We start from the raw sequence: 55,426 nt of genomic DNA on the forward strand, positions 1-55,426 counted from the left end.
CCGTGTGGCCTCCGGATCCAGGCCGAAATTGGTGTCCTTGATGTAGCCTTCCAGATTGAAGACCCCGCCCATGATCACGATTTCTTTCACCGCTTGCGCCATTTGCGGGTACAGCTGCAGGGCATGGGCGACGTTGGTCAGCGGGCCGATGGCCGCCAGGGTGATTTCGCCGGGGTTATTGCAGATCAGTTCACCGATCGCCACGGCGGCGTTCGGGGTTGGCATCACCGTCGCCTGTGGATAAGGCGTGTTGCGCCACAGTGCGGCCAGGTCCGGATCGGCAATCGCGCGATCGAGATGGGCGCGCCAGGGCTCAGGCGGTTCGCTCAGGGCGCGTGCTGCGCCGACCGCCAAGGGAACCTGATAGCCGGTTTGCTGCAGCAGATGGTTGGCTACGGCAAAGCCGACGTCGCGCGGCGTATTGCCGGCCACGATGCTGATCAGCTCCAATGAAAGCTGTGGCTTGGCCGCCAGGGCCAATGCCAGCGCCAGCCCGTCGTCGACGTTGGCGCCGGGAATGCCATTGCCGGGGTCGCAATCAATAATCAAACGCATAGCGGTTACCTGAATCAATAAACTAACAGCCGCACGATCGGCGGATATGCAGTTGGAAAGCGAATTCGTGCAGCTCAGGCTGTGCAGCACCGGCGGCCAGCATGGCGATGGCTCGCTTGGCCATGGCGTCAATCGGTTGTTCGACCGCGCTGAGCGGCGGCACGCTGAACTCGGATTGCTGGGTGCCGTTAAAACAAATGATGGCCAGATCGTCCGGCACGCACAGCCGGTGTTCCGCCAGCGCCGACAGACAGCCGAGTGCCTGCTGCTCGTTAGAGGTGAATATGGCCCGTGGCCGGGGGGCTTGCAGCATTTTCTGGCTGGCCTGATAGCCGCCCTGACGGGTATAGGGTGCTTCAAATATCCACTCTTCGCGCGGCATAATGCCTGCCTCGATCAGTGCGTCGCGCCAGCCGTTCAGGCGATCTTGCGCATTCAGCATGGTCAAGGGCCCCGCAAAAATGCCGATGTCGCGATAGCCGTGCTGCAACAGATGGCGCGTTGCCTGACAGGCAGCCGCGCGTTCGTCGACGCGAATGGCGCAAATGCCGGCATGGCTGTCGATGGTGTCGATCATCACGCATGGCGTGCCGGAGGCGCGGATCAGTTCAAACCAGGGATGGCGATCGACGCTGGTGTACAGCAGACCGTCAACCTGACGGCGCAGCAGATGGTTAATCAGGTCGTGTTCGCGCTGGCGGTCGTCGCCGGCATCGCCCAGCAGCAGCACCCGGCCGTGGTTGAAGGCTTCCCGCTGCAAAGCCCGCGCCAGAGTGGCAAAAAACGGGTTGGAGATGTCGGGCACCACTAACCCGTAGGTCAGGGTATTGCCCGAGGCCAGCGCCCGGGCGATGTCGTTCGGCCGGTAACCGGTTTGCTCGATCGCCGCCAGAACCCGCAAACGGGTGGCTTCCGCCACCGGGCGCGGCCCTTTGTTGATCACGTAGCTGACTACCGCTACCGAGGTGCCCGCTACGCGGGCGACGTCGGCGCGGGTGATACGCCGCGCGGATTGATTATCCAAGTTGGGTTCCTGTACGCCCTGATTACACCGCGTCCTGCGGCAGGTTAAGATCGCGGCCGCGTGTTTCCGGTGCAAAGAAGGTGGTGATTAAGCCAATGGCCGCCATTACAACAAAATAGCAGGCGACAGGCCACCAGTGACCGAAGCCGGACAATAACGCGGTGGCGATCAGCGGTGCGGTGCCGCCGGAGAGGATCGACCCCAGCTCCTTGGCGAACGCCATTTTCGAGTAACGGTTTTTGACGCCGAACAGCTCCACGCCGTAGGCCGCCTGCACGCCAAAAATACCCAGCGAGGCGATGCACATACCGACCACAATCACCGAAATGACGGTTGCCGGTTCGCGACTGTCGAGCAGCCAGAATGCCGGGAAGGCGTACAGCACCAGCAACAGGCAGAACCAGCGGTAAGTGATGCGGCGGCCGAAGCGATCGGAAAGCCAGCCAGCGAGGGGGATCACCAGGAAACCGCACAGTGAGGCGATCATCACCGCCAGTGCGGGCACCGACTTATCCACCATCAGCACCTTGGCGACGTAACCGACGATAAAGCCCTGACACAGATAAGAGGGGCCGTTTTCGCCAATACGCAGGCCTAGCATGATCCAGAAGGCTTTGGTGCGTTGCAGATAGCTGCGGTTATCGGGCGCGCTGGGGGTGTTGTCCAGCATCCGCTGGCGGTTTTGCTGCAGTTCGCGTTCAAACACCGGCGTTTCGCGCACGTGGCGGCGCAGGTACAGTGCCCCAGCGGCAATCAGGATGCTGGCGAGGAACGGGATGCGCCAGCCCCAGGCGATCAGATCCGCCTTGTCCAACTGCAACACCAACAACCACACCAGCGAGGCCAGCAGAGTGCCGCTGTTAGAGCCGATAGCGATGATCGAGGCGACCAGACCACGTCGTTTGGCCGGTGCGTATTCCGCCAGCATCACCGCGCCGCCGGAAAGCTCCGCCCCGGCCCCGAAACCCTGTGCGAAACGCAGGATCACCAGGCAGGTGGGGGCCCAAACGCCAATTTGCGCATAGGAAGGGATCAGCCCGATCAACGTGGTAGAGACGCCCATCAGCGCTACCGTGGTGAGCAGCACCACGCGGCGGCCTTTGCGATCGCCAATCCAGCCGAACACCAACGCGCCGATAGGGCGGGCGACAAAACCGACCGAATATGTGGCGAAGCTGGCCAGCAGTGCCACTATCGGAGTGGCTTCGGGGAAGAACACGTCGCCGAACACCATACCGGCCGCCAGGCCATACAGGGCGAAATCGACATATTCCATGGCGGTGCCGAGCCAGCAGGAAAAAGTGGCGCGCCAGAATTGGCCGCGCCCTTCTTTGGTGGTCAAGCGTTCGTCGGCCGCCAGCGTCTCGTCGGCGGCGGGTGGAGTTGCAAGCGTTGTTTCGCTCATGGCATTGATATCCTCTTTTCGTCTGCGTCACACCTATAGCGTGATCGCGGTAAAGATGGTTTCCCTGGTGTCGGCAAGAAAGTTTGCTGACAAAGTGTCGGACTGATGGCGAATCAACGCTGCAATACAAGGGTATCTACGCGCGTAGATAAAACAATGCTGCAGAGGTGAAAGTTTGCAGACGATCACAGAATCCCCTTCGCTCCGGTGAATGAAGGTAAAGAAAACAGATGGCAGAAAGATGACATTGCGGCGCTTTTTCAGGAGGGATTTTGCTGGGGGCTACGCCACGAATCAGCCTGCCGCTTTTGAATTTCTGCGTTACAATAGGCGCCTGTTAACAGTTTGTTTGGTCTGGCGCGGCCGCAGGGCGTGGCGTCAGGCATGGAGTAGAACAATGTCTGGCAATAAGGATTCCATCCTGCCGCCGCTGGAGTGGTTATCTGCGCAACAACCTCCAGTACCTGCCGCCGTCAGCGATTGGCTAATGGAGTTAGGTTCCATGACCCGTCGTTTTGAACGTCACTGTGGACGCGTGCACGTTGAGCCGCAGCGTGAATGTTTCGTGACCCGCGATCAACTGGGTGAAGAAGCTGAACATCTGCCTGACAGCCCGCGTTACTGGCTGCGTGAAATCGTGCTGTTGGGCGATAACCAACCCTGGCTACTGGGCCGCACGGTGATCCCGCAGGAAACTCTGACCGGGCCGGATCTGGCGCTGGTGGATTTGGGCACGCTACCGCTGGGGCGCTATCTTTTTAGCAGTGACGAACTGACCCGCGATTACATTCACATTGGCCGACAGGACGCGCTGTGGGCGCGCCGTTCCCGCCTGCGACTGGCGGGTAAACCGCTGTTGCTGACCGAACTGTTTCTACCGGCTTCGCCACTGTACGCTGCGGGCAATACTGACCCCGAATGATGAGGAGAGGAAATACCTTGGAGGGAAGCGTGATTCAAAGTAAATGGCAGGCTTATAGCCATCTGATGCGCATCGATAAACCGATCGGCACCTTGCTGCTGCTGTGGCCGACGCTGTGGGCGCTGTGGCTGGCGGGCAAGGGCGTGCCGTCGCTGTCTGTCCTGCTGGTGTTCGTGGTGGGCGTTTTCCTGATGCGCGCTGCCGGTTGCGTGGTGAATGATTACGCCGATCGTGCCGTCGACGGCCATGTGAAGCGTACCGCCGGGCGCCCAATGCCCAGTGGCCGGGTGAGCGAGAAAGAGGCCAAGATCCTGTTTGTGGTGCTGGTGCTGATTTCGTTCGCGTTGGTGCTGACGCTGAATGCGATGACCATTGGGCTGTCTTTGGCGGCGCTGGCGCTGGCATGGGCCTATCCGTTTATGAAACGGGTGACTCATTTGCCGCAGTTCGTGTTGGGCGCGGCCTTTGGCTGGGGCATTCCAATGGCCTATGCCGCCGTCAGCGAATCACTGCCGCTGAGTTGCTGGCTGTTGCTGCTGGCCAATATCTGCTGGACGGTGGCTTACGATACGCTGTATGCCATGGTCGATCGTGACGATGACCTGAAGATTGGCGTGAAATCCACCGCCATTTTGTTTGGCCGTTACGACAAGCTGATCGTCGGCCTGCTGCAGTTCGCCACGCTGTTGTTGATGATGTGGGTGGGTTATCTGGCGCAGTTGAGCGGGGCGTTTTATTGGTCGCTGCTGTTGGCGGGTGCCTTGTTTATCCATCAACAAAAGCAGATTGCCGACCGTGAACGCGATGCCTGTTTCAAGGCGTTCCTGGATAACAACTACGTCGGTTTGGTGCTGTTTATCGGTATTGCGCTGAGTTACTGGCAGAGCTGACCGTTTTCAGGCAGTAAAAAAGGCACCCTGGGGTGCCTTTTCGTTTTAGTATCAGTGAATTAATCTTCTTTCACTTCCACTGCGGCCGTTTCCGGCAGGGCATTGGTTTCCGCCGGCATGCTGACGCTTTCAATGGTCAGTTTGATTTCCGGTGTAATCAAGTCGCTCAGCATGTTGTACACCTCCATGGTGTGCTCACGGACCGCATCGCCGATATCGTTGATGTAGCCTTCTTCACGCAGCGTCGCCACTAGGGTGGAGAACACCGCCTTGTCGAAGAACTCCGGTGCGTTGATGCCGTGCAGTACCGATAAACGCTGGGCCATGATACGGCTCTCTTTCTCCAGCGCACCACGGTTGATACTCGGGTTGGCGCTGAGGATAGACATGGTGATGGCGTAGCGCTGCAAGGTTTCACGGACGCCGGCGGCCAGCAGCTGCAGCGGACGGATGCGTGCCGGGTTCAACACCAGATCGTCACCCTTGTCGCAGATCAACTGCTGGCGGATCATTTCTTCGATCAGCGGTTGCAGCACTTCCGGCAGTTGTTCCTTGTTGTTGTGCAGGAACAGCTCGGCCTTCAGCATCGGGTAAATCAGGCCAATCTGTCGCAGCAGTTCGGCGCGCGATACCCGGCGATGGTGCATCACGATGGTGGCGATCAGTGACGGCAGCACCAGCAGATGATGGATATTGTTGCGGTAATAGGTCATCAGCACCGCCTGCTCGCGCGGCAGGATGATGATATCGCCGATGTTATCCTTCTCCACCTCGAACTTGTTCATGTTCAACGCGTGATCCAGCAGCTCATCCGGCGTCTGGTTCGGCACGGTGACGTCACCGGCATACGGCACGTTACGCATCAATTGCAGGTAGCATTCCAACTGCTCGAGCAACTGCTCACGGGTCAGCGAGCGCTGGCGTGAGGCCAGCAGCGCCGTGGAACACAGGTTCATGGCGTTGGCGGCGGCAGCATTGTTGATGCGTACCATAATCTTGGCCGCCAGATCGTTGACCGTCGGCGTCAGCCAGCTTGGGCGCTGGGATTCGATCGGGTCAATCGATTCGCGCCACTGCGGCACATTCTGGTTCAGGTAGGTGGTCAACGGCAGTGGATCACCGAAGTTGACGTAGCCCTGGCCGAGATTACGCAGCTTGCGCAAGCCGCGCAGCATCTGCAGCAGGCTCTCTTTTTCCTTGGTCGCGCCACGCAGCTCTTTGGCGTAGGTGCCCACTTCCATCACGTGCTCGTAACCGATGTAGATCGGCACCAGCGTGATAGGGCGAGTCCCGCCGCGCAGCATCGCCTGGATGGTCATCGACAGAGTGCCGGTTTTCGGCTCCAACAGGCGCCCGGTGCGGGAACGTCCGCCTTCGACAAAGTATTCCACCGAGTAACCGCGGGTAAACAGCTCGCCGAGGTATTCACGGAACACCGTCGAGTAGAGCTTGTTGCCTTTGAAGGTTCGGCGAATAAAGAACGCGCCCAAACGGCGGAAGATCGGCCCGGCCGGCCAGAAGTTCAGGTTGATGCCGGCGGCAATGTGCGGCGGCACCAGGCCCTGGTGATACAGCACGTAGGACAACAGCAGGTAGTCCATGTGGCTGCGGTGGCAGGGCACATAAACGATCTCGTGGCCGTCCTGCGCCAGCTGACGCACACGTTCGGCGTTGGTGACGTTGATGCCTTGATATAACCGGTTCCAGGTCCAGCTCAACACGCGGTCGGAAAGACGCACCGTCTCGTAAGAGAAGTCGGCGGCGATCTCTTCCATCAGCGCAATGGCGTTTTGCTGGGCTTTTTCGTGGGAGATTTTCTTGCTGCGCGCTTCATCTTCGACCGCTTTCTCGATCGCCTTGGACGCCAACAGCTTGTTGAACAGGTCCTGACGGGCCGGCAGGCTTGGGCCTACGGCAGCCAGACGCTGACGCGAGAAGTGCATCCGGGCAACGCGGGCCAGCTTTTGCGCGATGATTTTGTCCGTGCCGTGCTCGGTCGCCATGCGGCGCAGCGAAACGGTATTGGAGAAGCGCACAAAGCTATCGCGGCCGAGCCACAGCACGGCGAAGAATTTCTGGACGCCGTTCAGCAGGCGCAGATGCGGTGTACCATGGCCTTCGCGCCCAGGAGAGCGGCCAAACATCACCGAAACCGGCAGCATCTGAATGTCGAGATCCGGATTGCTGCGGTGCAGATCCAGATAGTCGTGGAACAGTTTTACCGACTCTTCTTTCGGCGTGTAGTAGCGGAATACGCGCGGGCCATCGTGAATAAACACGTGGCTTGGCAGCACGGTGCCGTCTATTTCCAGCGGATTGAGAGGATCGGGCAAATCCTGCGCCAGGCACTGGGTGCGCAGCGTCAGTAAATCCGCCTTGGAATTATAAGGTAAAACATACAAAATCGGCCGTGAGGGATCCAACCCTAACTCCGTGACCGGATCTGAAGGGATAACCTTACTTCTTACCAACAATTTGAGTGGTAAATTCAATAGTTTATAATAAATTTTACGCCAACCTGACATAACAACGTGAAGCCTCTTGTTAGCAATGCGCCGCAAGCATACCAGAAACCGGGTAGCAGATCTGTGGTGTTGGAAAACCGAGAGCCGGGAACGTTTCCTGGCCTAGACTGTTTAATTATGACTTACCTCTGTGAAAGGCACTAAAAAACATGACAAACCAAGCGACCGGCCTGACCCGTATTATTAAAGCCGCCGGCTACTCTTATAAAGGCTTTTCCGCCGCCTGGCAGCACGAAGCGGCGTTCCGCCAGGAATTGGTGGTGACCGTGCTGGCTATCATACTGGCGATTTGGTTGGACGTGGGTGCGATAGCGCGCATTTTGCTGATCGGATCGGTGCTGTTGGTGATGATTGTCGAGATGCTGAACAGCGCGATTGAAGCGATTGTCGACCGGGTGGGCACCGAGTATCACGAGCTGTCCGGCCGGGCAAAGGATATGGGGTCGGCGGCGGTATTGCTGGCGGTTATTTTGGCGATGTTTGTCTGGGGTTCGGTGCTGTGGCAGCACTTTGTCTGAGCGGAGCTACCTGGTTGCGATCCGGGTCGCTAATCCCTGATTTTTATTCATTCTTCGGTTCCCAAGCCGCACTTACCTGTATATACTCACAGCAAGACTGTATAAACAAACAGGGGGCGGAATGAAAGCACTAACTACCAGACAGCAAGAGGTCTATGATCTGATTCGCGATCATATTTCGTCCACTGGCATGCCGCCAACGCGTGCCGAAATCGCTATGCGTCTGGGGTTCCGTTCGCCAAATGCCGCAGAAGAACACCTGAAAGCGCTGGCGCGTAAAGGCGTCATCGAAATCGTCTCCGGCGCTTCGCGCGGTATTCGGTTGTTGATGGAAGATGAAGAGGGTTTACCGCTGATTGGCCGCGTGGCCGCCGGTGAGCCGCTGCTGGCGCAGCAGCATATCGAAGGTCACTACAAAGTGGATCCTTCCCTGTTCAAACCGAGCGCGGATTTCCTGCTGCGGGTCAATGGCATGTCGATGCGTGATATCGGCATTCTCGACGGCGACCTGCTGGCGGTGCATAAAACCCAGGACGTGCGTAACGGCCAGGTGGTTGTGGCGCGTATCGAAGATGAAGTTACGGTCAAGCGCTTGAAAAAACACGGTAACGTGGTTGAGCTGCTGCCGGAAAACAGCGAATTCCAGCCGATTGTGGTTGATCTGCGTCAGCAGAATTTCACCATTGAAGGCCTGGCGGTCGGCGTGATCCGCAACGGCGACTGGGTTTAACCCTTACGTCTGCACGTCGCCCTTTGATTTAAATCGCCCCAGCTCTGGGGCGATGTCATTTCTGACTGATTAAAACCGCATTGCCACGGGAACATTTCACTATGCGCCTGCTTTCCGCCTTCACCAGCGATACCGATAAAGCCCTGTGGCGTCTTGCGCTGCCTATGATCTTCTCCAATATTACCGTGCCGCTGCTGGGACTGGTGGATACCGCCGTGATTGGTCACCTGGACAGCCCGGTCTATCTGGGCGGTGTGGCGGTGGGAGCCATGGCGACCAGCTTCCTGTTTATGCTGCTGTTGTTTCTGCGCATGAGCACTACCGGGCTGACGGCACAGGCGCTGGGCGCACAAAATCCGCAGGGGTTGGCGCGCGCCTTTATGCAGCCGCTGCTGCTGGCCGTGTTGGCCGGCGTGGCCATTGTGTTGCTGCGTCATCCGCTGATCGATCTGGCGCTGCGGATCGTGGGCGGCGACGGCGCGGTGCTGGAGCAGGCGCGCTTGTTCCTGGAAATTCGCTGGCTAAGCGCGCCGGCGGCTCTGGCGAATATGGTGATTTTGGGCTGGCTGCTGGGCGTGCAATACGTACGCGCGCCGGTGATCCTGCTGATTGTCGGCAACCTGTTGAATATCGTGCTGGATGTTTGGCTGGTGATGGGATTGGGCTGGAATGTGCAGGGCGCGGCGACGGCGACGGCCATTTCTGAGTATGCCACGCTGTTGTTGGGATTATGGTTATCCTGGCGCGTTATGCGCCTGCGTGGCATTTCCATGCCGATGCTGCGTGTTGCCTGGCGCGGTAATCTGCGGCGTTTGCTGGCATTGAACCGCGACATTATGCTGCGTTCACTGTTACTGCAGCTGTGTTTCGCCTCTTTGACCATCTTCGGTGCCCGGCTTGGCGGTGAGGTGGTGGCGGTGAATGCGGTGCTGATGAATTTGCTGACCTTCACCGCCTACGCGCTCGACGGTTTCGCCTACGCGGTGGAAGCGCATTCCGGCCATGCCTATGGTGCCCGTGACGATAGCCAACTGCGTAAGGTGTGGCGTGCGGCTTGTCGGCAAGCCTGCCTGGTGGCGTTGGCCTTCGGGCTGGTCTATGCCGTTGCCGGGCAGCAAATTATTGCAGCCTTGACCTCGTTACCGGAACTGCGCGCTCTGGCAGGCCATTATTTGCCGTGGCAGGTGGTGCTGCCGTTGGTGGGCGTGTGGTGTTATTTGCTGGACGGTATGTTTGTGGGGGCCACCCGCGGTGCAGAAATGCGTAACAGTATGGCCGTCGCGGCGGCCGGTTATGGGCTGACGTTGTTTACCGTGCCGATATTGGGCAACCATGGTCTATGGCTGGCGCTGGCGGTGTTCCTTTCGCTGCGTGGCCTTGCGCTCGGATGGGTTTGGCACCACCACAGGCTACGCGGTACCTGGTTTGCAGCAGATACACCGCCCCTAAAATAGAATTAATCATTAATTTTATTTATGTTTTTGTTCATATTAAGTTACATTTTGGCGCGCTAAATGTGACCCGCTTACTTGCTGTTATTACGTGGCTTTTACTGTTTAATGCTTGTTTGTTGAATTTATATTCTGGGTTTTTATTTTTTACCGCGACCTGTTGCTATAATTAATCCTGTTGTTGGCAGAATGAATTGGAGTGAATGCTCCTTTCATTTTAGGCCTTATTGGTCATGATTATTACTCAGTTAAGCCCAGCGACAAGCTTTTAAAACTGACTAATCACAGGTAACGGAGAGGTTATGAATAAAGATCAAGCCGACGGTAACTGGAAGCAGTTTAAAGGGAAAGTGAAGGAAAAATGGGGCAAGCTGACCGATGACGATTTGGCGGTCATTGAAGGGAAACGCGAACAGCTTGTCGGTAAAATTCAGGAACGCTACGGCTACCAGAAAGAGGCGGCCGAGAAAGAAGTGAAATCCTGGGAAGACCACAACAAATATCGCTGGTAGTGCGATGGGCCGCAGCGGATTGCGGCCATAAACTACGCTTGAAAGCCTGGCGTTTTCATCCCCTTGACGCTACGGCCGCAGGTACAGGGAAGTACCTGATAACCCACTTTATTTCTTCTTGATGGCGATGCTGTGATCGTGTTCGCCGCAGTCATGCTTGCTGTCGCAGGCTTCTACTTCTACGCACCCCTCACACAGGCCATGCGCTTCGACTACGCTGTGGCGCAGGGCAAAGCCCGACTCTTTAGCCAATTTTTGCAGCGTCTCTTCGATCCCTTCCGTCGTGCGTTCGGTCACCTGACCGCAGCGATCGCATATGAACAGCGCCGAAGTATGCATCGGTTGTTCGAAGTGGTGGCACAGCACATAGCTGTTCGCCGATTCCACGCGATGAATGAAGCCTTGTTCCAACAGGAAATCCAATGCGCGATAAACCGTTGGCGGCTTGGCCTGCGGTTCAGCGACGCGTAACAGATCCAGCAGATCGTAAGCGCTGATGGCACCGGGCTGCTGTGCCATCAGGCGTAACACTTCCAGCCGCTGCGGTGTCAGTCGCACATTGCGTTGCTGACAAAGTTGTTCAGCCTGCGCCAGCAGCTTTTCCTGGGTGCTTGAGTTCATGGCAAATTTCCCGGTACGTAAAAAAGCCGATTTTACCATGCTTCAGCCAAATCGCCGAGAGTCGGCCCCTTTTCCTCTAATATGGCGCATTAAACGTCCGGTTCACCGCCTGCGGTTAGCCAGGAATGTGATGATATTCACGGTTTTCCGTACCGCTCACGAGGGGCCTTTCGTGAGCACGAGCCTTTAGGAGGACAACGAGTGTTGCAATTGGGTCGCTAACCGGGTCATTTCCTCCGCCGGATTATGGCCAATCAGCATAAAACCGTGGCTGCCATCGGACCAATAGACCACGTTCATCCCTTGGCGGCGCTCGCTATCGGCAGGCTGTGACTTGCCCGGTTGCTGAACAATACACAGTGCCAATGCACCGTACTGCGCATCCAGCCAGGTCAATTGAGCAATACGTCGATCGTCATAAGCCAGCACCCGGGCATTTTTCAGTTTGGCACCGTTCAACACAAGTTTTGGTAGCGAGAGGGCGATGCCCAGCCGATCGCCGGTGTGCTGCAATTGGCCGGCGATTTGCACCGCAGAGTCGTCAGAACCCGCCAGCGTTTCCGGTGTGTACAGCGCCATATACTGAGCCACCAGACCGCGCCAGTTGTCCTCCGGTTGGCTGAGTTGTAAATAGGCGCGATCGCCTGCGATGCCGAGCGCCAGGAAACCTACGGCGGCGGCAATCAGGCTGCGGCGGCTGACGCCATGCCGTGGCGCAGAGGGGGCCGGTGGCCATGCGGCCTGCAAGCTTTGCAGCGGTGCTTCGTCAAGCAACGGCGCGAAGGCTTGTTTGAAGGGCAAGCTGCTGCGTTCCAGCAACGACAAACGTTCCGCCAATGCCGGCTCGCCGGCCAGGCGCTGTTCCAGCCGGTGGCGTTGTTGTGGATCCAGTTGATTGTCCAGATAGGCGACCAGCAGTTCATCCGTTGCGTAGGCTGAGCTCATGATTGTTCTCCTTTTACCTGCGGGGCGTTGGTTTGCAGCACGCTGTCGTTCGCCAATCGCAGACGTGCTGCCGCCAGACGGCTCATGATGGTGCCAATGGGCACGCCCAGCACGTCCGCGGCTTCCCGGTAAGAAAGCTCTTCCACGTACACCAGAAACAGCGTATTGCGCTGCGCCTCGGGCAGTTGGTTAACCCGCCGCATCACCTCATTGGCCCAGATCGGCTGCTCGCCGTTTTCCGCTCCGGCCAGTTCATCGACATCGACAAAGCCCTGTCCCTGGCGAATATGCTGGGAACGCACCTCGTTCAACCAGATAGAGTGAAGAATCGAAAACAACCAGCGGTCCAGACGTGTTCCCACGGCAAACTGTGCGGCGCGCTCCAGAGCCCGCACGCAGGTGGCTTGCACTAAATCGTCGGCGATATCCCGCCGGTGGGAAAGCACCAGGCCATAGCGCCACAGGCGGGAAAGATATTGGCCGATTTCGTTGCGGATCGCGTCGCTACTGATGTGTGCCTCCGGACTTTAGGACTCAGGGTGATGATCGATGGCCGCCGCCAGATCGCGGTATTCTTCACAACCGGTACCGCACAGTGACTGGATCACCTTAAGCTGCTCTTGCGCCAAGTCCTGACGGCCTTTGATCATATAGGCCTCACCCAGGTATTCGCGGACTTTCGGGTATTTCGGATCGAGCGCCACTGATTTTAAATAGTAGCCGATCCCTTCATCGGTACGGCCGAGTTTGCGGGTAGCGTAACCCCGGTAATTCAGCGCCACGGCAGTGTTGGGATCTTTCAGGGTATTCAGCACATCCAGCGCTTCCTGATAGCGGCCGCTTTTCGCCAGTGCATAGGCATAGTTTGTGCGATCGTTATCGTTGATCATGCTGCTTTTATCCACCATGCAGGTTTTGGTTTTCGTATCGTATATCTGGCCTTTGGGGCAGGTTGGCGTGGTCTGGCCGCTGCCATCGCCGCCCATCGCCAGAGCCGCAGCGGAAAACAGCAGAGAACTCGCGATGACGGGCAACAGCAGGCGTTTGACGTAACTGTTCATGGTTGTTTCCTCATAGGGAAGGGGACTGAGCTGCACCCCTGTTGAGAGAACACCTGACCCGGTCTTTTTATTCGTTTTTACCGGTTCTTTTTTATCTGGCGACACGGCGGTTTTCCCAACGGCGCGATTGCCGTTATAATAGCCGTTTGCGGCAGCATGCCGTTCGTTGAATCCCAGACAGAATCAGGTAGCCAGTAGCCCAGCATGACGACAGACAATAACGCCCCAAAATACGCCGCCAATCGTTTTTCCATCGCGCCGATGCTCGACTGGACCGATCGTCATTGCCGTTACTTTCACCGCCTGCTGACCAAGGAAACCTTGCTGTACACCGAGATGGTGACCACCGGCGCGATTATCCACGGCAAGGGCGACTACCTGGCTTACAGTGAAGAAGAGCATCCGGTGGCGCTGCAATTGGGCGGCAGCGATCCGGCTGCGCTGGCGCACTGTGCCAAGCTGGCCGAGCAGCGCGGTTATGACGAGATTAACCTCAACGTTGGTTGCCCGTCCGATCGGGTGCAGAACGGCATGTTCGGCGCTTGCCTGATGGGGCAGGCCACGTTGGTTGCCGACTGCATCAAGGCGATGCGCGACGTGGTGTCGATCCCGGTGACGGTGAAAACCCGCATCGGTATTGACGATCAGGACAGCTACGAATTTCTGTGCGATTTTATCGCCACCGTTGCCGGGCGCGGCGAATGCGACATGTTCACTATTCATGCGCGCAAGGCGTGGCTGTCAGGCCTGAGCCCGAAAGAGAACCGCGAAGTGCCGCCGTTGGATTATCCGCGCGTGTACCAGTTAAAACGCGATTTCCCGACGCTCACTCTGGCGATTAACGGCGGGGTGAAAACGCTGGAAGAAGCGAAACAGCACCTGCAGCACCTGGATGGCGTGATGATGGGGCGCGAAGCCTATCAGAACCCGGGCATTCTGGCGCAGGTTGACAGCGAATTGTTTGGCTGTCAGACCGAAGTCAGGGACAGCGTGGCGATTATCGAATCGCTGTATCCGTATATTGAACGCGAGCTGTCGAATGGCACCTATTTGGGCCATATTACCCGTCATATCCTCGGGCTGTTCCAGGGCGTGCCGGGTGCACGCCAGTGGCGCCGCCATCTGAGCGAAAATGCTCACAAGCCAGGGGCCGATGCGCGCGTGGTTGAGCAGGCGCTGGATTTGGTGCGTTTACCGCGCACCGAGATGGCGTAATCGACAGAAAAATCTGACTAACAGTTAGTGTTTTTGACCAGGCATGTTGCGTGATGCGGCATGCCTTTTTTTCAATTTCAATCACTTGGCTTTCCCACCGTTTTGGCACGCTTCTTGTAATACCCCAGCAGATACTTTGTTTTGCGAAGGAGCAAAATCATGTTGGAACTCTTCTTTCTGGTCGGTTTTGTCGTCATGTTGATGGTGACTGGGATTTCGTTGCTGGGGGTGTTGGCGGCGTTGCTGGTGGCCGCGGCGTTCATGCTGATCGGTGGGCTGTTTGCGATGGTGATAAAACTGTTACCCTGGCTGATTCTGGCGGTGGTCGGCGTTTGGATTTACCGTTCGATGCAAAAGCCGCAAATCCGCCGCTACTGATTTTTTGTCGAACAATCAGTCGGTCACGCTGAAAACTGCGTAACAGATACAGACTTAATGCGGCGGCGATCACAGCTTGGCGCTTTAACTGTCAACGCCGCGCATTAGCCATTTTTTTTGCGCCTTGGGGCTGTTAGGATACTTGCCGATGCAGCGATGCGACCGATTTCATCACCGCAAGAGACAATAATACCCAATACGAGCGTTGCTCAAGCAACCCACTGTCTCTGGCGGACTCTGCTCTACCCCTACAAACGCAGTAACAAAAAGGGCTCCTTACGGAGCCCTTTTTGCTATCGATAACCAGCAATCTTAAGATGCCGGCCAGTTATCACTTTCAAGCTGCAGCGTGCGTTCAATGGTCATGTTCAGATCGCATGAAGCGGAATCCAGCGCATCGCCGGAACCATGCGGCGCTGCGACTAACGCCATACATTGGCTGTCTTTATACTTCAGCCAGTTACGCTGTGCTTCACGCCAGGCTTTCGGTGCCGCTTTGAACTTGAGAGCCTCTTTGTAGGACTTGTTCAGGCGAGCATCCCAAAGATTGAATTCTGCTTCAATACAGGCAGAGGCGCCCGGCGTACTGCCACCCTGTTTAGCCATACATTGCGTATAGGTGGCGGAGTAAGGGTATTTCATCAACGCGCTTTGCTCTGTTTCCTGGGGAGCGGCCTGCGCTGTACTGACCAGCGCAGGAGCCGCAGTGAAAACCAGTGCTGCAACAAGCATTTTTAGTTTCATTTCAGCGATATATCCTTATAGATCAACATTAATTGCCGGAAGATCATATTCCATTGGTCGCATTTTGACGATGCAGCACCGCATTTTCTACCAAAGTTTACCGATATTTCTGCCTGAACTCAGCGGCCGGGGATCAGCAGGCTCGAGCCGCTGGTGTTACGGCTTTCCAACACCTGATGTGCGCGTTGTGCATCAGCCAGAGCAAATTTTTGCTCTTCTTTCACGTCGACCTTGATGGCTCCGCTGCCGATCAATGAAAACAGTTCATTGCTGGCGAATTGCAGTTCCGCACGGGTGGTAATGTAACCGTTGAGGGAAGGACGGGTGACGTACAGCGAGCCTTTCTGGTTGAGCAGGGCCAGATCGACACCGGTGACCGGGCCGGAGGCATTGCCGAAGCTCACCATCAAGCCACGTCTTTTCAGGCTATTGAGTGAGGCTTGCCAGGTGCTTTGGCCCACCGAGTCATACACCACACCGACTTTCTCGCCTTGCGTCAGTTCGGCAACGCGTTGGGCGATATCTTCCTTATGGTAATTAATGGTGGCCCAGGCGCCGGCGCGTTTCGCCAGCGCGGCCTTTTCGTCGGAACCGACGCTGCCGATTAACCTCGCTCCGAGCGCTTTGGCCCACTGGCAGGCAATCAGCCCGACGCCGCCCGCGGCGGCATGGAACAGGAACACTTCGCCCGGCTGCACTTCATGGGTTTGTCGCAGCAGATAATGCACCGTCAGCCCCTTCAGGAAAGAGGCGGCCCCTTGCTCAAAGCTCAGGTTGTGCGGCAGGAGTGCCACCTTTTCCACTGCCACGTTGTGCACTTCGCTGTAGGCGCCGAGCGTCGACTGAGCGTAAACCACCCGGTCACCCGGTTTCAGTGCGCTGACACCGGCGCCGACTTTGATAACCACGCCGGCCGCTTCGGTGCCTAACCCGCTTGGCAGGCTGGCGGGCGGGTATAAACCGCTGCGTACATAGGTGTCGATATAGTTGATGCCGATCGCCTTGTTCTCGATCTGCACCTCACCGGCTGCCGGATCTACGGGTGTAAAATCAACGTATTGCAACACTTCAGGGCCGCCGGTGGCGGAGAATTGAATGCGCTTGGCCATTTCATTACCTCGTGTGGGTGTCTGATTTCACCCTACGCGTTTTAGTATTGACGATCCAGTTTGTCCTCGCGCGGATTGATACCTTTTTTGCATCGGTTATGCCGCAGGAATCACAGATAAAAATCACGTATACTCTCGCGTCAGGATCCTTCATTCGCAACCGGATAAAGAATACGCTTCATGGCAGGAAAAAAACCAACCAACAAAACAAACGCAGACGAAGCCAGAGAACGTCCTCGAGATCGCCAGATGGAAGGGCTGAAGATGCCGCCACATTCGCTGGAGGCTGAACAGTCAGTGTTGGGCGGTTTGATGCTGGATAACGAACGCTGGGACAACGTGGCGGAACGCGTAGTCGCCAACGATTTCTTCAGCCGTCCGCACCGCCTGATCTTTACCGAGATGCAGCGCCTGCTGGAAATGAGCCGGCCTATCGATCTGATCACCCTGTCCGAATCGCTGGAACAGCGGGGTGAACTGGACTCTGTCGGCGGCTTTGCCTACCTGGCTGAATTATCGAAAAACACCCCAAGTGCGGCCAACATCGGCGCTTATGCTGACATCGTGCGTGAACGTGCGGTAGTACGTGAGATGATCTCGGTCGCTAACGAGATCGCCGACGCCGGTTATGATCCGCAAGGGCGCAGCAGCGAAGATCTGCTCGATCTGGCCGAATCGCGGGTGTTCCAGATCGCGGAAAACCGCGCCAGTAAAGATGAAGGTCCGAAAGGTATTGAGCGTATCCTGGAAGATACAGTTGCGCGTATCGAGCAACTGTATCAGCAGCCGCATGATGGCGTGACCGGGGTGGATACCGGCTATCAGGATCTCAATAAGAAAACCGCCGGTTTGCAAAAATCGGATCTGATCATCGTCGCCGCCCGTCCTTCGATGGGGAAAACCACCTTCGCCATGAACCTGTGCGAACACGCCGCGATGACGCAGGAAAAACCGGTGCTGATCTTCAGCCTCGAGATGCCAGGCAACCAGATCATGATGCGTATGCTGGCGTCGCTGTCACGCGTGGATCAGACGCGTATCCGTACCGGTCAGCTCGATGACGAGGACTGGGCGCGCATTTCCAGCACCATGGGCATCCTGCTGGAGAAGCGCAATATGTACATTGATGACTCCTCCGGCCTGACGCCAACCGAAGTGCGCTCCCGCGCGCGCCGTATTTTCCGCGAGCATGACGGCCTTAGCCTGATCATGATCGACTACCTTCAGCTTATGCGCGTGCCGTCCTTGTCCGACAACCGTACGCTGGAGATCGCCGAAATTTCCCGCTCGCTGAAGGCGTTGGCGAAAGAGCTGCAGGTGCCGGTCGTGGCGCTGTCGCAGTTGAACCGAAGCCTGGAGCAGCGCGCCGACAAGCGCCCGGTCAACTCCGACCTGCGTGAGTCTGGCTCCATCGAGCAGGACGCCGACCTGATTATGTTCATCTACCGTGATGAGGTTTATCACGAGAACAGCGATCTGAAAGGGATTGCCGAAATTATTCTGGGTAAGCAGCGTAACGGCCCGATCGGTTCCGTGCGCCTTACCTTTAACGGCCAGTGGTCGCGCTTCGATAACTACGCGGGGCCACAATATGATGACGAATAATCAGCTAAGGAACTGAAATGAAAGCGGCAACCGCTGTAATCGACCGCCGCGCTCTGCGACATAATCTGCAACAGGTGCGCCGTCAGGCGCCACAAAGTCGCCTGATTGCCGTTGTGAAAGCAAACGCTTATGGACATGGCCTGCTGGAAACAGCTCACACCCTGCAAGATGCCGACTGCTACGGCGTGGCGCGCATTGGCGAGGCGCTGATGCTGCGTTCCGGCGGCATCGTTAAACCGATCCTGATGCTGGAAGGCTTTTTCTCCGCCGAAGATCTGCCGGTGTTGGTGGCCAATAACATCGAAACCGCAGTGCACAGCATCGAACAGCTCGAAGCGCTGGAGCAGGCCAACCTGGCGCGACCGGTGCCGGTGTGGATGAAGTTGGATACCGGCATGCATCGCCTGGGTGTGCGCCCTGAGCATGCCGAGGCGTTTTATCAGCGTCTGAGCGCCTGCCGCAATGTGGTACAGCCGGTCAATATCATGAGCCATTTCAGCCGTGCCGATGAACCGGGTTCTGACGCCACGCTCAAGCAAATGCAGTGTTTTGAACAGTTTGCCCGCGGCAAACCGGGCCAGCGTTCTATTGCCGCCTCCGGTGGCACCTTGCTGTGGCCGGATGCGCACAACGACTGGGTGCGCCCGGGTATTATCCTGTACGGCGTCTCACCAATGGAGGCTTCCAACGGCAGCCAGTTTGAACTGCAACCGGCCATGACGTTGAAGTCCAATCTGATCGCGGTGCGTGAGCACAAGGCCGGTGAGTCCGTAGGCTACGGCGGCACCTGGGTCAGCGAAGGTGATACCCGTCTGGGCGTGGTGGCGATGGGATACGGCGACGGTTACCCGCGTAGCGCGCCCTCCGGCACTCCGGTGTGGCTCAACGGCCGTGAAGTACCGATAGTGGGCCGGGTATCGATGGACATGATGTCAGTCGATCTGGGGCCGGACGCGACCGACAAGGTCGGCGATGAGGTGGTGTTGTGGGGGCGAGCGTTGCCGGTTGAACGCATCGCCGATTGCACCGGCATCAGCGCTTATGAACTGATTACCAAGCTGACGCAACGCGTGGCGATGGAATATATCGGCGATTAGCCTATTGAGGGGCCGGCAGCCTGCCGTCCCCTCGAGCATGACGGCGTTACTTCTTCACCGCCAACCACTGATCGATAATGCTCTGATACTCACCGGTCGCCTTGGCCAGGTGCAGCCATTGATCCACATACAGCTTCCAGCTCAAATCATCACGCGGCAACATGTAGGCCTTCTCGCCGTACTGCATCGGTTTTTTCGGGTTGACCGCGCACAGCTTCGGATAGCGTTTTTGCTGATACAGCGCCTCGGAGGCATCGGTGATCATCACATCGGCTTTCTTATCGACCAACTGCTGGAAAATACCTACGTTATCATGGGTCAACGTCAGCTTTGCCTTGGGCAGATAGGCGTGCACAAAGGCTTCGTTGGTCCCGCCCGCCGGCTCAAGCAGGCGCACGGACGCTTTGTTGATCTGGTCGATGGTGCGGTATTTCTTCACGTCGGTGCAGCGTACTAACGGGATCTTGCCGTCGGTATCCAACTGATCGGCGAAGAACACCTGCCTTTGCCGTTGCAGCGTGACGGAGATGCCGCCCATGGCGATGTCGCATTTGCCCGCGACAAAGTCCGGCGTCAGGGTTTTCCAACTGGTTTTCACCCATTTCACCTTGGCGCCCAGGCTTTTTGCCAGTGATTCTGCCATCGCGATATCGATGCCTTCGTAGCTGCCGTCTTCTTTCAGGAAGGTATAGGGCTTGTAATCGCCGGTGGTACACACTTCCAGCGTGCCTTGTTGTATCACCTTATCCAAATGCGATTGAGCGCTGGCGCTCCCGGCGGCCACCAGCAGTGCGAGAGGGAGTATTCTTTTCATCGGTGTCCTTATTATACATTCGTGGTTTTATGCGCTATTTAACCGTTCATTGTTGCTGACTTGCGCGAGTTACCCACTTTTTATGCCATTAGCAGGCGGAAACGTTCGGCATTGCTGCTGCGCGCTTCACAACCTCTGTGGGGGAAGGGTATCCACAGTCAAAAAACTGATAGGCTGTAACGTCAACATTTATTAACACAGTTTACAGGTGGCTATGTACAACATTGACGATTTTGATATGAAAATCCTGACGCTGTTACAGGCCAATGGGCGGCTGACCAATCAGGAGCTGAGCGATCTGGTGGGGCTGTCCGCTTCCCAGTGTTCACGGCGGCGCATCAGCCTGGAGCAGGCGCAACTGATCCGCGGTTATCATGCGCGACTGGCACCGGAGGCCGTCGGTCTTGGGCTGGTGGGGCTGATAGAAGTGAGCCTGACTCACCATGCTCAGGAGCAGATCGACAGTTTCCACCAGATGCTGGAAGAAGTTGACGCCATTCTTGACGCCTACAAAACCACCGGCGATGCTGATTACTTGCTGAAGGTCGCCGTGGCAGACCTGCCGGCGCTGGACGATTTCATCAGCCAGACGCTGTCCCGCCACAAAAGCGTGGCGCATATCAAAACGGCGGTGGTGCTCAACCGAATCAAGGAAAATGGTTTGTTGCCGGTTGCGAGATAAAGCTCAAACCGAACGACCTTTTCCGTCTATATTAGGGACGTAAAGCTGTGCCTACTCACAATAATCCAGGAGAATAATCCGTGTTCCAGAATGTTGATGCCTACGCAGGTGACCCGATCCTGTCGCTGATGGAAAAATTCAAAAAAGACTCACGTGCGCACAAGGTTAACCTGAGTATCGGCCTTTACTATGATGAGCAGGGCATTATCCCGCAGATGAAGGCAGTGGCCGCAGCAGAAGCGCAGCTCAACAGCGTGGATCAGGGCGCTTCGGTGTACCTGCCGATGGAAGGCCTGCTGCCTTACCGCACGGCGATCCAACATTTGCTGTTCGGTACCGAGCACCCGATGCTGCAACAGGGGCGCATCGCCACCATTCAAACCGTGGGCGGTTCCGGTGCGCTGAAAGTCGGTGCCGATTTCCTGAAAAGTTACTTCCCGGATTCACAGGTGTGGGTCAGCGATCCGACCTGGGAAAACCACGTGGCCATCTTTGGTGGCGCCGGTTTCAAGGTGAATACCTATCCGTACTTCGACAGTGAAAGCCTGGGCGTGAAGTTTGACGCCATGCTGAGCGCGTTGAAACAGCTGCCGAAGCACAGCATCGCGCTGCTGCATCCGTGCTGTCATAACCCGACCGGTTCCGACCTCACCCATGCCCAGTGGGATGAAGTGGTTAAAGTGATCGCCGAACGCGAACTGATCCCGTTCCTCGATATCGCCTATCAGGGCTTTGGCGGCGGCATTGCCGACGACGCCTATGCTATCCGCACTATCGCCGCGGCCGGGTTGCCTTGCCTGGTGAGCAACTCGTTCTCGAAAATATTCTCGCTGTACGGCGAACGCGTCGGCGGCCTGTCGGTGGTGTGTGAAAGCGAAGAAGCGGCCGGACGTGTGCTGGGGCAGCTAAAGGCCACGGTACGTCGCAACTACTCCAGCCCGCCGAACTTCGGTGCGCAGGTAGTGGCGAAGGTGCTGAACGACACCCAACTGAAAGCCCAGTGGCTGGCGGAAGTGGAAACCATGCGTACCCGTATCCTCGAGATGCGTAAAACGCTGGTGGAAGCGCTGAAAATCGCATTGCCGCAGCGTAACTTCGATTATCTGCTGGCACAGCGCGGCATGTTCAGCTACACCGGCTTCAGCGCCGCCCAGGTCGATCGCCTGCGTGACGAGTTCGGTGTGTACCTGATCCACAGCGGGCGCGTTTGCATGGCCGGCCTGAATCACCACAATGTGCATCAGGTGGCCGAGGCGTTTGCTGCGGTGCAGTAAAAACTGTTAGGGTAAAGTGACGTTAGCCAGGGAGCGATAGCGATATCGCTCCTTTTTTGTTGTCGGTTTGCCGCCAAAGTTGCCGCAAACTGGATAGAGAATATACTGATTGAGGGGCGCTCACTTATGTGGCATCAGCAAACGCTAATCCTCAGCGCAAAAGCGCGTGGTTTTCATCTGGTTACCGAAGAGATTACCGACCAGCTAACTCACTTGCACCGCCTGCAAACTGGCCTGCTGCATCTGTTATTGCAGCATACCTCGGCCTCGCTGACGCTGAACGAGAACTGCGATCCTACGGTGCGAGCCGACATGGAGCAGCATTTCCTGCGTCAGGTGCCAGAGAACGCACCCTATCAGCATGACTATGAAGGGCCGGACGACATGCCGGCGCACATCAAATCCTCTCTGTTGGGCACGTCTGTGACGCTGCCTGTCGGGCACGGGCGGCTGATGCTGGGCACATGGCAGGGAATTTGGCTGGGGGAGCACCGCATCCACGGCGGTTCACGCCGGGTTGTGGCCACTTTACAGGGGGAATAACCCAATGAATAACACAGCACTGCTGGAATACTGCATGGCGAAGCCGGGCGCGGAACAGAGCGACCAGAACCAGTGGCAGGCCAGCCAGATCAAGGTCGGCGACGTGATGTTCGCCATGGTATGCGAGGTCCAGGGGCGGCCTGCATTGGCGGTAAAATCCAGCCCGGAACTGGCGGAGAGCCTGCGTGAGCACCACCCGGAAATCGTCCCCTGTGCGGGCCTGAACAAGGCGCACTGGAACACGGTGTTCCTCGACGGCAATTTGCCGAACTCACAGTTTTACACTTTGATCGACAGCTCCTATCAGCTGGTGCTGGAAGGGTTACCCGACCATGTGCGGCAGGAGCTGCGCGCTTAGCCATAGAGGCAGGTGTATCGCCTGCCTGAGTCCTAAGTTTACTCCCCCCTCTTTTCCCGTCAAATTGTGATCGTGATTCGATAATGGGAACGTTCCCGTTTCATTGTCGGCCAGGAAAGACTAGGCTTTTTAATCAATAAGCCGCAAGACTAAAGGATGCCGCGACATGGCGATGAGTGAAGAAAAACGCAAGATGATTGCCGGTGAATTGTATGACGCCGGTGATGAACTGCTGCGTAGCGAGCGCAAGCATGCACGTCAGTTAGTGCACCATTACAACCATTCGTCACCGGATGAGGGCGACCTGCGTAAACAGTGGCTGGCTGAGCTACTGGGACAGTATCAGGGGGGGACGATCGAGCCGACGTTTCGTTGTGATTACGGCTACAACATCTTTCTGGGGAAGAATTTTTACGCCAATTTTGACTGCGTGATCCTCGACGTGTGCGAAGTGCATATCGGTGATAACTGCATGTTGGCGCCTGGGGTACATATCTACACCGCCACTCATCCGCTGGATGCGGAAACCCGTGTTGGCGGGGCAGAGTTCGGCAAGCCGGTGCGCATTGGCAATAATGTATGGATTGGCGGCCGTGCGGTGATTAACCCGGGCGTCACGCTGGGGGATAACGTAGTCGTGGCTTCCGGTGCGGTAGTGACCAAAGACGTACCGGCCAACTGCGTGGTCGGCGGCAACCCGGCACGGGTGATAAAGCAGCTGTAATAAAAATCGGGCGCCGCGGTGGGCGCCCGAGGGACTTAGGCTCGCAGCGAGTCGATATCCACCACGAAACGGTATTTCACGTCGCTTTTCAGCATCCGCTCATAGGCTTCATTGATTTGCTGCATCGGGATCAGTTCGATATCCGAGGTAATGCCGTGCTGACCGCAGAAATCCAGCATCTCCTGGGTTTCTGCAATGCCGCCGATCAGCGAACCGGCGATGCGGCGGCGTTTCATGATCAGGTTGAACACCTGCGGTGACGGATGGTCGTGTTCCGGTGCGCCAACCAGCGTCAGGGTGCCGTCACGGTGCAGCAGGTTAAGGAACGGGTTCAGATCGTGCTGGGCCGCCACCGTGTTAAGAATAAAATCGAAACTGTTGGTGTGCTGCGCCATTTCTTCCGGATTACGTGAGATCACCACTTCGTGAGCGCCGAGGCGTTTGGCGTCTTCGACTTTGGACGCGGAGGTGGTGAACAGCACCACATGTGCCCCCATCGCCCGGGCCAATTTGACGCCCATATGCCCCAGCCCGCCGAGACCGACGATGCCCACCTTTTTACCCGGGCCGGCACCCCATTGGCGCAGCGGGGAATAGGTAGTGATGCCGGCGCACAGCAACGGCGCTACACCGGCAGGATCGAGGTTTTCCGGTACGCGCAGCACAAAGTCCTGATCCACGACCATAGCGGTGGAGTAGCCGCCGTAGGTGATGGCGCCGGTTTGCCGATCTTCACCGTTATAGGTGCCGGTAAAGCCGTTTTCACAGTATTGCTCCAGCCCCTCGTCGCAGCTTGGGCAATGGCGGCAGGAGTCCACCATACAGCCCACGCCGACCAAATCGCCGACCTGATAGCGTGAAACGTGGTTGCCGACGGCGCTCACGCGGCCAACAATCTCGTGGCCTGGTACCACCGGGAAAAGGGTGTTGTTCCATTCGTTGCGGGCCTGATGCAAATCAGAATGGCAGACGCCACAGAACAGAACGTTGATTTGCACATCGTGGTCGCGCAGGGCGCGCGGTGTGTAATCAAAAGGAACTAGCGCTGACTTGGCGTCATGCGCGGCATAGGCGTGCGTAATGTTCATGGTAACTCCAGTCATCAATGAGTGGGGGGAACGGCTTCCGGCAGCGGGGTGCCGGTGGACGTGGCCTGAATACGGCAAAGGACCACAGAGGGAACATTGATGATAAAAGCTGGGGGCGGGGAGGGAAATGCCTGAAAATGTCTAAATCTTGCCTGTTTCTGTTCAATTTGACCGAAACGGATAAGAGAGCGGGCCGCTACAGGAACGGCCCGCCGGGCAGGGGTTATTTCTTCTTCAGTAACGGCTTGAGGAAGCGCGCGGTATGCGAAGCCTCGCAGTTGGCCACGGTTTCCGGCGTACCGGCAACCAGGATCTCACCGCCGCCGCTGCCGCCTTCCGGCCCCAGGTCGACAATCCAGTCAGCGGTTTTCACCACGTCCAGGTTGTGCTCAATCACCACGATGGTATTGCCCTGATCGCGCAGTTGATGCAGCACCGCCAGCAGTTGCTGGATATCGGCGAAGTGCAGACCGGTGGTCGGTTCATCCAGGATATACAGCGTCTGGCCAGTACCGCGTTTCGACAGCTCGCGAGCCAGCTTGACGCGTTGCGCCTCACCGCCGGACAGCGTGGTCGCCGACTGACCGAGACGGATGTACGACAGGCCGACTTCCATCAGGGTTTGCAGCTTGCGCGCCAATGCCGGGACCGCGTCGAAGAAATCACGAGCCTCTTCGATGGTCATTTCCAGCACTTCGTGAATGCTTTTGCCTTTGTACTTCACTTCCAGCGTTTCACGGTTATAGCGTTTGCCTTTGCAGTGATCGCACGGCACATAGATATCCGGCAGGAAGTGCATTTCCACCTTGATCACACCGTCACCCTGGCAGGCTTCGCAACGACCGCCCTTCACGTTAAAGCTGAAACGGCCCGGATTGTAGCCACGGCTGCGCGATTCCGGCACGCCGGCGAACAGTTCGCGCACCGGGGTGAAGATACCGGTGTAGGTCGCCGGGTTGGAACGCGGAGTACGACCGATCGGGCTTTGATCGATGTCGATCACCTTGTCGAAATGCTCCAGACCGGTCACTTCGCGGAACGGCGCCGGTTCGGCAATAGTGGCACCGTTGAGCTGGCGCTGGGCGATCGGGAACAGCGTGTCGTTGATCAGCGTGGATTTACCCGAACCGGATACCCCGGTAATGCAGGTAAACAGCCCCACCGGCAGCGTCAGCGTCACGTCTTTCAGGTTGTTGCCACGCGCACCGCTCAGTTTCAGCACCTTGGTCGGGTCGGCCGGCACGCGCTGCTCAGGAATGGCAATCTCGCGTTTGCCGCTGAGGAACTGGCCGGTCAATGACTCCGGCTGCGCCATAATGTCTTCGACGGTGCCTTCCGCCACCACCTGGCCGCCGTGCACGCCGGCCCCAGGGCCGATGTCGATCACATGGTCGGCGGCGCGGATGGCGTCTTCGTCATGCTCGACCACGATCACGGTATTGCCGAGGTTACGCAGGTGGATCAGGGTTTCCAACAGACGCTCGTTGTCGCGCTGATGCAGGCCGATTGACGGCTCATCCAGCACGTACATCACGCCCACCAGACCGGCACCAATTTGGCTAGCCAAACGGATACGCTGCGCCTCACCGCCGGACAGGGTTTCCGCCGAGCGTGACAGCGACAGGTAGTTCAGGCCAACGTTGACCAGGAACTTCAGGCGATCGCCAATCTCTTTCAGCACTTTCTCGGCGATTTGGGCACGCTGGCCGCTGAGCTTCATGTTCTGGAAGAAGGTCATCGCGTGGCCGATGCTCAGATCGGAAATTTCCGGCAGCGTGGTGTCTTCAACGAACACGTTACGCGCTTCCTCGCGCAGGCGGGTGCCGTGGCACGAGGCGCAAGGACGGTTGCTGATAAACTTCGCCAGCTCTTCCCGCACCGCGCTGGATTCGGTTTCTTTATAGCGGCGCTCCATGTTGTGCAGCACGCCTTCGAACGGATGGCGGCGCACGGTGGTGTCACCGCGATCGTTGATGTATTTGAATTCGATAGACTCTTTGCCGGAGCCGCTGAGCACCGCTTTTTGCACGTTGGCGTCCAGGCTGTTGAAGGGGGCTTCAACGTCAAACGCATAATGCTCTGCCAGCGAACGCAGCATTTGGAAATAATAGAAGTTGCGACGATCCCAACCGCGGATTGCGCCACCGGCCAGTGAAAGCTCGGGGTTCTGCACCACACGTTCCGGATCGAAGAATTGTTGCACGCCCAAACCGTCGCAGGTCGGGCAGGCGCCGGCCGGGTTGTTGAACGAGAACAGGCGTGGTTCCAGTTCGCGCATGCTGTAGCCGCAGATTGGACAGGCGAAGTTGGCGGAGAACAGCAGCTCATCTGCTTTTTCGTCGTCCATATCGGCCACAACGGCGGTACCGCCGGACAACTCCAGCGCAGTCTCGAAGGATTCTGCCAGGCGCTGCGACAGATCTTCGCGAACTTTAAAACGATCGACCACCACTTCGATGGTGTGCTTCTTCTGCAATTCCAGCTTCGGCGGATCGGAAAGATCGCACACTTCGCCGTCGATACGCGCACGGATATAGCCCTGACTCGCCAGGTTTTCCAGCGTTTTGGTGTGCTCGCCCTTGCGGTCTTTCACCACCGGTGCCAGCAGCATCAGGCGTTTGCCTTCCGGCTGGCTGAGCACGTTGTCCACCATCTGGCTGACGGTCTGCGCCGCCAGTTCGACATGGTGCTCCGGGCAGCGCGGTTCGCCGACGCGGGCAAACAGCAGGCGCAGGTAATCGTGGATCTCGGTGATGGTGCCGACCGTGGATCGCGGGTTATGCGAGGTCGATTTCTGCTCGATGGAGATCGCCGGTGACAGACCTTCAATGTGGTCGACGTCCGGTTTTTCCATCAGCGAAAGGAACTGGCGTGCATAGGCGGAGAGCGATTCGACGTAGCGACGCTGCCCTTCGGCATACAGGGTATCAAAGGCCAGTGAGGACTTGCCTGAACCGGACAGACCGGTGACGACAATCAGCTTGTCACGCGGGATAATCAGGTTGATGTTTTTGAGATTATGGGTTCGAGCACCACGAACTTCGATATTGTCCATTTACACTTCCCGTCTTGATGATACACCGCGCCTGTCTGGGTGATTTACGCACGATTATGTGATCGAACGCGCAAAAAACCGGCACAGCCAGTACGAAACGCATAATTATGACACAAAAAAACCTGAATGAATATCCAGTACACGAATGCAATCAGGTCGATCGAAAGGACTATTCTGGAATACAATACGCAGTAATCAACACGGGTGTCGTTTCGGGCTCAGCGTGTTAAACTTACTCGTTTATACTGTGTAAAAATCAATCATCAGGAGAGTTCTCATGGCCAGCAGAGGCGTAAACAAAGTAATTCTGGTCGGGAATCTGGGCCAAGACCCAGAAGTCCGTTACATGCCGAATGGCGGTGCAGTGGCCAACATTACCCTGGCAACCTCCGAAAGCTGGCGTGACAAGGCGACTGGCGAGCAGAAAGAAAAGACCGAGTGGCACCGCGTTGTGCTGTTCGGCAAGCTGGCTGAAGTGGCGGGCGAATATCTGCGTAAAGGTTCCCAGGTGTACATCGAGGGCGCTCTGCAGACCCGCAAATGGACCGATCAGGCTGGCGTAGAAAAATACACCACTGAAGTGGTGGTTAACGTTGGTGGCACCATGCAAATGCTGGGCGGCCGTCAAGGCGGCGGCGCACCTGCAGGCGGTGGCCAGGCTTCCGGCGGCCAGGGCGGTTGGGGTCAACCTCAGCAGCCACAAGGCGGCAACCAGTTCAGCGGTGGCCAGCAGCAGGCTCGCCCAGCGCAGAACAGCGCACCGGCTGCCAGCAGCAACGAACCGCCAATGGATTTCGACGACGATATTCCTTTCTGATATCAGGTTGTCTGAAACCAATAAAAAGCCCCGAAAGGGGCTTTTAGTTTGATGATAAAGTTGTCTTTGAACCCGAGATACCCGGGCCTAGCGCACCGAGGGGCGCTCCGGCGGACAAGCCGCTACGACCCCTTCGGCACGCTCTCCCTAATAACGGGCTTTGTCAGCAGTCTGAAGCCCCGAAAGGGGCTTCTAGTTTGATGATGACCCGTCCTAAATAGCGTTGACACGGTTTCGCTGGCCAGCGCCGGAGCGGTACTCATCCACGCCCAGATCATCACAATGGACTGTACCCAAAAGTTGGTCATGCAACCGAGTGAGATGCAGACCCTATTTGGGCTTTCTTATTGGTGTTTTCTGGGGGGCTGTTGGCAGTGATGAAAGGGTTTGTCAGCAGTTAAGTGCCATTGCGATAAAATTGCGAGCCAGTGCAAATACCTGCCGGCGATTTTTCTCCAGCACCATCATGTGTGTGGCCTCACCAATTTCTACCCAGCGCTTCCAGGGCGCCCCAGTAACGCGCAGGTACCAGTTCAGGGCGGCATTAACAGGGACATCCTGATCCCATTCGCCGTGCAAGAGAAGCACAGGGACCCGGATATCTGCCGGATCGTAAACCGGAACATGTTTTGACCAATAGGTCCTGGAATCCTGAATCGGACCCGTGCTTGCACGAATTTTTCGTTGCGCCTTTAACTGTAAATCAGGCTCGTCAGAAAGCGTTTGTGTGGCCCACTGGCTGAATCCTCCGGGGGGGATTAAGTCATTTTTTTTATCTTCAGGCACCCCTCTGAGCCAGCGGGCTTCGATGGAATCGATGTCAATCTCCCGCCATGCCCCAATCTCACCGCCAGGGTCGATAGCAGGCTTGCCTTCCTGAAGCCATTGCGGGGCGATCAGCGTCAGACGACGCACTTTATCGGCATTAAGCGTGGTGTAGAGTGCTGATACCGTTCCACCCCAAGACATACCAATGATATTAAGCTGCGTGAGATTTTGTCGCTTCAGAATGAAATCAACGGCGCTCCCCAGGTCGCCTGCCGCTACAGCCGCGCAGCCGGAAGGTGGGTTTTCAAGAGCGGGTGCATTAAATGAGGCCATCCTGGAGGAACCCCCGTATCCGCGCACATCAACGGCCCAGACGTCCATATCGGCTGCGGCGAGGTAATCCAGAAAGGATCCGTCCTCAATCTGCGTGTCAAACAGGCTTCCTGATGAATAGGTCGCACCGTGCATCAGGAGCACTGTATGCGCTGCGTCGAATACGGTTTTCTCAGCTGGTCGCCGATGACGCAGCCACAATTTAATGCCTGCGGTATCCGAGTCGATAGCAAATGTCTCGCTGAATAACTGCGTTGAATATGACATGTTGTTCTCCGGTTATGCGTGCTGCCAGTTCAATTGACCTTCCAGGGAGATAACCTTTCCGACCGAGCTGTCCGGAAAGTGCGTGGTGAAAACCAGCGCGCCGGTCTCTGCGGCATAATTCAGCATATCCATACGGGATTGCTGCGCGGCGTCGGGAGATTCGCAGTAGCAGCTGTTCCACTGCGGCAGAGAAACCTGTAACGGACTATGCGCAATATCTCCCCAGAACAGTGCCGTTTGTCCTGCATGAGACAGACTAAAGGCGAGATGATCCACACTGTGCCCCGGAGTTCTGTGAATGTGCAGGCCGGGGAAAACCTCTGTCGCATGATTATCTATAAATACAGCCTGCCCTGACGCGACGACCGGGAGAACACTGTCCTCCAGCGCACCCATGCTCGGCTGCATGACATTTGCCGGGTTCTTATAAAATGTGTACTCCTTGGCCGAGAAGTAGTAACGGGCATTAGGGAATGTAGGTATCCACTCGCCATCAGAATAAATTGTGTTCCAGCCAACATGATCAACATGAAGATGCGTTAATACCACCGCATCTACCTGCTCAGGCGTAATGCCTGCACTTCTCAGCGCATGTAGCCAGCCACTTTTCATCTGATGAAATTTAGGGTTGCCCGGACGGTTTTTATCATTACCGGAAGCGGTATCAATAATGATGACCTTGCCCTCTCTTTCAATAAGCCAACTGTGCGTGCTGAGCGCCAGCGTTTCAGCCTGAATGTCTATGTCGTCCGGCTCAAGGCGTTCAGCAACGGGTAATGCCGTCTGCCGATCCCATTGCGGAAACAGGGACGATGCGGGAATACCGCTGCTTTGTTGCTCTGGAATTTTGGTGATTTTTGCACCGGCCACTTGCCAGACTAAAAGATTATTCATATACCATCCCCTTTGATTACTTGCTGTCGATAGGTGCATCTTCGTCATTTGACGCTTGATGAACAATCGGGCATCAGACAAACTTAAGTTGCAGATCCAGCAACAATGGGATTGAGATGGATAAATTTTCTGCAATACGCAGCTTCATACAGGTAGTCGAAACTGGCGCCTTCACGCGCGCGGCGGAAAGCCTCGGGTTGCCAAAATCAACGGTAACGCGGCAGATTCAGGCGCTGGAGAACGAACTGGGCGTAAAACTACTCTATCGTTCATCGCGCAGGCTTAGCCTGACGGAACAAGGAGAAGTGTATTACAAAGGGGCTCATGCCTTGCTGATGCAGGCCGAACGGCTTGATAACAGCGTATCCGCAACGGGGGCAACATGGCGCGGGCAGCTCAGGGTCGAGATGCCCGGGGCGCTGGCATACTGCCTGCTCATTCCTCGCCTGGCTGATTTTATGAACCGCTATCCGGACCTGCAAATCATCACCAGCGTTGGTAACCGCACCAGCAACCTCATCGAAAATCAGATTGATTGCGTGATCCGCATAGGTTCACTGCGAGATGACTCACTGATAGCACGGTCGCTCGGTACGTTGCCTATGGCTGTTTGCGCCGCACCAGGGTATCTGGAAAAGAATGGTAAACCTGAACATCCTGTTGAACTTTTGCAGTCTCACCTGATTCAGATCAGGTCACCACAGACCGGCAGAAATTTCGAACACCAACTGGTGAAAGATAACGAATCATTTGCCATCCAAGGTCCGTTTCAGATATCCGTGAATGACGCTTATGCGGCTCTGTGTGCGGCACGTGCGGGATTAGGCATTGTGACCACCTACGCTTTTCTGGTGAAAGAGGCGTTGAAAGCAGGCGAGCTTGTCAGCCTGTTTGATTCGTGGAAGGTCGATGAGTCACCTGTTCATATTGCATGGCCGGAAAATCGTCAGCTTGCGCCGCGTGTCAGGTTATTTGCCGACTGGGTGCGGAAACAATTTACGGATATAAGTTAGACGTGGCCTGCTCGGAAACAGGGGGAAACAAGGGATGGGATCCCCGCAGGGGCGCCCGGGTATCTCGAGAGCGTGCGTCATTTATTCTGGGTCGATGCTTAAAAGCGTAAATGCCATATGTCGATAAAATGAGAAAAAATCGACACGTATTGATAACGTGTCGATGGTATGGACATTGCAATTGCAGTAGATATTAAGCCGAAAAGCCGCCGTCGATGCTCAGGCTGGCACCGGTGATATACCCCGCCTCCGGGCCGGAGAGGTAAGCGACAAAGCTGGCGATCTCCTCATCTTTGCCGTAACGGCTGATGGCCATCATGGCTTTTAACTGTTCGGCGAAATCCCCGGTGGCCGGGTTCATATCGGTATCCACCGGGCCGGGTTGCACGTTATTGACGGTGATGCCCCGCGGGCCCAGATCGCGCGCCATGCCTTTGGTCAAACCGACCAGCGCGGATTTGCTCATCGCATACACTGCGCCACCGGCAAACGGCATACGTTCAGCGTTGGTGCTGCCAATATTGATGATGCGGCCGCCGTCATTCATATGGCGCGCCGCTTCCTGGCTGGCGACAAACACGCTGCGTACGTTGACCGCCAGCGTGCGGTCCAGATCCTCCAGCGGCAACTCTTCGGTGCTGCCCATCGCAAACACCCCGGCGTTGTTCACCAGAATATCCAGATTGCCAAAGCTGTTTACTGCCTGGCGCACTGCCTGCTGCACGGCCGTAGCATCGGCGCTGTCGGCCTTGATGGCGAGCGCTTTGCCGCCGGCAGCGGTGATTTCACTGACCACGGCATCGGCTTTGTCGGCAGAGGAGACGTAAGTGAAGGCCACTGCTGCACCTTCGCGTGCCAGGCGTTTGGCGATGGCGGCACCAATGCCGCGTGAACCGCCCTGAATGAATGCGACTTTGTTTTGCAGAGGGAATGTTGTTGTCATGATGCTTCTCCAGAGTAGGCTGAGGTTAAAAAATCCACCGGACCAGTATCTGGGAAACGCAGTGCGGCCACTAGCCACAAAAAGCTATAATCAGCTTAAACCACAGGTTTGAAATCGACAGGGGAAAACCATGCTCGGCTATCTGGAATGTTTTGTCAGCAGCGCAGAGAACGGCAGTTTTTCTGCTGCCGGGCGCAAGCTGGGCATCAGCTCTGCGGCGGTAGGAAAGAACGTTACCAGGCTGGAGACGCTAGTCGGCGTGCGGTTATTCCAGCGTAATACGCGCAAATTGACCCTGACCGAAGAAGGTGAACGTTTTTTGCAGGAGGTCAGCGGCGGTTTGCTGTCGATCCAGTGCGCATTAAAGGGGTTGAGCAGCAGCGGTGGCGTGGCGGCCGGCACGCTGAAGGTCAGTATGGGGACGGCATTTGGCCTGCATTTTGTTATGCCGATGTTGCCGGACTTTCTGGCGCGCTACCCGGCCATTGTCCCTGACTGGCATTTCGACAACCGCAAGGTGGACCTGATCGGTGAGCACTTTGATGCGGCGATGGGGGGCGGCATCGAACTGGCGCAGGGCATGATTGCGCGTGAACTGGCCCCGGCCCACGGTGTCCTGGTGGCTTCAACCGAGTATTTGCGGCGGCATCCTCCGATCCGGCAACCGGAACAGTTGGTGGATCACGCGGGCATTTTTATCCGCTCACCGCAAACCGGACGGATCCGTAATCTGCCGCTGCGCAATGCGGAGAATGAACAGCGAGCGCCGTCGATGGAAATCAAAATGACGGTGAATGAACCGGATGCCGCAGCGCTGGCGGCGGAAATGGGGCTGGGTATTGCACTGATCGCCATGCCGAACGCTTTGCCTTATTTGGAAAGCGGTCGGTTGGTACGGGTATTGTCGGGCTGGTATGTCGATCGCGGCAGCGTGCACCTGTATTTTCCTACCACCAAATTCCTGCCGACTAAAACCCGGGTGTTTGTCGATTACATGACTGAACAATTCCGCCTGCAGAAGCTGGCAACCAGGTTTGACGCCCGCTAGAAACAAGAAAAGCCCCTTGCGAGGCTTCTTTCTTCCATCAGTTTACTGTCTGACGATCAGTTAAAGATTTCTGCGGTGCCGTACAGTTTGTTCTGGCCACCGGCGGAGATGATGCGGTAAGAGCTGGCGCCTGATGCTGCGGCTTTGCTGGCCAGTTCATTTTCCAGCGCGCTCAGGTTAGATGCGCCGCTCACGGACACCACACCGATTTTCTGAGCACCGGCCACAGGCTGGTTAGCAGGTTGGTCAGCGGCAACGCTGGCGAAAGAAGCGGTAGTCAACAGCAGAGCAGTAGCAAAAATTTTGATGTTTTTCATGATTCAATCCTCAGGGTATTTATTAGGTGAGAGGCTGTTGTCTCTCGATGTGGTTAATATTAGACCGGTATGCCTAAAGAGAAAATCGGAGAGTTTTGAGCATCTCTGTCAAATTTATTGATTTAAATTTGAGCAACTGGCGTGCGGGAAAAATCGCCACTACCCTTTAATGAGGATCCGTAAAGGAGGCAGTGTGATGGCAATCGATACATTTATCGGTAGTTGGTCGCTGCAGTCTTCCGTGTTTAAAGACGAAGACGGCAAGATTAACTATCCGCTGGGTGAGCAAGTGCTGGGGCGTATCAATTATGAGACCAACGGCACCATGGCGGCGCAGCTTTACAGTGCTACGCGGCCGCGTTTTGTCGCTGATGATTTTTCCCAGGGAAACGAGCAGGAAATCCGCTCCGCCTTTATCAATATGATTTGCTATTTTGGCCGCTATCAGGTGGATGAGAGCGACCAGCGCATTGTCCATCAGGTCGAGGGCAGCTCGTTCCCCAACTGGATCGGCAGCCGTCAGGTTCGCTTCTACAGTTTTGCCGGCGACAGGCTCACCTTGCGTACCGTACCGCTGCAAATTGGCAACGGCGTGCAAATTGGCGAACTGGTGTGGCAACGCATTGGAGAAACCCCATGATTATCGTGCACCATCTGAATAACTCGCGCTCGCAGCGCATCCTGTGGTTTTTGGAAGAACTGGGGGTGCCGTACCAGGTACAACGCTACCAGCGCGATCCGCAAACCATGCTGGCGCCGCCGGAGTTGAAGAAGATCCATCCGCTCGGCAAGTCGCCGGTGATTGTCGATGGTGATCTGACGTTGGCGGAGTCCGGTGCCATTATTGAATACCTGCAGGAAGCTTACGATGCGCAGGGGCAGTTTATCCCCACCGATTACCACGCCCGCCAGCAGTATCGTTACTGGCTGCACTATGCCGAAGGATCGCTGATGCCGCTGCTGGTGATGAAACTGGTGTTTAGCCGACTGGGTCAACCGCCGATCCCCTGGCTGTTACGGCCGGTGGCCGGGGCCATTGGCAAAGGCGTGCAGCGGGAGTATCTGGACAAACAGATCGCCCCGCACTGTGACTATCTCGAGCAGCACCTGGGCAAAAGCACCTGGTTTGTCGGCAATGAATTCAGCGCGGCGGATATCCAGATGAGTTTCCCGTTAGAGGCGCTGGCGGCGCGTGGCGCACTGGACGGTTGTCCGAAACTGCGCAGCTATCTGCAGCGCATCCATACGCGTCCTGCCTACCAGCGGGCACTGGAGCAGGGTGGGCCTTATGACCTGCTGAAATGAGTGGGTGGGCTATACTCGATGAGGTCACTCTTCGTCGGAGGTAGCCCATGGCTACGCAAATTTTTGTTAACCTGCCGGTGGGCGATCTGCCCCTATCCATTGAGTTTTTCACCCGGCTGGGCTTCAGTTTTAATCAACAGTTCACCGATGACACCGCCGCCTGCATGGTGGTCAGCGACAGCATCTATGTGATGCTGCTGACCCACGACAAATTCAAAATGTTCACCCCGAACCCGATTGGCGACGCCAGGAAGGCGACCGAAGTGCTGATATGCCTGTCGCAGCCTAACCGGGCGGCGGTGGACGATCTGGTACGCAAGGCGATCGTCGCCGGCGGCAACACTTATAACCAGCCGCAAGATTACGGGTTTATGTACGGACACGGTTTCCAGGATTTGGACGGCCACATCTGGGAATTAATGTACATGGATGAAAAGGCGGTGCAGGCTCAGTAACCGTTTTGCCCTCCGAAAGGGGGGCGTTCCCATCGGATTTACCTATGAGACAAATACCGTATTTTCGATAATGATGGATCCCAGCGTTTTTCTGCATAAATTGCCGCGATCTCTGGTTGATCAGACGGTATAGAAGGCTGGATAATCGTTTGCCTTGAATAAACCACCATAAATTACCCGCACCACTCAATGAAAGTTAAACGTTTGCCTTTTATGCGACGCCAGTTTGCGGCGTGAGTCATGGGCAAAAAAGCAAACGTTACCCTAACGAACATGGGTGGGCGGAATAACAAGCCTCGTGAAACGGGCTGGCAATGAAACACAGGGGACAGCAACATGTCGAATTCTCAAGCGAATAACGCCGTTAAACCAAAAGGCGGGCTTGATGGTTATTTTAATATTTCTGCGCGTGGCAGCACCGTGCGTCAGGAAATGGTGGCGGGATTAACCACTTTCCTGGCAATGGTTTACTCGGTGATCGTGGTGCCGAGCATGCTGGGCAAAGCCGGCTTCCCACCCACGGCGGTATTTGTCGCGACCTGCCTGGTGGCCGGTTTAGGCTCGTTGCTGATGGGGTTGTGGGCTAATTTGCCGATGGCCATCGGCTGCGCGATTTCACTGACCGCCTTCACGGCATTCAGCCTGGTACTGGGCCAACACATCAGCATTCCGGTGGCGTTGGGTGCGGTATTCCTGATGGGCGTGCTCTTTACCATTATCTCGATAACCGGCATTCGCGCCTGGATCCTGCGCAACCTGCCGATGGGCGTGGCGCACGGTACCGGCATCGGTATCGGTCTGTTCCTGTTGCTGATCGCCGCTAACGGTGTCGGCCTGGTGGTGAAAAACCCGCTGGACGGCTTGCCGGTGGCGCTGGGGGCATTCACTTCGTTCCCGGTGGTGATGACCTTGCTCGGGCTGGCGGTGATTTTCGGGCTGGAAAAACTGCGCGTCCCCGGCGGTATTCTGCTGGTGATCATCACCATTTCGGTGGTGGGTCTGCTGTTTGATCCGGCGGTGAAATATCAAGGGTTATTCGCCATGCCAAGCCTGGCGGATGCCAACGGCCATTCGCTGATCTTCAGCCTGGATATCATGGGAGCATTGCAGCCAGTGGTATTGCCAAGCGTGCTGGCGCTGGTGATGACGGCAGTGTTTGACGCCACCGGGACTATCCGTGCGGTGGCCGGTCAGGCCAACCTGCTGGATAAAGACGGGCAAATCATCAACGGCGGCAAGGCGCTGACCTCGGACTCGCTGAGCAGCATTTTCTCTGGTCTGGTGGGCGCGGCTCCGGCGGCGGTATATATCGAATCTGCCGCGGGTACGGCCGCGGGCGGTAAAACCGGCCTGACTGCGACCGTGGTCGGTCTGTTGTTCCTGCTGATCCTGTTCCTGTCGCCACTGTCTTATTTGGTGCCGGTTTACGCGACCGCACCGGCGCTGATGTACGTCGGCCTGTTGATGCTGAGCAACGTCACCAAGTTGGACTTCAATGACTTTGTGGATGCCATGTCCGGCCTGCTGTGCGCGGTGTTTATCGTACTGACCTGCAATATCGTCACCGGTATCATGCTGGGCTTCAGCTCATTGGTGATTGGCCGTATTTTCTCCGGTGAATGGCGTCGGCTGAATATTGGCACCGTGCTGATCGCCGTGGCGCTGGTGGCATTCTATGCCGGCGGTTGGGCCATTTAATCGCTTGGTTATTTCCCCCCGTCGCTCCGGCGGGGGGATGTTTGCCCCCCACTGCTTATTCAGATAAGTCTCCTTCTGCCGATGCTGCATTTTGAAAGGCACAACAAGCTTTAACCGAGGTAAAAAAAGTGATCTACTATCGGGTATACATCAGAGATGTAGTCTGAACCCTAGAGTCTAAGGAAAGCATGGAAATCTTTTTTACAATCCTCATTTTAATCCTGGTGGTCTCCCTGTCCGGGGTGGTGACGCGCATGTTGCCGTTCCAGGTGCCGCTGCCGTTAATGCAAATCGGTATCGGTGCCCTGTTGGCCTGGCCGCATTTTGGGTTACACGTCGACTTTGATCCTGAACTGTTCCTGGTGCTGTTTATCCCGCCGTTGCTGTTTGCCGATGGCTGGAAAACCCCAACGCGTGAGTTCCTGCACCACGGCCGTGAAATTCTCGGCCTGGCGTTGGTATTGGTGCTGATCACCGTGGTCGGGGTCGGTTATCTGATTTACGCCATGGTACCGGGCATTCCTCTGGTGGCGGCGTTTGCGCTGGCAGCGGTGCTGTCGCCAACGGATGCCGTGGCCCTGTCCGGTATTGTCGGTAAAGGGCGTATTCCGAAGCCAATCATGGGCGTGCTGGAAGGCGAGGCGCTGATGAACGATGCGTCCGGCCTGGTCTCACTCAAATTCGCCATCGCGGTGGCAATGGGCACCATGGTGTTTACCGTGGGCGGCGCGACCCTCGAGTTTCTCAAGGTGGCGATCGGCGGCCTGTTGGCTGGCGTAGCGGTCACCTGGCTCTACAGTAAATCGTTGCGGATCATGAGCCGCTGGAGTGGTGATGACCCGGCGACGCAAATTGTGTTCCTGCTGCTGTTGCCGTTCGCTTCTTATCTGATTGCCGAACACATCGGTGTCTCCGGCATCCTGGCCGCGGTAGCCGCGGGGATGACCATCAGTCAGTCCGGCGTGATCCGTAACGCCCCGCTGGCGATGCGTCTGCGCGCCAACAGCGTCTGGGCGATGCTGGAGTTTGTGTTTAACGGCATGGTGTTCATCATGTTGGGCCTGCAGCTGCCGGGGATCCTGCAAACCTCCATCCTGCAGGCGGAGCTGGATCCGACCATTCAGACCTGGTACCTGTTTGCCGACGTCGGGATCATCTACGCGGCGTTATTGGTCCTGCGTTTTACCTGGCTGTGGCTGATGAAAAACGCCAGCCGTCGCTTTATGAAAAAGCGGCCGTTGCAGTTCGGCGATTACACCACCCGCGAACTCTGGGTCGCTTCGTTCGCCGGAGTGCGCGGGGCGATTACGCTGGCCGGTGTGCTGTCTATACCGCTGTTGCTCAGTGACGGTTCCGCCTTCCCGGCGCGTTACCAACTGGTGTTTATCGCCGCCGGGGTGATCCTGCTTTCGTTGATTGCCGGCGTACTGGCACTGCCGCTGTTGCTGCGCGGTGTTAAGGTGGCGGATAAGAGCGTCAGCAAGAGCGAAGAGCGGATGGCAATTGCCATGGCGGCCGAAGTGGCGATCGAAAGCATCAACAAAATGGAAGAACGGTTGGCGGTCGATACCGAGGAAAATATCGATCCGCAGGTGCTGAAAGAGATCAGTTCGCGGGTGGTGGGGACGCTGCGGCGGCGCATCACCACCAAGGACGATATCGAAAATGCGCTGATGCTGGAAAACCTCGAGCGACGTTTCCGTCTGACGGCACTGCGCGCTGAGCGCGGCGAGCTCTATCACCTGCGCGCCACGCAGAAAATCAGCAACGAGACGCTGCAAAAGCTGCTGCACGACCTCGATCTGCTGGAAGCGCTGTTGATAGAGCGCGAAGGATAATCCCCCAAGGGCCGCAGAAGCGGCCCTGAGACTGCTGACAAACATATAATGTTTGGCGGCAGGCGCAAAGGTTTTGAAAATAAATCAGGAAAATCAATTTATTGATTTTCGGCTGATAACTCAAAGGGGGAAAAACCACGCTTTTATCCCCCTTTGTCAATAATCTGAGGGCCGCAGAAGCGGCCCTTGTTATTTGTGGCTACCGGCCGTCGGCCAATAGTCGCGGCAGCAGGCAATCCAGGCCTGGGCGCTGTGCGACAGGTAGCTGCCCTGACGCCAGATCAACCCGACCTTCCATTCCATGCGTGGCTCCAGCGGCAGCCAGATCAGGTTTTCTTTATCCAGCCACTGGCAGACTGGCTCCGGCAGGGTAGCGATGCCAACCCCGGCCTGCACCATCGACGCCAAAAAATCCCATTGCCCGCTGCGCACCGCAATCTGCGGCTCAAAACCCGCCTGGCGGAAGGCTTTCATCAGCATTTTGTACAGCGCGAAGTCTTCGTTATAAAGCAGGATCGGCCAGTGGGCCAACTCGGCGATATTGATGCTGGTACGGTTAAGCCAGTGCGGCGTACGCGGCGTGACCACGCACATGGGGTGCCCGAGCAATGGCAGGAAGGTTAACGGCTGATCTGAATCGACCGGCAGTATGGTCATCGCCAGGTCCAGCTCGCCGGACATCACTGCCTGTTCGACCGAGAGCCCGCCCAACTCGGAAATTTTCAATTCAATGCCGGGATAGGCCTGGCGAAACTGACGGATCAAATCGGCAATTTGTCGGCCGACCATGGGCGGAATTCCCAACCGCAGCACGCCTTTTTTTACCGAGCTGATATCTTCCAGTTCGGCCTCCAACTGACGGAACTCATCGATGATCGCCAGCCCGCGCTGATATACCGCCTGCCCGCTGTCGGTCAGGTGCAGTTTTCGGCCTTCGCGGATCAGCAGCGTGCATTCCAGTTCTTCTTCCAAATGGCGCAGCATTTTGCTGATGGTCGGTTGGGTGACGAACAGTTTCTCCGCCGCGCGGGTAAAGCTCTGCTGGCGTACCACTTCCACGAAATAGCGCAGGGTGCGGACATCCACGTTGGATTCTCCTGGGGGAAATACCGTCGGGAAACTATTCCCTGATGGCATGATGTCGATAATTTTAATTCATTTCAGGCGAGGTTTCCTGGCTGCGTATACTGTAAACCGTGAATTTTTTGTTTAAGGCCTTCCTCCATGTTACTGGCGCTCCGCCAAGCTGCTCCCTCTTTGCTGACCCGGCTGCAGGTGCCGATCCAGGTTGCCTTGTACGCGGTGTTGTTTTTGATTGCCGATCGGCTGGTGCAGCAGTTCCATTTGCCGCTGCCTGCCAACATTGTCGGCATGCTGATGTTGTTGGCGCTGATCCTGCTGCGCATTTTGCCGCTGAACTGGGTCAAGGCCGGTTCGCGCTGGTTGCTGGCCGAGATGCTGCTGTTCTTTGTTCCGGCGGTGGTGGCGGTGGTGAACTATGCCCAATTGCTGATGGTGGAGGGGTGGAAGATTTTCCTGGTGATTGCGATCAGCACCATGCTGACGTTGGGCGCGACCGGATTGGTGGTCGATCGGGTTTATCGACTGGAAGTCTGGCTGCAACGGCGTAAACAGCGCGATGAATGATTTTATCCTGAGTATCCTCTGCTTTCTGGCGACCCTGGCGCTGTACTTCGCCAATAAAAAACTTTACCGACGCCGCCGTACTTTACTGCTGATGCCGTTGGTGCTGACGCCGATGATCCTGGTGTTGCTGCTGGTGGTGACCCATACCTCCTATCAGGATTACATCGGTGAAACGCACTGGTTGCTGTGGTTGCTGGGGCCGGCCACCATCGCCTTCGCGGTGCCGGTGTATGAGAATCTGCATATCATTCGCCGCCATTGGTTGTCGCTCAGCGCCGGGGTGTTGACGGCGGTGTGGGTGGCGGTTTACAGCTCTGTGTGGTTGGCACGGTTGCTGACGCTGCCGGAAGAAGTGCAGCGTAGTCTGGCGGTGCGATCCATCACCACGCCGTTTGCACTGGAGGCCGCCAAACAGATGGGCGGTCAGCCGGATCTGGTGGCGCTGTTCGTGGTGATCACCGGGGTGTTCGGTATGGCGGTAGGGGACATCCTGTTTCTACGGCTGGCGGTGCGCAGCAGCCTGGCGAAAGGCGCCGGGCTGGGGGCATCGTCGCACGGTGCCGGCACCGCCAAAGCTTATGAAATGGGGCAAGAGGAAGGCGTAGTCTCCAGCCTGGTGATGATGTTGGCGGGGATTATTACCGTGATTGCCGCACCGCTGATAGGACAACTGATGTGGTGAGCCTGCGGTTATAGCCTCAGAAGGAGGGCCATAACGCTATGGACCTCCTTCTGACTCACCTCTGACGATCAGGCCGTTGCAGCGGTCCTGATCAGTTCCACTACCAGCGGAGAAAGCTCGTTTCGCAGTGCCGCACGCTCGGACTGGAACAGTGTGGCGGCGTAAAAACGGTGCCCTGGCAGCTCTACCGACCGCACGTCGCCTTCGTTATCGTGACCGCTGATCATCAGCGGGTGCCGTTGGAGATCCGCAACAAACTCCGGATTAACGCCGAAGTTGCAGTGATAGCCTTCGTGCGTTTCCAGCTTGCCGTAGACACGGGCGGCCAGCGTATTAGGCTGGAAAATAATGGCTCCGGTTTTTTCAACCAGCGAACAGCTCAACGGGGCGATCACCAGCCGGCCACCCTGGTCGGTTTCCGCATGTCCGGCGTCGTGCCAGCCCATCACGTTACGGGCGTATTCCACAATCGCGTATTGAAAACCGCCGCAAGAGCCCAGGAAGGGAATGTTTTGCTCGCGTGCATGGCGGATGGCCATAAAGGCGCCGTCATCGTGATTATACGGGCTGCCAGGCACCACCCAGATTGCATCGTAATCTTGCAGTACCGAAGTCGCGGTAATGCTTTCTGTGGGCAGCCAGTGGGATTGAATGTCGACGTTAAGGTGTGTGGCGGTGAGCTGGAGAGCGATGGGGATGGCCTGGTGAGAAACGGCCTGGGGTTGGTAGTCGCCGACCAGAGCAATACGGACTTGAGCTTTCATCATTTCCTTTTCCTGTGCGGGTAAAAAAGGAGATTACAGCAAAGATAAACGCCAATCCGCAGTTTTTTAAATCCGACGCACGAAAAAGCCCGGCATTGGCCGGGCTGATGAATGTTGTTTTTGGCTCAGTACAGCGACGGGGCGCCGGCCGGCCGGGTTTTGAAGCGACGATGCAGCCACATATACTGTTCTGGCGCCCGCATGATCTCTTTTTCCACCACTTTATTCATGTAAGCCGCGGCGGCAATCTCATCGGCGATAGGGTAATTTTCCAGCGCCGGTTGGATCAACAGGTCATAGCCACGGCCTTTCTCGCGACGGATCAGAACCACGGGCACCAGCGCCGGTTTGGCCATGCGCGCCAGCATAAAGGTCCCACTGGTGGTGGCGGCCTGATCGACGGCGAACAGTGGCGCGAATACGCTACCGCGTGGGCCGTAGTCTTGATCCGGGGCGAACCACACGGCTTCGCCGCGCTTGAGGGCATGAACCATGCCGCGTAGATCTTTGCGATCGAGCATGGCCTTGTTGGAACGCATGCGACCCTTGGTCTGCGCCCATTCCATCGCTTTATTGTTGTGCGGGCGGTACATCGCCATCATGGGCTGACACAGGCCCATGGCACGGCCACCCAGTTCCAGCGACATAAAGTGCACACCAATGACCAGCACGCCGCGTTGGTTCTGCTGCGCCATTTTCAGGTGATTGATGCCGGAGACGTTGAACCAGCGCTTGACGCGTTTATCTGACCAGAACCAGGCCATACCGGTTTCCAGCAGGCCCATGCCGAGGGATTCGAAGTTGCCTATCACTTTACGCTCGCGCTGAGCTTCGTCCATATCCGGGAAACACAGTTCCAGGTTACGGCGGGTGATGGAAACGCGGCGTTTCAGGAAACGCATCGAGGTGCGGCCCATCCACACGCCGAGCTTGTGCAGCACCGGATAGGGGAGTTGAACCAGTAAGAATAAGCAGGCCAGGCCGAACCAGGTAAACCAATAGCGCGGGTGCAGCAGGGCCGGTTTGAATTTTTGCGGACGCTTCATATGAACTCGTTTATGCATTAAGAGGGGCAGCAACCTGTAACGCATAAGGATCCACTCAATTGCGATACAACCACTCAGACACCCAAATACCACTATGGTTTAGCCAAATTCCATAATTGACCAAATCTTTACACTCGAAGGGCGGTTCGCGCTGCTATCAGGCTTCGGAAGGAGGGCTGTAGGCCAGCGAAGGCGGTCCAAGACTGATCAGTTTACCACACAACATCTGGGGGAGGATCCGAATATTCCGATTCCCGTGGGAGAGGAAACGATGAATTTTGCGTAAGCGTTTTTGTGCAAAAGATGCGGAAAAAAGCCGGGAAAAACTGCATCTTAATATGAGGGAATACGGTAGGTTATGAAGGCCAAGTTTGCTTTATGTCATGGCGGAGTTCATTTATATGGATTATGCGATTGTGGTTTTTTTACCCAGCGGAAGGGGGGATTTGTGCTGTGGATCCTCATCGATTATGTTATCTCAATGCATTGTTTTTTCATGGTTTTTATCGTTAGTGGCTATCATGGTGAAATATTTTGATACCGCGTGATACATTTTATTTTTCTTTAATGTTCATTTTTAATTCTCATCCAGTAAAATTGCGGCTTGTGAATTCTTGTACTGGCTTTTTATCGCAATACGGAATATCGTTTTTGCCGTAGTACCAGTGGTTAAAATTAACATTTCAAAAAATTCAGTGGGATCGCTCACTGCTACTGCATTGGTAAAACGCCGACTCTTACTCTGACTCATACCCAATCTCGATAAATATCTTATCCAAGTGTCTAATCACGCCAGGGGATGGTTTCCTGGCGAAAACAGCCGTCTGTTAAATAAAAAACTAATGTGTCAATTAAGCTTTGTTCCTATGAGCAATGGCTGCGGGGCGCTATTTGCCATCGCTGGATTGGATATTAATTTATTTTCCATCACAAGCAATGAAATGAATAAGGGGCAGAAATGTACTCATGGTATCTCATTTGCTATCGTTCCAGATTACATGCGAAGGTTATTGAGGAAGTAAAACGAATTGGCGTTGAATGTTATATGCCAATGAAAACCCGGTTAACATTACGTGCCGACCGGAAAAACTCTTTTAGAACCCACACTACGCCGTTATTTCCAGGTTATTTATTCGTGCGATTTTCACCAGAGGTTACGCACACCACTTTAATTGCCAAGCAAAGTAGCGTGCAGGGCTTCGTTCGTCTGGGAAGGGATATTTGTATTGTCCATCAAAATATTATTGATGCCATCAGATGTCTGTCTTTCAGGCTGGAGAATAAAGATGAGAAGTTAAGCTATATAGAGTGTAAAAACCTTTCCCCTGGCATGTTAAAGGAAATAGAAAAAGTCATCAGGTTGGAAAGTCCGGAAATGAGGGTGCAAACCTTGTTGCAATATCTCTCTTATTCAGTCCAACATCCAGCGGCCTTATTGGCAAACGGATAATGAATTTAATGGGCATGGCTTGAAATGTCACCTGATATTGGCAGGTGCTATCTCTGGCGCTGTTTTAATCCCGGCATACTTGAAATTGCCTCGCTGTTGGTTACTTTCGCTTACCGCCTTGATGCAATACTCATTATTTAGGGATTTCATTTAATAATAAGGAGTTCTCTAATGAGCGTAAGAACAAGGTTTGCGCCGAGCCCAACGGGTTTTTTACACGTTGGCGGCGCAAGGACGGCTCTCTATTCCTGGCTCTACGCGCGCCATAATCACGGCAAGTTTATCCTGCGTATTGAAGACACCGACGTTGAGCGGGAAAAAGAGGGGGCGGTTGACGCTATCCTGGACTCGATGAAGTGGCTGGGCATGTATTGGGACGAAGGGCCGTTCTACCAGACCAAGCGCCTGGAGCGCTACAACGAGGTGGTCGATCAGCTGTTGGCGTCTGGGCAGGCCTACCGTTGCTATTGCAGTGAAGAACGGTTGAATGCGCTAAAGGCCCAGCAGGAAAAGAACAAAGAGAACTTTATTTACGATCGTCACTGCCTGCATCACCTGGGGCATGATCCCAGTCAGCCCCATGTGGTGCGTTTGAAAAGCCCACAGCAGGGTGTTGTGGCCTGGGACGATATGATCCGCGGTCGTATTGAATTCAACAACAGTGAGTTTGACGATTTCATTATTCGCCGTACCGACGGTTGGCCGACTTATAATTTTTGTGTCGTGGTCGATGATATCGACATGCGGATGACGCATATCATCCGCGCCGAAGAACATATCAATAATACACCGAAGCAAATTTATGTTTACCGGGCGTTGGGGCTGGAGCTGCCAGTATTTGCTCATGTTTCGCCAATACTCGGGGATGACGGTAAAAAACTCTCCAAGCGCCACGGGGCGGCCAACGTGATGCAATATCAAGAGGAAGGTTTTTTACCTGAGGCATTACGCAACTATTTGGTGCGTTTGGGCTGGGGATATCAGGATAAGGAAATTTTCTCATTGGAAGAGATGATTACCCTGTTCGATATGAACAGCGTTAGCAACTCACCCAGCGCATTTAATACGGAAAAATTACTGTGGCTCAATAAACATTATATTGCCGCAGCAACGGTTGAACGTTTATTGCCCGATCTGCAGTGGCAACTCGAACGACTGGCTATTCATACGGAAGATGGCCCACCGCTGGATCGGGTTGTCGCGCTGTTAAAAACGCGAGCCAGAACCATGAAGGAAATGGCAGAAGCCTGCCGTAGTTATTACGGTGAATATCAGTGTAACAACCAGGAAACTTACGAGCAGTTGCTTGCCTCGGCGCACCCAACGGTTTTCTGTGAAATCTATCAGCGTTTCTCCACGATAGACGACTGGCAAAGTGCCGAGATTAACCAGGTGATTGGCGATATTTCCAAAGAATACGGTACGTCGTTAAAAGACATCAATATGCCATTGCGGTTATTTATTCTTGGGGCAAAAGATACGCCATCGTTAAATGACTGTTTGGCTGTGTTGGGAAAAGAAAAGACGCTGACACGGTTGCAAAGAGTCATAGCGAAAATGTCGGATAAATAATAGGTAACAGGGCCGACCATCGTAAGATTAATCACGATGGTCGGGATATATTAGGCTGGGTGACAACCAATATTAATTCCTGAAGGAGGTACGTCTAAGCGTAATTATTAGCGGTATCCACGGCAACTTTCATGAAAACACATCAAATAAAAAGAGGTGATTTATTATGACTAATCAATATATGCCTATCTATTCCACTGAGGTGGCTCAACACACTTTATCTGAGGGGAAGATCCCAGAATCATCCAGCTGCCCGAGTTCTGTTTTGAATTTGATTAAAGATCGTTTAATGCTAGACGGCAATGAAAAACAGAATTTGGCGACTTTCTGCACCACCTGGTCAGAACCTGAAGTCGACGAACTGATGAAGCTGGGATCGGTAAAAAACCTGATTGATAAAGAGTTGTACCCAGAAACGGCAAAAATTGAAGTGTGCTGTACAAAAATGCTGGCAGGGTTGTGGCATGCGCCAGACGTGAATAATTCAATTGGTACTTCCTGCGTGGGGTCCAGCGAAGCGGCAATGCTGGGTGGTTTGGCGTTGAAACGCAACTGGCAGCAAAAACGCAAGGCGAAAGGGCTGGACACTTCCAAGCCAAACCTGGTCACTGGCCCGGTACAAATTTGCTGGAAAAAATTCTGTACCTATTTTGAGATCGAGCACCGCGAGGTGCCCATCCGCGAAGGCGCCCTGTGCGCCCACCCCGACGACATGGTTAATTACATCGATGAAAATACCATCGGTGCGGTTCCTACCTTCGGTACGACCTTTACGCTGGTGTACGAAGACGTGCTTGGCCTGTCCAATGCGCTGGACAAGCTACAGAAAGAGCGTGGCCTGGATATTCCGATCCACGTCGATGCGGCATCCGGCAGCTTTATTGCGCCTTTCGTCGAAGAGCAAAGCCACATCGTTTGGGACTTCCGCCTGCCGCGCGTGAAATCCATCAACTCTTCCGGCCATAAATACGGCCTGGCCCCGCTGGGTCTGGGTTGGGTGGTCTGGCGTGAAAAACAAGATTTGCCGGACGATCTGGTGTTCTACGTTAACTATCTCGGCGGCAACATGGCGACTTTCGCCCTCAACTTCAGTCGTCCTGGCGGTTCTGTGATTGCGCAGTACTACCAACTGCTGCGCCTGGGGAAAGAAGGCTACTCCGAGATCCAGCAAACCTGCGTGGATACCGGTAAATTCCTGGCGCATAAATTGGCCGACTTCCCTGAGTTTGACATGCTGTACAGCAGCGAGGGCGGTTTGCCGGGCGTGGTCTTTACTCTAAAAGACGATGTCAAAGGCTTCACTTTGTATGACCTGCAAAATCAGGTGAAACAGCGCGGTTGGCAAACGGCGGCATACCCGCTGCCCAACAACCGTCAAAACACCATCATTATGCGCGTTCTGATCCGCTATGGCGTCAGCACCACGCTGATGAACCTGCTGGCGCAGGATATCCGCAACATTGTGGACATGTTGAAGGCCAACGCCATCACTCACGAGTCCGTGCTCTGCTGAGCGCCTCCTGACGGCATTCACGCCGTATCCCAAAGGGGACGTCAAACAAACTGACGTCAGTGCTCAGCGTGTAAGCAGGCCATGTTCCTGCCCCTCTGAGCGACTCCCGTCTTTGGTTTGACAGACCTTCTTACTGAGCGCCTATGCACCCTTTAGCGGTGCCTGGGTGCTTTGTCGCGAAAAGGTGACTAATGAGCAGTCAAACAACGACCTCGGGCAAAATGAAGTTCGGGACGATAGTCCTGTTCGGCATTAACTGCCTGCTGGGGGCAGGGATCTTCATCACCCCCGGCAAAGCTTATTCTGAACTGGGGATGAACCTGTTTCCGGTACTGGTGGTCTGCGCCGTCCTGGCTCTGATCATGGCGTTGGCTTTTGCTGAAATGGCCGGCATTTTTACTAAAACCGGTGGGGTTTACGTTTACGTTAGCGCCACTTTTGGCCCCTTCCTGGGGTTTAACATTGGCTTTATGCGTTTTCTTGCCGCCTGCGTAGCATTGGCGGTGCAAGTGGCTGCATTGCCAGGGATCATAACGACTGCGTTAGGTATCCATTTGGCTCCAGCCCACTCGGCGATGATCAGTATCGCTTTTGCCTGTGTGCTCTGCGGTATCAACTTGATCTCGGTAAAAGTGATGTCGGTGTTTACCCGTGTGAGCAGTTGGCTGGTATTGGCGGCGTTAATCAGCTGTATCCTGGTTTCTTTCAGCCACTTCGATCTGGCTAACTTTACCGATGTACCAGGGTTGGTGGCGCAGTCGACCGGGGTTGAAGTCCCCGCGTTTGGTCATTTGACCTCGGCGGAGTTTTCAGGCGGCTTCCTGCTGTTGTTTTATGCGATGGTGGGTTTCGAAAATATCGGCGTTGCCTCGCAAGATATGGAAAACCCTACCCGCGACATTCCACGGGCGATCATTCTGGTGCTGTTGTCGGTCACCGCGCTGTATTTCCTGCTGTTTGCTTCCGTTATTGGGTCTATGGGCGGCGAGCATCTGGCGTTTTCCGATAACTCTGTGGCGGACAGCGTGGGGATGGTTCTGGGCAACGGCGCTCGTGCGATCATGTCCTTGGGCTCGGTGGTTGCCCTGTTTGGCATCGGTCTGGCCATGTGCTTTGCCGGGCCGCGTAATCTGGTGCCGCTGGCGGTGGATGGCTTCCTGCCGGAGTCAGCCGGGGCCAACAACAAACGCGGCGTACCGGCCAAGTCGATCATTGCGATGCTGGTGGTGACCATCATCTTTATCGTCCTGGCGAATGCCATGTCGAAAGAGTCCTTTGTGCTACTGGTGGAGGTGGCAACGGTTTGCCGTCTGCTGCAGTATCTGGCGGTGATTGTCGGTATCTTTGTGGTGCGCAAGAAAAAGATGCAAGGGACTTACCGTATGCCGTGGTTCCAGGTATTGGTGCCTATTTGCGTATTGGTTTGCCTCTATCTCGGATCATGCACCCCGCCAACCGTACTGTTGATTACGCTTGGGCTGATAGTGATTTCCCTGCTGGTGTACTTCTTGTACGCGCTACCGCGAGCGAAACGGATGGATGAGTCGGGAGATGACGGCCACCACCACGGTCATCATCACGCGGCTTAACAAGGCTTAATAAACAGAAAGGCGCTGCCCGCAGGGGGAAGCGCCTTTTTTACGTTCTGTTGGCACGGCAAACAAGAAAAAGGCGCCGCCTCTTGCGAGGTTGCGCCTTTTCAACATGCCAACTGACTAGTATCAGTTCATGCCGTATTTTTTCAATTTCTTACGCAGCGTACCGCGGTTGATGCCCATCATCAGGGCTGCACGGGTCTGGTTGCCACGGGTGTATTGCATCACCATGTCCAACAGTGGCTGTTCAACTTCAGCCAATACCAGCTCATACAGATCGTTAACGTCTTGACCGTTCAGTTGAGCAAAATAGTTCTTCAGTGCTTGTTTAACCGAGTCACGCAGAGGCTTTTGAGTCACTTGGTCCTGTGAGTTCACGGTTGAAACGGTCAGTACGTCAGAATTTACGCGTTGTTCGAACATAGTTCTGTCAGCTCTTTTTTGTTACGCAAGATTTTCGAAATATGCCTCCAACGCCTCCAGCTGTTCGCTGGCATCCTCTATGGCGTTGAATGTGCGCCGAAACTGGTCATTCGGGGCGTGCTCCTGGAGATACCAGGATACGTGCTTACGAGCAATCCGGAATCCCTTGCCTTGGCCGTAAAAGCCGTGCAATTCCCGAATATGCCCTATCAACAAACGCTTAACCTCGCCAAGTGGCAGAGGGGGCAGCAGTTCCCCAGTGTCCAGATAATGCTGGATTTCCCGGAAGATCCAGGGTCTCCCCTGAGCAGCGCGGCCTATCATCAGGGCATCAGCCCCAGTGTAGTCGAGCACTGCTCTGGCTTTATGCGGGTCAGTAATGTCGCCATTCGCGATAATCGGAATGGAAACATTCTGCTTAACTGCCCGAATGCTGTCATATTCCGCGTCGCCGTTGAACAGGCAGGCACGGGTTCGGCCATGAATAGTCAGGGCTTGTATACCACAGTCTTCGGCCAGTTGGGCAATCTCTACACAGTTACGGTGTTCTGGCGCCCAGCCGGTGCGGATCTTAAGCGTTACCGGCACATCCACAGCGTTAACCACCGCGTGGAGGATCTGTTTAACCAGATCCGGGTACTGCAGCAATGCAGACCCTGCAAGCTTCCGGTTCACTTTCTTGGCCGGGCAACCCATATTGATGTCGATGATCTGTGCGCCGCTGGCCACGTTAATGCGCGCCGCGGCGGCCATATCATCCGGATCACATCCGGCAATCTGCACGGAACGGATCCCTGGTTCATCGCTATGGACCATACGCAGACGCGACTTATCCGTCCGCCACACCTCCGGATTGGAGGAGAGCATTTCGGATACAGCCATCCCAGCACCCATTGCATGACATAGGGTCCTAAATGGGCGATCTGTAATGCCGGCCATCGGGGCCGCAATCAGGCAATTTGTAAGCTGGTGGTGTCCAATGCGCATAGACAAAGAGTAACCATACTGTGTCCGCAAGGGCGCGTATATTACGCATTTTTGCGTTCAGATGAAAGGCCAAACTTTGACCAATTAGCCGCTATTCGGCAATCAAAATGCGGTTTGCCAGGATTCATAAAAATATTATATATATTTAACAATGGGTTGAGTATTCTTGGTCAATTAGTGCGCTATAAAATATTCCCAACACAACAGAATTTTATCTGTAATGAGTCTCGATTCAGCCAGATAACGGCAGTAATTTAGGGCATTTGTCAGGGTATTGCGTTGAGAATGGGCAGAATTACGCTGAAATCGCGTGGTGGAGGTTTTGGGGGGATCGACTTGTTCACCGCCGGTATCAAGCCGGCGGTAAGTGTTGCTCCTATAGCCTTAGTCGACGATGACCCGGCCATTCAGCGGCTGCAGCGGGCGATTGTTTGTATGGTGAATTACGGCGCGGAATTGGGCTATCTGCTCAGCTGATGCGCTGACGGGCTTATCCAGCACCAACCAGCTTACACCTTCGGAACAAGGGGGCGTGGTCAACGAGCCGCTGAACCGATAGTAGTTAAAATGCTCGGGTAACAGCGCTTTGATATCCAGCGGTGTGGCCAGTACGGCGGTTTGATCGACGGTGGTCGGCATTTGCCGCCATGCCTGTACCAGCTGCGAGTTGGTTTTGCCTTGCTGGAACATCAATGCCAGTACTGCCAGTTCACCGTCTTGGTCTTTATAGACAAAGTGTGCCTCCATGGGGTACTGCTTGCCGTCAATTTCGTTTTCGCTGGGGGCGTGGAAGTGGAATTGCTGCAGTGTGAAGGTATCGTTATCCAGCACTAACGTATTGCCGCCACTGACGTTTAGCTGCACGGTATGGCCGTTATTGACGATCTGTTGCTTGCCCGGTTGGAAAGCGAGTTGCAGTTTGCCGTGCTCGGTTTTCAGGACCCCTTTAATATTGACTGGCGACTGATTTTTACCGGTTTCGCAAAGCGAAAAATCCGGGGAAAGTTTGCCCCAATGTGCAGGATCTTCCTGCCCTTCATAGCCCCAATGAGCGTGCTCAGCGGCGTTAACAGAAACGCTGTAGAGCAGTAAAGCACCGAGTAACAATTTTCCTTTCATTGCCAAGCCTTATTTAAAAAACGGTAATATTCTCTGGCAGCCGGCAGATAAAAACCGGCTGTCACTACATCTGCAGAAGAATACACCCGCGTTTTGTCGGGAAACATCAGCGAAGTCTTGGAATAAAAAAAACCACCGTAACGGGTTAAGTTATCGGTGGTTTTTGTCGGGCAGTAATGGCGTTACTTGCGTTGACCGGTGATGCGGCACCACTCTTCGCGCTCTGCGACCGGATCCAGCGTGAATTTCTCTTCATAGGCTTGCGCCACGCTTGCCGCCTGAGTGGCCAGCACGCCTGACAGGCCCAGATAACCGCCGGACTTGGGCAGACAGCCGATCAGCGGCGCCAGCTCACGCAATGGGCCGGCCAGGATATTGGCGACGACCACGTCGGCCAGCAGATCGGCCGGCTGGTCTTTTGGCAGATACAGCTCCAGACGCTCTGAAACGCCGTTACGCTGCGCGTTGTCGCGACTGGCCTGAATGGCCTGGGGATCGATATCGATGCCGATAGCGCGCGCTGCACCGAGCTTCAGCGCGGCAATGGCCAGGATGCCGGAACCGCAGCCGAAGTCGATAATGGTTTTACCGGCCAGATCGAGGCCGTCCAGCCACTGCAGGCACAGCGCGGTAGTCGGATGGGTGCCGGTGCCAAACGCCAGGCCCGGATCCAGCATCACGTTGACCGCGTTCGGATCGGGCACGTCGCGCCAGCTTGGGCAGATCCACAGACGTTCGCCGAAGCGCATCGGGTGGAAGTTGTCCATCCACTCGCGCTCCCAGTCCTTGTCTTCCAGCTGTTCGATTTTATGACGGAAGCCGGCGCCCAGCAGCGGGTGCTGCTCCAGCATGGCGACCACGTCGGCCATGTCGGTTTCGGCGTCGTACAGCCCGATCACATCAGTATCGCCCCACAGCAGGGTTTCGCCTGGCAGCGGTTCGAACACCGGATTGTCGTGGGTGTCCTGGAAGGTGACTGATACCGCGCCGCTTTCAACCAGCGCGTCGCTCAGGTCTTCCGCCTGGCTGCCGGTGGTGTTCAGTTTTAGTTGGATCCAAGGCATAACAATTCTCTTTAAGAGGGTAATGATGACGCCACCCGGCGTTTTTCGCCGATGACGTTACCGATATAAAACGCCAGCAGGCCAAGCAGCAGCGAAGGCACGATAGGATGCAATCCCGCCAACTGCAGGTTGAAGCCGGCCAATAGCGTATAGCATACCGCACCCGTCACCATTGAGCTAAGTGCTCCCTGCGCGTTGGCACGTTCCCAGTACAGGCCCAGCACCAGCGGCCAGAGGAATACCGCTTCCAGGCCACCAAATGCCAGCAGGTTCAGCCAGATGATCATTTCCGGCGGTCGCCAGGCCGCCAACAGCACCAGCAAGCCCAGGATCAGCGTGGTCAGGCTGGAGAAGCGTTTGATCAGGCGTTCGTTCTGCATCTGCTGTGGGCGCACGCCCAGGTAGAGATCTTTAATGATAGTGGCGGAAGATTGCAGCAGTTGCGCGTTAATGGTCGACATGATCGCCGCCATCGGCGCAGCCAGGAAGATACCGGCGGCATAAGGCGGCAGCACGGTGATCATCAGCGTCGGGATCACCTGATCGGGGATCTTCAAATCCGGCAACACCGCGCGGCCCAGCGCGCCGGCCAAATGCATGCCAAACATCAGCACGGCGACCACTATGGTGCCGAGGATGATGCCGCGATGTACCGCTTTGCTGTCTTTGTAGGAGATGCAGCGCACCGCCGTGTGTGGCAGGCCAATGACGCCGAAGCACACCAGGATCCAAAACGAGGCCATAAACGGCAGGCTGAGGATCTGTTCGCCTCCCTGCGGTGACACCAGCGCGGGATCAATCTGTTGCAGCTTATCTACGGCGCTGTGCAGGCCTCCCGCGGCGTGGATCACCGCAACCAGCAGCAGCACGGTACCGACCAGCATCACCAGCCCCTGCATCGCGTCATTCAGCACGCTGGCGCGGAAGCCACCAAAAGCGGTATACAGCGCGATGCTGATGCCGAAGATCAGCAACCCGGTGTCATAAGGAATGCCGGCGGCGGTTTCCAGCAGGCGTGCACCACCGATAAATTGCACCGTCATGGCGCCCAGGAACGCCACCAGCAGGCTGAGGCTGGCCAGCCAGACCAACAGACGGCTTTGATAGCGGCCGTACAGCATGTCGTTCAGGGTGATGGCGTTGTAGCGGCGCGCCAGAATGGCAAACTTCTTGCCCAGCACGCCGAGCGAAAGCCAAACTGCCGGCAGTTGGATCATCGCCAACAATACCCAGCCAAGGCCGTATTTATAGGCGGCGCCGGGGCCACCGATGAACGAACTGGCGCTGATATAGGTGGCGGTCAAGGTCATGGCCAGCACGAAGCCGCCCATCGATCGGTTGCCCAGGAAGTATTCGCTGAGGAAGTTGCCGCTCTGGCGTCGGCTGTAAGCGTAAACCGACAGCCCAAACACCAGCACCAGATAGGCGACCAGCGGCAGAATGACTTCAGTTTGCATCGCCGTCCTCCAGCGAAATGTCGCGGAATACGCCGCGCACCATCAGCCAGCACAGGCCAGTGAACAGCAGCGGTACCAACAGGCAGGCCATTTCGAACCAATGCGGCAGGCCGGTAATGCCGGATTCGCTGTCCGGCAGATAGGCGGCCAGCGACCAGGCCAGCAGATAAAGCAGCGTCAGGCCCAGCGCCCAGCGTGCCTCGCGGTGAGCTTGAATAAAGCGAGTTTCCATCCGTTTCTCCAATAGATATACGGCTATGGATTTGCCAAAGGTAGGGAATTCTACGGCAAGACCGGATTTTGCCAAGCCGTTACCTCGCCCAAGGTAAAAAAGAAAAAGGCCGGTGATTAACCGGCCTTCTGTCAGGCGATGCGCATAGCCAGCCTTAGGTTTCCTGCAGACCGAGCTTCTTCTCCAGATAGTGGATGTTGGTGCCACCGTGCTGGAAGTTTTCGTCGCTCATGATCCGCTGCTGCAGTTCAACGTTGGTTTTGATGCCATCGATGATCAGCTCAGCCAGGGCGTTCTTCATGCGGGCAATCGCCACGTCACGGTTTTCACCGTA

The 55,426-nt window shown here is 55.8% G+C and carries 57 protein-coding genes (2 of these 57 only partly in view); 29 read left to right on the forward strand and 28 right to left on the reverse strand.

Translation table 11 applies throughout. The features are described from left to right. The 3 genes in view from ACGS9J_RS07610 to ACGS9J_RS07620 are tightly spaced (at most 22 nt apart) and all read right to left on the reverse strand, a layout consistent with a single transcriptional unit that may run on beyond the window. Positions 1 to 555 carry the 5' portion of a nucleoside hydrolase gene (locus ACGS9J_RS07610; RefSeq protein WP_442230355.1) on the reverse strand. 429 nt of this gene lie to the left of the window's left edge, so only the first 555 of its 984 coding nucleotides appear in the window; it begins with the start codon at positions 553 to 555; the stop codon falls past the left edge of the window. A 22-nt stretch (positions 556 to 577) separates the two neighbouring features. After that, a complete protein-coding gene (locus ACGS9J_RS07615; protein ID WP_442230356.1) occupies positions 578 to 1,579 on the reverse strand; it encodes a LacI family DNA-binding transcriptional regulator in 1,002 nt (333 codons plus the stop codon). 22 nt (positions 1,580 to 1,601) lie between these two features. Next, positions 1,602 to 2,984: an MFS transporter gene (locus tag ACGS9J_RS07620; RefSeq protein ID WP_442230357.1), complete on the reverse strand. Its 1,383-nt coding sequence runs from the start codon at positions 2,982 to 2,984 to the stop codon at positions 1,602 to 1,604. A gap of 397 nt (positions 2,985 to 3,381) precedes the next feature. On the opposite strand from ACGS9J_RS07620, the gene ubiC reads away from it, so the two are divergent. Both ubiC and ubiA read left to right on the forward strand, forming a co-directional pair. Beyond that, positions 3,382 to 3,906, forward strand: coding sequence for a chorismate lyase (gene ubiC / locus ACGS9J_RS07625; protein ID WP_442230358.1), 525 nt, complete (start codon positions 3,382 to 3,384; stop codon positions 3,904 to 3,906). Beyond that, positions 3,903 to 4,796 carry a 4-hydroxybenzoate octaprenyltransferase gene (ubiA, locus tag ACGS9J_RS07630; protein ID WP_442230359.1) on the forward strand — a complete coding sequence of 298 codons (894 nt, stop codon included), beginning with the start codon at positions 3,903 to 3,905 and terminating at the stop codon, positions 4,794 to 4,796. The genes ubiC and ubiA overlap by 4 nt, the downstream gene beginning before the upstream one ends. Positions 4,797 to 4,855: 59 nt before the next feature. Here the strand turns inward: ubiA and plsB are convergent, their stop codons facing one another. Next, on the reverse strand, positions 4,856 to 7,321 hold the full coding sequence (gene plsB / locus ACGS9J_RS07635; RefSeq protein WP_442230360.1) for a glycerol-3-phosphate 1-O-acyltransferase PlsB: 2,466 nt from the start codon (positions 7,319 to 7,321) through the stop codon (positions 4,856 to 4,858). Between the two features lie 149 nt (positions 7,322 to 7,470). On the opposite strand from plsB, the gene ACGS9J_RS07640 reads away from it, so the two are divergent. From ACGS9J_RS07640 to ACGS9J_RS07655, 4 genes are all read left to right on the forward strand, one after another. After that, positions 7,471 to 7,839, forward strand: a complete 369-nt coding sequence (locus ACGS9J_RS07640; RefSeq protein WP_442230361.1) for a diacylglycerol kinase — start codon at positions 7,471 to 7,473, stop codon at positions 7,837 to 7,839. 121 nt (positions 7,840 to 7,960) lie between these two features. After that, the gene (gene lexA / locus ACGS9J_RS07645) at positions 7,961 to 8,569 is read left to right on the forward strand and encodes a transcriptional repressor LexA (protein WP_037416119.1); all 609 of its coding nucleotides are present in this window, start codon (positions 7,961 to 7,963) and stop codon (positions 8,567 to 8,569) included. A 101-nt stretch (positions 8,570 to 8,670) separates the two neighbouring features. Continuing rightward, complete coding sequence (gene dinF / locus ACGS9J_RS07650) at positions 8,671 to 10,023, forward strand: MATE family efflux transporter DinF (protein ID WP_442230362.1); 1,353 nt, start codon at positions 8,671 to 8,673, stop codon at positions 10,021 to 10,023. A 299-nt stretch (positions 10,024 to 10,322) separates the two neighbouring features. Continuing rightward, positions 10,323 to 10,532, forward strand: coding sequence for a CsbD family protein (locus tag ACGS9J_RS07655; protein WP_442230363.1), 210 nt, complete (start codon positions 10,323 to 10,325; stop codon positions 10,530 to 10,532). A 108-nt stretch (positions 10,533 to 10,640) separates the two neighbouring features. Here ACGS9J_RS07655 and zur read toward each other — a convergent pair whose 3' ends face one another. The 4 genes from zur to ACGS9J_RS07675 all read right to left on the reverse strand — a co-directional run bounded on the left by zur (position 10,641) and on the right by ACGS9J_RS07675 (position 13,159). Further along, positions 10,641 to 11,153 (reverse strand): zinc uptake transcriptional repressor Zur, encoded by a 513-nt coding sequence (gene zur, locus ACGS9J_RS07660; protein ID WP_041415728.1) that lies wholly within the window; start codon positions 11,151 to 11,153, stop codon positions 10,641 to 10,643. A 186-nt stretch (positions 11,154 to 11,339) separates the two neighbouring features. Next, a complete protein-coding gene (locus ACGS9J_RS07665) occupies positions 11,340 to 12,098 on the reverse strand; it encodes an anti-sigma factor family protein (RefSeq protein WP_442230364.1) in 759 nt (252 codons plus the stop codon). After that, a complete protein-coding gene (locus ACGS9J_RS07670) occupies positions 12,095 to 12,583 on the reverse strand; it encodes an RNA polymerase sigma factor (RefSeq protein ID WP_442230619.1) in 489 nt (162 codons plus the stop codon). The genes ACGS9J_RS07665 and ACGS9J_RS07670 overlap by 4 nt, the downstream gene beginning before the upstream one ends. Positions 12,584 to 12,625: 42 nt before the next feature. Further along, positions 12,626 to 13,159: a tetratricopeptide repeat protein gene (locus tag ACGS9J_RS07675; protein WP_442230365.1), complete on the reverse strand. Its 534-nt coding sequence runs from the start codon at positions 13,157 to 13,159 to the stop codon at positions 12,626 to 12,628. A gap of 204 nt (positions 13,160 to 13,363) precedes the next feature. Between ACGS9J_RS07675 and dusA the strand changes: the two genes are divergently transcribed. Further along, a complete protein-coding gene (gene dusA, locus ACGS9J_RS07680; protein WP_442230366.1) occupies positions 13,364 to 14,374 on the forward strand; it encodes a tRNA dihydrouridine(20/20a) synthase DusA in 1,011 nt (336 codons plus the stop codon). 159 nt (positions 14,375 to 14,533) lie between these two features. Then, positions 14,534 to 14,752: an envelope stress response protein PspG gene (pspG, locus tag ACGS9J_RS07685; protein WP_442230367.1), complete on the forward strand. Its 219-nt coding sequence runs from the start codon at positions 14,534 to 14,536 to the stop codon at positions 14,750 to 14,752. Between the two features lie 312 nt (positions 14,753 to 15,064). Here the strand turns inward: pspG and ACGS9J_RS07690 are convergent, their stop codons facing one another. Together ACGS9J_RS07690 and ACGS9J_RS07695 are read right to left on the reverse strand one after the other, a co-directional pair. Further along, positions 15,065 to 15,496 carry a lysozyme inhibitor LprI family protein gene (locus ACGS9J_RS07690; RefSeq protein WP_442230368.1) on the reverse strand — a complete coding sequence of 144 codons (432 nt, stop codon included), beginning with the start codon at positions 15,494 to 15,496 and terminating at the stop codon, positions 15,065 to 15,067. 119 nt (positions 15,497 to 15,615) lie between these two features. Then, a complete protein-coding gene (locus ACGS9J_RS07695) occupies positions 15,616 to 16,605 on the reverse strand; it encodes a quinone oxidoreductase (protein WP_442230369.1) in 990 nt (329 codons plus the stop codon). Positions 16,606 to 16,785: 180 nt separating this feature from the next. On the opposite strand from ACGS9J_RS07695, the gene dnaB reads away from it, so the two are divergent. Next, the gene (dnaB, locus tag ACGS9J_RS07700; RefSeq protein ID WP_442230370.1) at positions 16,786 to 18,210 is read left to right on the forward strand and encodes a replicative DNA helicase; all 1,425 of its coding nucleotides are present in this window, start codon (positions 16,786 to 16,788) and stop codon (positions 18,208 to 18,210) included. 17 nt (positions 18,211 to 18,227) lie between these two features. Further along, complete coding sequence (alr, locus tag ACGS9J_RS07705) at positions 18,228 to 19,307, forward strand: alanine racemase (RefSeq protein ID WP_442230371.1); 1,080 nt, start codon at positions 18,228 to 18,230, stop codon at positions 19,305 to 19,307. Between the two features lie 46 nt (positions 19,308 to 19,353). Here the strand turns inward: alr and ACGS9J_RS07710 are convergent, their stop codons facing one another. Further along, positions 19,354 to 20,121: a transporter substrate-binding domain-containing protein gene (locus ACGS9J_RS07710; RefSeq protein ID WP_442230372.1), complete on the reverse strand. Its 768-nt coding sequence runs from the start codon at positions 20,119 to 20,121 to the stop codon at positions 19,354 to 19,356. A 214-nt stretch (positions 20,122 to 20,335) separates the two neighbouring features. On the opposite strand from ACGS9J_RS07710, the gene ACGS9J_RS07715 reads away from it, so the two are divergent. The 5 genes from ACGS9J_RS07715 to maa all read left to right on the forward strand — a co-directional run bounded on the left by ACGS9J_RS07715 (position 20,336) and on the right by maa (position 23,702). Next, a complete protein-coding gene (locus tag ACGS9J_RS07715; protein WP_012147140.1) occupies positions 20,336 to 20,803 on the forward strand; it encodes an Lrp/AsnC family transcriptional regulator in 468 nt (155 codons plus the stop codon). An 80-nt stretch (positions 20,804 to 20,883) separates the two neighbouring features. Further along, positions 20,884 to 22,077 (forward strand): amino acid aminotransferase, encoded by a 1,194-nt coding sequence (locus ACGS9J_RS07720; RefSeq protein ID WP_442230373.1) that lies wholly within the window; start codon positions 20,884 to 20,886, stop codon positions 22,075 to 22,077. A gap of 126 nt (positions 22,078 to 22,203) precedes the next feature. Further along, entirely contained in the window at positions 22,204 to 22,620 is a 417-nt protein-coding gene (locus ACGS9J_RS07725; RefSeq protein WP_442230374.1) for a secondary thiamine-phosphate synthase enzyme YjbQ, read from the forward strand. A 4-nt stretch (positions 22,621 to 22,624) separates the two neighbouring features. Further along, positions 22,625 to 22,978, forward strand: a complete 354-nt coding sequence (locus ACGS9J_RS07730) for an MmcQ/YjbR family DNA-binding protein (protein ID WP_442230375.1) — start codon at positions 22,625 to 22,627, stop codon at positions 22,976 to 22,978. A 166-nt stretch (positions 22,979 to 23,144) separates the two neighbouring features. After that, the gene (maa, locus tag ACGS9J_RS07735; protein WP_442230376.1) at positions 23,145 to 23,702 is read left to right on the forward strand and encodes a maltose O-acetyltransferase; all 558 of its coding nucleotides are present in this window, start codon (positions 23,145 to 23,147) and stop codon (positions 23,700 to 23,702) included. A 35-nt stretch (positions 23,703 to 23,737) separates the two neighbouring features. Here maa and ACGS9J_RS07740 read toward each other — a convergent pair whose 3' ends face one another. Continuing rightward, entirely contained in the window at positions 23,738 to 24,790 is a 1,053-nt protein-coding gene (locus ACGS9J_RS07740; RefSeq protein WP_442230377.1) for an NAD(P)-dependent alcohol dehydrogenase, read from the reverse strand. A gap of 223 nt (positions 24,791 to 25,013) precedes the next feature. After that, a complete protein-coding gene (gene uvrA, locus ACGS9J_RS07745; RefSeq protein ID WP_442230378.1) occupies positions 25,014 to 27,845 on the reverse strand; it encodes an excinuclease ABC subunit UvrA in 2,832 nt (943 codons plus the stop codon). Positions 27,846 to 28,122: 277 nt separating this feature from the next. On the opposite strand from uvrA, the gene ssb1 reads away from it, so the two are divergent. Then, positions 28,123 to 28,662, forward strand: a complete 540-nt coding sequence (gene ssb1 / locus ACGS9J_RS07750) for a single-stranded DNA-binding protein SSB1 (protein WP_442230379.1) — start codon at positions 28,123 to 28,125, stop codon at positions 28,660 to 28,662. Between the two features lie 390 nt (positions 28,663 to 29,052). Here ssb1 and ACGS9J_RS07755 read toward each other — a convergent pair whose 3' ends face one another. Further along, a complete protein-coding gene (locus tag ACGS9J_RS07755; protein ID WP_442230380.1) occupies positions 29,053 to 30,030 on the reverse strand; it encodes an alpha/beta hydrolase in 978 nt (325 codons plus the stop codon). 12 nt (positions 30,031 to 30,042) lie between these two features. Then, positions 30,043 to 30,924, reverse strand: a complete 882-nt coding sequence (locus ACGS9J_RS07760) for an MBL fold metallo-hydrolase (protein ID WP_442230381.1) — start codon at positions 30,922 to 30,924, stop codon at positions 30,043 to 30,045. 116 nt (positions 30,925 to 31,040) lie between these two features. On the opposite strand from ACGS9J_RS07760, the gene ACGS9J_RS07765 reads away from it, so the two are divergent. Then, complete coding sequence (locus tag ACGS9J_RS07765; RefSeq protein WP_442230382.1) at positions 31,041 to 31,937, forward strand: LysR family transcriptional regulator; 897 nt, start codon at positions 31,041 to 31,043, stop codon at positions 31,935 to 31,937. A gap of 193 nt (positions 31,938 to 32,130) precedes the next feature. Here the strand turns inward: ACGS9J_RS07765 and ACGS9J_RS07770 are convergent, their stop codons facing one another. Beyond that, a complete protein-coding gene (locus tag ACGS9J_RS07770) occupies positions 32,131 to 32,880 on the reverse strand; it encodes a 3-oxoacyl-ACP reductase family protein (RefSeq protein WP_442230383.1) in 750 nt (249 codons plus the stop codon). Positions 32,881 to 33,010: 130 nt separating this feature from the next. On the opposite strand from ACGS9J_RS07770, the gene ACGS9J_RS07775 reads away from it, so the two are divergent. Further along, on the forward strand, positions 33,011 to 33,928 hold the full coding sequence (locus ACGS9J_RS07775; protein WP_442230384.1) for a LysR family transcriptional regulator: 918 nt from the start codon (positions 33,011 to 33,013) through the stop codon (positions 33,926 to 33,928). Between the two features lie 56 nt (positions 33,929 to 33,984). Here ACGS9J_RS07775 and bhsA read toward each other — a convergent pair whose 3' ends face one another. Continuing rightward, the gene (bhsA, locus tag ACGS9J_RS07780) at positions 33,985 to 34,245 is read right to left on the reverse strand and encodes a multiple stress resistance protein BhsA (protein ID WP_442230385.1); all 261 of its coding nucleotides are present in this window, start codon (positions 34,243 to 34,245) and stop codon (positions 33,985 to 33,987) included. 196 nt (positions 34,246 to 34,441) lie between these two features. On the opposite strand from bhsA, the gene ACGS9J_RS07785 reads away from it, so the two are divergent. The 5 genes from ACGS9J_RS07785 (at position 34,442) to ACGS9J_RS07805 (ending at position 39,541) form a co-directional block, all read left to right on the forward strand. Next, the gene (locus ACGS9J_RS07785; RefSeq protein ID WP_442230386.1) at positions 34,442 to 34,885 is read left to right on the forward strand and encodes a lipocalin-like domain-containing protein; all 444 of its coding nucleotides are present in this window, start codon (positions 34,442 to 34,444) and stop codon (positions 34,883 to 34,885) included. Continuing rightward, positions 34,882 to 35,550 carry a glutathione S-transferase family protein gene (locus ACGS9J_RS07790; RefSeq protein WP_442230387.1) on the forward strand — a complete coding sequence of 223 codons (669 nt, stop codon included), beginning with the start codon at positions 34,882 to 34,884 and terminating at the stop codon, positions 35,548 to 35,550. The genes ACGS9J_RS07785 and ACGS9J_RS07790 overlap by 4 nt, the downstream gene beginning before the upstream one ends. Before the next feature lie 47 nt (positions 35,551 to 35,597). Continuing rightward, a complete protein-coding gene (locus tag ACGS9J_RS07795; RefSeq protein WP_442230388.1) occupies positions 35,598 to 36,005 on the forward strand; it encodes a VOC family protein in 408 nt (135 codons plus the stop codon). Positions 36,006 to 36,341: 336 nt separating this feature from the next. Next, complete coding sequence (locus ACGS9J_RS07800; protein WP_442230389.1) at positions 36,342 to 37,703, forward strand: NCS2 family permease; 1,362 nt, start codon at positions 36,342 to 36,344, stop codon at positions 37,701 to 37,703. 188 nt (positions 37,704 to 37,891) lie between these two features. Continuing rightward, the gene (locus ACGS9J_RS07805; protein WP_442230390.1) at positions 37,892 to 39,541 is read left to right on the forward strand and encodes a Na+/H+ antiporter; all 1,650 of its coding nucleotides are present in this window, start codon (positions 37,892 to 37,894) and stop codon (positions 39,539 to 39,541) included. Between the two features lie 189 nt (positions 39,542 to 39,730). On the opposite strand, the gene ACGS9J_RS07810 is transcribed toward ACGS9J_RS07805, so the two are convergent. Then, positions 39,731 to 40,627, reverse strand: a complete 897-nt coding sequence (locus tag ACGS9J_RS07810) for a LysR substrate-binding domain-containing protein (RefSeq protein WP_442230391.1) — start codon at positions 40,625 to 40,627, stop codon at positions 39,731 to 39,733. A gap of 138 nt (positions 40,628 to 40,765) precedes the next feature. Here ACGS9J_RS07810 and ACGS9J_RS07815 point away from each other — a divergent pair, with 138 nt between their 5' ends. Continuing rightward, positions 40,766 to 41,188: a CidA/LrgA family protein gene (locus tag ACGS9J_RS07815; protein ID WP_442230392.1), complete on the forward strand. Its 423-nt coding sequence runs from the start codon at positions 40,766 to 40,768 to the stop codon at positions 41,186 to 41,188. Then, positions 41,181 to 41,870 carry an LrgB family protein gene (locus ACGS9J_RS07820; RefSeq protein ID WP_442230393.1) on the forward strand — a complete coding sequence of 230 codons (690 nt, stop codon included), beginning with the start codon at positions 41,181 to 41,183 and terminating at the stop codon, positions 41,868 to 41,870. Before ACGS9J_RS07815 ends, ACGS9J_RS07820 begins: the two co-directional genes overlap by 8 nt. 68 nt (positions 41,871 to 41,938) lie before the next feature. On the opposite strand, the gene ACGS9J_RS07825 is transcribed toward ACGS9J_RS07820, so the two are convergent. From ACGS9J_RS07825 to ACGS9J_RS07835, 3 genes are all read right to left on the reverse strand, one after another. Next, positions 41,939 to 42,637 (reverse strand): CTP synthase C-terminal region-related (seleno)protein, encoded by a 699-nt coding sequence (locus ACGS9J_RS07825; RefSeq protein WP_442230394.1) that lies wholly within the window; start codon positions 42,635 to 42,637, stop codon positions 41,939 to 41,941. Between the two features lie 122 nt (positions 42,638 to 42,759). Beyond that, the gene (gene lpxP, locus ACGS9J_RS07830; RefSeq protein WP_442230395.1) at positions 42,760 to 43,680 is read right to left on the reverse strand and encodes a kdo(2)-lipid IV(A) palmitoleoyltransferase; all 921 of its coding nucleotides are present in this window, start codon (positions 43,678 to 43,680) and stop codon (positions 42,760 to 42,762) included. Between the two features lie 577 nt (positions 43,681 to 44,257). Further along, complete coding sequence (locus tag ACGS9J_RS07835) at positions 44,258 to 44,431, reverse strand: hypothetical protein (RefSeq protein ID WP_442230396.1); 174 nt, start codon at positions 44,429 to 44,431, stop codon at positions 44,258 to 44,260. Between the two features lie 207 nt (positions 44,432 to 44,638). Here ACGS9J_RS07835 and ACGS9J_RS07840 point away from each other — a divergent pair, with 207 nt between their 5' ends. The 4 genes from ACGS9J_RS07840 to ACGS9J_RS07855 all read left to right on the forward strand — a co-directional run bounded on the left by ACGS9J_RS07840 (position 44,639) and on the right by ACGS9J_RS07855 (position 49,804). Further along, on the forward strand, positions 44,639 to 45,130 hold the full coding sequence (locus ACGS9J_RS07840) for a transcription termination/antitermination NusG family protein (RefSeq protein WP_442230397.1): 492 nt from the start codon (positions 44,639 to 44,641) through the stop codon (positions 45,128 to 45,130). A gap of 171 nt (positions 45,131 to 45,301) precedes the next feature. After that, on the forward strand, positions 45,302 to 46,702 hold the full coding sequence (gltX, locus tag ACGS9J_RS07845) for a glutamate--tRNA ligase (RefSeq protein WP_442230398.1): 1,401 nt from the start codon (positions 45,302 to 45,304) through the stop codon (positions 46,700 to 46,702). Positions 46,703 to 46,868: 166 nt separating this feature from the next. Next, positions 46,869 to 48,215, forward strand: coding sequence for a glutamate decarboxylase (locus ACGS9J_RS07850; protein WP_442230399.1), 1,347 nt, complete (start codon positions 46,869 to 46,871; stop codon positions 48,213 to 48,215). A 191-nt stretch (positions 48,216 to 48,406) separates the two neighbouring features. Beyond that, the gene (locus ACGS9J_RS07855) at positions 48,407 to 49,804 is read left to right on the forward strand and encodes an APC family permease (RefSeq protein ID WP_442230400.1); all 1,398 of its coding nucleotides are present in this window, start codon (positions 48,407 to 48,409) and stop codon (positions 49,802 to 49,804) included. 132 nt (positions 49,805 to 49,936) lie between these two features. On the opposite strand, the gene fis is transcribed toward ACGS9J_RS07855, so the two are convergent. From fis to accC, 7 genes are all read right to left on the reverse strand, one after another. Then, positions 49,937 to 50,233: a DNA-binding transcriptional regulator Fis gene (gene fis, locus ACGS9J_RS07860; RefSeq protein ID WP_000462905.1), complete on the reverse strand. Its 297-nt coding sequence runs from the start codon at positions 50,231 to 50,233 to the stop codon at positions 49,937 to 49,939. A 21-nt stretch (positions 50,234 to 50,254) separates the two neighbouring features. Then, the gene (dusB, locus tag ACGS9J_RS07865) at positions 50,255 to 51,220 is read right to left on the reverse strand and encodes a tRNA dihydrouridine synthase DusB (protein ID WP_399672697.1); all 966 of its coding nucleotides are present in this window, start codon (positions 51,218 to 51,220) and stop codon (positions 50,255 to 50,257) included. A gap of 384 nt (positions 51,221 to 51,604) precedes the next feature. After that, a complete protein-coding gene (locus ACGS9J_RS07870; RefSeq protein ID WP_442230401.1) occupies positions 51,605 to 52,339 on the reverse strand; it encodes a carbonic anhydrase in 735 nt (244 codons plus the stop codon). 182 nt (positions 52,340 to 52,521) lie between these two features. Continuing rightward, positions 52,522 to 53,403, reverse strand: coding sequence for a 50S ribosomal protein L11 methyltransferase (prmA, locus tag ACGS9J_RS07875; protein WP_442230402.1), 882 nt, complete (start codon positions 53,401 to 53,403; stop codon positions 52,522 to 52,524). An 11-nt stretch (positions 53,404 to 53,414) separates the two neighbouring features. Continuing rightward, positions 53,415 to 54,860, reverse strand: coding sequence for a sodium/pantothenate symporter (gene panF, locus ACGS9J_RS07880; protein ID WP_442230403.1), 1,446 nt, complete (start codon positions 54,858 to 54,860; stop codon positions 53,415 to 53,417). Then, positions 54,850 to 55,092: a YhdT family protein gene (locus tag ACGS9J_RS07885; protein WP_442230404.1), complete on the reverse strand. Its 243-nt coding sequence runs from the start codon at positions 55,090 to 55,092 to the stop codon at positions 54,850 to 54,852. Before ACGS9J_RS07885 ends, panF begins: the two co-directional genes overlap by 11 nt. Before the next feature lie 154 nt (positions 55,093 to 55,246). After that, positions 55,247 to 55,426 carry the 3' portion of an acetyl-CoA carboxylase biotin carboxylase subunit gene (gene accC, locus ACGS9J_RS07890; RefSeq protein ID WP_442230405.1) on the reverse strand. The gene runs 1,170 nt beyond the window's last position, so 180 of the gene's 1,350 nt are visible here — the last part of the coding sequence; its start codon lies off the right edge, out of view; the stop codon is at positions 55,247 to 55,249.

The organism is Serratia quinivorans, assembly GCF_052113645.1.
GTDB lineage: Bacteria > Pseudomonadota > Gammaproteobacteria > Enterobacterales > Enterobacteriaceae > Serratia > Serratia quinivorans_B.

Excerpts from the sequence above, each read along its gene's own strand:
- alr (WP_442230371.1), top strand. The coding sequence starts at position 18,228 with ATGAAAGCGGCAACCGCTGTAATCGACCGCCGCGCTCTGCGACATAAT.
- bhsA (WP_442230385.1), bottom strand. The coding sequence starts at position 34,245 with ATGAAAAACATCAAAATTTTTGCTACTGCTCTGCTGTTGACTACCGCT.
- plsB (WP_442230360.1), bottom strand. The coding sequence starts at position 7,321 with ATGTCAGGTTGGCGTAAAATTTATTATAAACTATTGAATTTACCACTC.
- ubiA (WP_442230359.1), top strand. The coding sequence starts at position 3,903 with ATGATGAGGAGAGGAAATACCTTGGAGGGAAGCGTGATTCAAAGTAAA.
- ACGS9J_RS07640 (WP_442230361.1), top strand. The coding sequence starts at position 7,471 with ATGACAAACCAAGCGACCGGCCTGACCCGTATTATTAAAGCCGCCGGC.
- ACGS9J_RS07740 (WP_442230377.1), bottom strand. The coding sequence starts at position 24,790 with ATGAACATTACGCACGCCTATGCCGCGCATGACGCCAAGTCAGCGCTA.
- ACGS9J_RS07785 (WP_442230386.1), top strand. The coding sequence starts at position 34,442 with ATGGCAATCGATACATTTATCGGTAGTTGGTCGCTGCAGTCTTCCGTG.
- ACGS9J_RS07790 (WP_442230387.1), top strand. The coding sequence starts at position 34,882 with ATGATTATCGTGCACCATCTGAATAACTCGCGCTCGCAGCGCATCCTG.
- prmA (WP_442230402.1), bottom strand. The coding sequence starts at position 53,403 with ATGCCTTGGATCCAACTAAAACTGAACACCACCGGCAGCCAGGCGGAA.
- lpxP (WP_442230395.1), bottom strand. The coding sequence starts at position 43,680 with ATGAAGCGTCCGCAAAAATTCAAACCGGCCCTGCTGCACCCGCGCTAT.
- ACGS9J_RS07805 (WP_442230390.1), top strand. The coding sequence starts at position 37,892 with ATGGAAATCTTTTTTACAATCCTCATTTTAATCCTGGTGGTCTCCCTG.
- ACGS9J_RS07730 (WP_442230375.1), top strand. The coding sequence starts at position 22,625 with ATGAATAACACAGCACTGCTGGAATACTGCATGGCGAAGCCGGGCGCG.
- ACGS9J_RS07885 (WP_442230404.1), bottom strand. The coding sequence starts at position 55,092 with ATGGAAACTCGCTTTATTCAAGCTCACCGCGAGGCACGCTGGGCGCTG.
- fis (WP_000462905.1), bottom strand. The coding sequence starts at position 50,233 with ATGTTCGAACAACGCGTAAATTCTGACGTACTGACCGTTTCAACCGTG.
- zur (WP_041415728.1), bottom strand. The coding sequence starts at position 11,153 with ATGAACTCAAGCACCCAGGAAAAGCTGCTGGCGCAGGCTGAACAACTT.
- ACGS9J_RS07690 (WP_442230368.1), bottom strand. The coding sequence starts at position 15,496 with ATGAAACTAAAAATGCTTGTTGCAGCACTGGTTTTCACTGCGGCTCCT.
- ACGS9J_RS07655 (WP_442230363.1), top strand. The coding sequence starts at position 10,323 with ATGAATAAAGATCAAGCCGACGGTAACTGGAAGCAGTTTAAAGGGAAA.
- ACGS9J_RS07715 (WP_012147140.1), top strand. The coding sequence starts at position 20,336 with ATGTACAACATTGACGATTTTGATATGAAAATCCTGACGCTGTTACAG.
- ACGS9J_RS07775 (WP_442230384.1), top strand. The coding sequence starts at position 33,011 with ATGCTCGGCTATCTGGAATGTTTTGTCAGCAGCGCAGAGAACGGCAGT.
- maa (WP_442230376.1), top strand. The coding sequence starts at position 23,145 with ATGGCGATGAGTGAAGAAAAACGCAAGATGATTGCCGGTGAATTGTAT.
- ubiC (WP_442230358.1), top strand. The coding sequence starts at position 3,382 with ATGTCTGGCAATAAGGATTCCATCCTGCCGCCGCTGGAGTGGTTATCT.
- ACGS9J_RS07855 (WP_442230400.1), top strand. The coding sequence starts at position 48,407 with ATGAGCAGTCAAACAACGACCTCGGGCAAAATGAAGTTCGGGACGATA.
- gltX (WP_442230398.1), top strand. The coding sequence starts at position 45,302 with ATGAGCGTAAGAACAAGGTTTGCGCCGAGCCCAACGGGTTTTTTACAC.
- ACGS9J_RS07800 (WP_442230389.1), top strand. The coding sequence starts at position 36,342 with ATGTCGAATTCTCAAGCGAATAACGCCGTTAAACCAAAAGGCGGGCTT.
- ACGS9J_RS07820 (WP_442230393.1), top strand. The coding sequence starts at position 41,181 with ATGAATGATTTTATCCTGAGTATCCTCTGCTTTCTGGCGACCCTGGCG.
- lexA (WP_037416119.1), top strand. The coding sequence starts at position 7,961 with ATGAAAGCACTAACTACCAGACAGCAAGAGGTCTATGATCTGATTCGC.
- ACGS9J_RS07825 (WP_442230394.1), bottom strand. The coding sequence starts at position 42,637 with ATGATGAAAGCTCAAGTCCGTATTGCTCTGGTCGGCGACTACCAACCC.
- ACGS9J_RS07870 (WP_442230401.1), bottom strand. The coding sequence starts at position 52,339 with ATGAAAGGAAAATTGTTACTCGGTGCTTTACTGCTCTACAGCGTTTCT.
- ACGS9J_RS07725 (WP_442230374.1), top strand. The coding sequence starts at position 22,204 with ATGTGGCATCAGCAAACGCTAATCCTCAGCGCAAAAGCGCGTGGTTTT.
- ACGS9J_RS07710 (WP_442230372.1), bottom strand. The coding sequence starts at position 20,121 with ATGAAAAGAATACTCCCTCTCGCACTGCTGGTGGCCGCCGGGAGCGCC.
- ACGS9J_RS07665 (WP_442230364.1), bottom strand. The coding sequence starts at position 12,098 with ATGAGCTCAGCCTACGCAACGGATGAACTGCTGGTCGCCTATCTGGAC.
- ACGS9J_RS07850 (WP_442230399.1), top strand. The coding sequence starts at position 46,869 with ATGACTAATCAATATATGCCTATCTATTCCACTGAGGTGGCTCAACAC.
- ssb1 (WP_442230379.1), top strand. The coding sequence starts at position 28,123 with ATGGCCAGCAGAGGCGTAAACAAAGTAATTCTGGTCGGGAATCTGGGC.
- ACGS9J_RS07765 (WP_442230382.1), top strand. The coding sequence starts at position 31,041 with ATGGATAAATTTTCTGCAATACGCAGCTTCATACAGGTAGTCGAAACT.
- ACGS9J_RS07755 (WP_442230380.1), bottom strand. The coding sequence starts at position 30,030 with ATGTCATATTCAACGCAGTTATTCAGCGAGACATTTGCTATCGACTCG.
- ACGS9J_RS07815 (WP_442230392.1), top strand. The coding sequence starts at position 40,766 with ATGTTACTGGCGCTCCGCCAAGCTGCTCCCTCTTTGCTGACCCGGCTG.
- ACGS9J_RS07840 (WP_442230397.1), top strand. The coding sequence starts at position 44,639 with ATGTACTCATGGTATCTCATTTGCTATCGTTCCAGATTACATGCGAAG.
- dnaB (WP_442230370.1), top strand. The coding sequence starts at position 16,786 with ATGGCAGGAAAAAAACCAACCAACAAAACAAACGCAGACGAAGCCAGA.
- ACGS9J_RS07675 (WP_442230365.1), bottom strand. The coding sequence starts at position 13,159 with ATGAACAGTTACGTCAAACGCCTGCTGTTGCCCGTCATCGCGAGTTCT.
- pspG (WP_442230367.1), top strand. The coding sequence starts at position 14,534 with ATGTTGGAACTCTTCTTTCTGGTCGGTTTTGTCGTCATGTTGATGGTG.
- ACGS9J_RS07835 (WP_442230396.1), bottom strand. The coding sequence starts at position 44,431 with ATGAGTCAGAGTAAGAGTCGGCGTTTTACCAATGCAGTAGCAGTGAGC.
- dusA (WP_442230366.1), top strand. The coding sequence starts at position 13,364 with ATGACGACAGACAATAACGCCCCAAAATACGCCGCCAATCGTTTTTCC.
- ACGS9J_RS07770 (WP_442230383.1), bottom strand. The coding sequence starts at position 32,880 with ATGACAACAACATTCCCTCTGCAAAACAAAGTCGCATTCATTCAGGGC.
- ACGS9J_RS07760 (WP_442230381.1), bottom strand. The coding sequence starts at position 30,924 with ATGAATAATCTTTTAGTCTGGCAAGTGGCCGGTGCAAAAATCACCAAA.
- panF (WP_442230403.1), bottom strand. The coding sequence starts at position 54,860 with ATGCAAACTGAAGTCATTCTGCCGCTGGTCGCCTATCTGGTGCTGGTG.
- dinF (WP_442230362.1), top strand. The coding sequence starts at position 8,671 with ATGCGCCTGCTTTCCGCCTTCACCAGCGATACCGATAAAGCCCTGTGG.
- ACGS9J_RS07695 (WP_442230369.1), bottom strand. The coding sequence starts at position 16,605 with ATGGCCAAGCGCATTCAATTCTCCGCCACCGGCGGCCCTGAAGTGTTG.
- ACGS9J_RS07795 (WP_442230388.1), top strand. The coding sequence starts at position 35,598 with ATGGCTACGCAAATTTTTGTTAACCTGCCGGTGGGCGATCTGCCCCTA.
- dusB (WP_399672697.1), bottom strand. The coding sequence starts at position 51,220 with ATGCGCATTGGACACCACCAGCTTACAAATTGCCTGATTGCGGCCCCG.
- uvrA (WP_442230378.1), bottom strand. The coding sequence starts at position 27,845 with ATGGACAATATCGAAGTTCGTGGTGCTCGAACCCATAATCTCAAAAAC.
- ACGS9J_RS07620 (WP_442230357.1), bottom strand. The coding sequence starts at position 2,984 with ATGAGCGAAACAACGCTTGCAACTCCACCCGCCGCCGACGAGACGCTG.